Annotated in this window: 54 protein-coding genes and 1 other annotated feature (2 of these 55 only partly in view); of the genes, 15 read left to right on the forward strand and 39 right to left on the reverse strand. The window is 41.3% G+C overall.

The window, feature by feature from the left end; translation table 11 throughout:
* The 16 genes from GPS65_RS04310 to GPS65_RS04385 all read right to left on the reverse strand — a co-directional run.
* Nucleotides 1–110, reverse strand: the beginning of a protein-coding gene (locus GPS65_RS04310; RefSeq protein WP_144459783.1) for an HPr family phosphocarrier protein. Its footprint begins 148 nt before the window's first position; 110 of the gene's 258 nt are visible here — the first part of the coding sequence; the start codon lies at nt 108–110; its stop codon lies beyond the left edge, outside the window.
* A 26-nt stretch (nt 111–136) separates the two neighbouring features.
* Nucleotides 137–1087 (reverse strand): DNA-binding protein WhiA, encoded by a 951-nt coding sequence (whiA, locus tag GPS65_RS04315; protein ID WP_003213321.1) that lies wholly within the window; start codon nt 1085–1087, stop codon nt 137–139.
* Nucleotides 1088–1104: 17 nt separating this feature from the next.
* Nucleotides 1105–2064 (reverse strand): gluconeogenesis factor YvcK family protein, encoded by a 960-nt coding sequence (locus tag GPS65_RS04320; protein ID WP_012011357.1) that lies wholly within the window; start codon nt 2062–2064, stop codon nt 1105–1107.
* Nucleotides 2065–2952 carry an RNase adapter RapZ gene (rapZ, locus tag GPS65_RS04325; RefSeq protein WP_041816354.1) on the reverse strand — a complete coding sequence of 296 codons (888 nt, stop codon included), beginning with the start codon at nt 2950–2952 and terminating at the stop codon, nt 2065–2067.
* 39 nt (nt 2953–2991) lie between these two features.
* Nucleotides 2992–3456, reverse strand: a complete 465-nt coding sequence (locus GPS65_RS04330) for an 8-oxo-dGTP diphosphatase (RefSeq protein ID WP_012011359.1) — start codon at nt 3454–3456, stop codon at nt 2992–2994.
* 357 nt (nt 3457–3813) lie between these two features.
* A complete protein-coding gene (gene trxB, locus GPS65_RS04335; RefSeq protein WP_088001298.1) occupies nt 3814–4764 on the reverse strand; it encodes a thioredoxin-disulfide reductase in 951 nt (316 codons plus the stop codon).
* Between the two features lie 233 nt (nt 4765–4997).
* Nucleotides 4998–6389: a C40 family peptidase gene (locus GPS65_RS04340; protein WP_012011362.1), complete on the reverse strand. Its 1392-nt coding sequence runs from the start codon at nt 6387–6389 to the stop codon at nt 4998–5000.
* A 363-nt stretch (nt 6390–6752) separates the two neighbouring features.
* Nucleotides 6753–8210 carry a tetratricopeptide repeat protein gene (locus tag GPS65_RS04345; protein ID WP_012011363.1) on the reverse strand — a complete coding sequence of 486 codons (1458 nt, stop codon included), beginning with the start codon at nt 8208–8210 and terminating at the stop codon, nt 6753–6755.
* A gap of 131 nt (nt 8211–8341) precedes the next feature.
* Nucleotides 8342–8971 carry a bifunctional phosphoribosyl-AMP cyclohydrolase/phosphoribosyl-ATP diphosphatase HisIE gene (gene hisIE, locus GPS65_RS04350; RefSeq protein ID WP_161985348.1) on the reverse strand — a complete coding sequence of 210 codons (630 nt, stop codon included), beginning with the start codon at nt 8969–8971 and terminating at the stop codon, nt 8342–8344.
* Nucleotides 8968–9726, reverse strand: coding sequence for an imidazole glycerol phosphate synthase subunit HisF (gene hisF, locus GPS65_RS04355; RefSeq protein WP_012011365.1), 759 nt, complete (start codon nt 9724–9726; stop codon nt 8968–8970). The genes hisIE and hisF overlap by 4 nt, the downstream gene beginning before the upstream one ends.
* A complete protein-coding gene (gene hisA / locus GPS65_RS04360; protein ID WP_088001134.1) occupies nt 9723–10460 on the reverse strand; it encodes a 1-(5-phosphoribosyl)-5-[(5-phosphoribosylamino)methylideneamino]imidazole-4-carboxamide isomerase in 738 nt (245 codons plus the stop codon). The genes hisF and hisA overlap by 4 nt, the downstream gene beginning before the upstream one ends.
* Entirely contained in the window at nt 10457–11095 is a 639-nt protein-coding gene (gene hisH / locus GPS65_RS04365; protein WP_161985349.1) for an imidazole glycerol phosphate synthase subunit HisH, read from the reverse strand. Before hisH ends, hisA begins: the two co-directional genes overlap by 4 nt.
* Entirely contained in the window at nt 11095–11679 is a 585-nt protein-coding gene (gene hisB, locus GPS65_RS04370; protein WP_161985350.1) for an imidazoleglycerol-phosphate dehydratase HisB, read from the reverse strand. The genes hisH and hisB overlap by 1 nt, the downstream gene beginning before the upstream one ends.
* Complete coding sequence (gene hisD, locus GPS65_RS04375; RefSeq protein WP_161985351.1) at nt 11676–12965, reverse strand: histidinol dehydrogenase; 1290 nt, start codon at nt 12963–12965, stop codon at nt 11676–11678. The genes hisB and hisD overlap by 4 nt, the downstream gene beginning before the upstream one ends.
* Complete coding sequence (gene hisG, locus GPS65_RS04380; protein ID WP_012011370.1) at nt 12962–13603, reverse strand: ATP phosphoribosyltransferase; 642 nt, start codon at nt 13601–13603, stop codon at nt 12962–12964. Before hisG ends, hisD begins: the two co-directional genes overlap by 4 nt.
* Nucleotides 13596–14771: an ATP phosphoribosyltransferase regulatory subunit gene (locus GPS65_RS04385; protein ID WP_161985352.1), complete on the reverse strand. Its 1176-nt coding sequence runs from the start codon at nt 14769–14771 to the stop codon at nt 13596–13598. The genes hisG and GPS65_RS04385 overlap by 8 nt, the downstream gene beginning before the upstream one ends.
* A 233-nt stretch (nt 14772–15004) precedes the next feature.
* Between GPS65_RS04385 and GPS65_RS04390 the strand changes: the two genes are divergently transcribed.
* Nucleotides 15005–15799, forward strand: coding sequence for a C39 family peptidase (locus tag GPS65_RS04390; RefSeq protein WP_161985353.1), 795 nt, complete (start codon nt 15005–15007; stop codon nt 15797–15799).
* 60 nt (nt 15800–15859) lie between these two features.
* On the opposite strand, the gene GPS65_RS04395 is transcribed toward GPS65_RS04390, so the two are convergent.
* The 8 genes from GPS65_RS04395 to hprK form a co-directional block, all read right to left on the reverse strand.
* Nucleotides 15860–16498, reverse strand: coding sequence for a DsbA family protein (locus tag GPS65_RS04395; protein WP_012011373.1), 639 nt, complete (start codon nt 16496–16498; stop codon nt 15860–15862).
* Between the two features lie 44 nt (nt 16499–16542).
* Entirely contained in the window at nt 16543–17184 is a 642-nt protein-coding gene (locus GPS65_RS04400) for an NAD(P)-dependent oxidoreductase (RefSeq protein WP_012011374.1), read from the reverse strand.
* A gap of 85 nt (nt 17185–17269) precedes the next feature.
* Entirely contained in the window at nt 17270–17698 is a 429-nt protein-coding gene (locus tag GPS65_RS04405; protein WP_012011375.1) for an Rrf2 family transcriptional regulator, read from the reverse strand.
* A gap of 69 nt (nt 17699–17767) precedes the next feature.
* Nucleotides 17768–18286, reverse strand: coding sequence for an acyltransferase (locus tag GPS65_RS04410; protein WP_012011376.1), 519 nt, complete (start codon nt 18284–18286; stop codon nt 17768–17770).
* A gap of 1 nt (nt 18287) precedes the next feature.
* Nucleotides 18288–18938, reverse strand: a complete 651-nt coding sequence (gene ppaX / locus GPS65_RS04415) for a pyrophosphatase PpaX (RefSeq protein ID WP_012011377.1) — start codon at nt 18936–18938, stop codon at nt 18288–18290.
* Nucleotides 18935–19879: a nucleoside recognition domain-containing protein gene (locus tag GPS65_RS04420; RefSeq protein ID WP_012011378.1), complete on the reverse strand. Its 945-nt coding sequence runs from the start codon at nt 19877–19879 to the stop codon at nt 18935–18937. The genes ppaX and GPS65_RS04420 overlap by 4 nt, the downstream gene beginning before the upstream one ends.
* A 19-nt stretch (nt 19880–19898) precedes the next feature.
* Entirely contained in the window at nt 19899–20723 is an 825-nt protein-coding gene (gene lgt / locus GPS65_RS04425) for a prolipoprotein diacylglyceryl transferase (protein ID WP_012011379.1), read from the reverse strand.
* Nucleotides 20724–20734: 11 nt separating this feature from the next.
* Nucleotides 20735–21667: an HPr(Ser) kinase/phosphatase gene (hprK, locus tag GPS65_RS04430; RefSeq protein WP_003212943.1), complete on the reverse strand. Its 933-nt coding sequence runs from the start codon at nt 21665–21667 to the stop codon at nt 20735–20737.
* A 177-nt stretch (nt 21668–21844) separates the two neighbouring features.
* Here hprK and nagA point away from each other — a divergent pair, with 177 nt between their 5' ends.
* From nagA to GPS65_RS04445, 3 genes are read left to right on the forward strand one after another with little or no spacing between them, the layout of a single operon-like run.
* A complete protein-coding gene (nagA, locus tag GPS65_RS04435; RefSeq protein WP_144473956.1) occupies nt 21845–23035 on the forward strand; it encodes an N-acetylglucosamine-6-phosphate deacetylase in 1191 nt (396 codons plus the stop codon).
* The gene (gene nagB, locus GPS65_RS04440) at nt 23035–23760 is read left to right on the forward strand and encodes a glucosamine-6-phosphate deaminase (protein WP_012011381.1); all 726 of its coding nucleotides are present in this window, start codon (nt 23035–23037) and stop codon (nt 23758–23760) included. The genes nagA and nagB overlap by 1 nt, the downstream gene beginning before the upstream one ends.
* A 24-nt stretch (nt 23761–23784) precedes the next feature.
* Nucleotides 23785–24510: a GntR family transcriptional regulator gene (locus tag GPS65_RS04445; RefSeq protein ID WP_012011382.1), complete on the forward strand. Its 726-nt coding sequence runs from the start codon at nt 23785–23787 to the stop codon at nt 24508–24510.
* 29 nt (nt 24511–24539) lie between these two features.
* Here GPS65_RS04445 and GPS65_RS04450 read toward each other — a convergent pair whose 3' ends face one another.
* The 5 genes from GPS65_RS04450 to GPS65_RS04470 form a co-directional block, all read right to left on the reverse strand.
* Nucleotides 24540–28397 (reverse strand): lamin tail domain-containing metallophosphoesterase family protein, encoded by a 3858-nt coding sequence (locus GPS65_RS04450; protein ID WP_012011383.1) that lies wholly within the window; start codon nt 28395–28397, stop codon nt 24540–24542.
* 94 nt (nt 28398–28491) lie between these two features.
* On the reverse strand, nt 28492–28878 hold the full coding sequence (locus tag GPS65_RS04455; RefSeq protein ID WP_012011384.1) for a phage holin family protein: 387 nt from the start codon (nt 28876–28878) through the stop codon (nt 28492–28494).
* Nucleotides 28879–29073, reverse strand: a complete 195-nt coding sequence (locus tag GPS65_RS04460; RefSeq protein WP_012011385.1) for a PspC domain-containing protein — start codon at nt 29071–29073, stop codon at nt 28879–28881.
* A gap of 6 nt (nt 29074–29079) precedes the next feature.
* Nucleotides 29080–30171, reverse strand: a complete 1092-nt coding sequence (locus tag GPS65_RS04465) for a DUF4097 family beta strand repeat-containing protein (RefSeq protein WP_012011386.1) — start codon at nt 30169–30171, stop codon at nt 29080–29082.
* 11 nt (nt 30172–30182) lie between these two features.
* Nucleotides 30183–30518: a hypothetical protein gene (locus tag GPS65_RS04470; RefSeq protein ID WP_012011387.1), complete on the reverse strand. Its 336-nt coding sequence runs from the start codon at nt 30516–30518 to the stop codon at nt 30183–30185.
* Between the two features lie 197 nt (nt 30519–30715).
* On the opposite strand from GPS65_RS04470, the gene GPS65_RS04475 reads away from it, so the two are divergent.
* A complete protein-coding gene (locus tag GPS65_RS04475; protein WP_012011388.1) occupies nt 30716–30946 on the forward strand; it encodes a hypothetical protein in 231 nt (76 codons plus the stop codon).
* 230 nt (nt 30947–31176) lie between these two features.
* On the opposite strand, the gene uvrA is transcribed toward GPS65_RS04475, so the two are convergent.
* The 3 genes from uvrA to GPS65_RS04490 form a co-directional block, all read right to left on the reverse strand.
* Entirely contained in the window at nt 31177–34053 is a 2877-nt protein-coding gene (gene uvrA, locus GPS65_RS04480) for an excinuclease ABC subunit UvrA (RefSeq protein WP_088001104.1), read from the reverse strand.
* Nucleotides 34054–34060: 7 nt separating this feature from the next.
* Nucleotides 34061–36046, reverse strand: a complete 1986-nt coding sequence (gene uvrB / locus GPS65_RS04485) for an excinuclease ABC subunit UvrB (protein ID WP_088001102.1) — start codon at nt 36044–36046, stop codon at nt 34061–34063.
* Nucleotides 36047–36340: 294 nt separating this feature from the next.
* The gene (locus GPS65_RS04490) at nt 36341–36586 is read right to left on the reverse strand and encodes a CsbA family protein (protein ID WP_012011392.1); all 246 of its coding nucleotides are present in this window, start codon (nt 36584–36586) and stop codon (nt 36341–36343) included.
* Between the two features lie 284 nt (nt 36587–36870).
* Between GPS65_RS04490 and GPS65_RS04495 the strand changes: the two genes are divergently transcribed.
* From GPS65_RS04495 to GPS65_RS04530, 8 genes are all read left to right on the forward strand, one after another.
* Nucleotides 36871–39402, forward strand: coding sequence for a PEP/pyruvate-binding domain-containing protein (locus GPS65_RS04495; protein ID WP_119125440.1), 2532 nt, complete (start codon nt 36871–36873; stop codon nt 39400–39402).
* Between the two features lie 80 nt (nt 39403–39482).
* Complete coding sequence (locus tag GPS65_RS04500) at nt 39483–40055, forward strand: TetR/AcrR family transcriptional regulator (protein ID WP_119125441.1); 573 nt, start codon at nt 39483–39485, stop codon at nt 40053–40055.
* A gap of 40 nt (nt 40056–40095) precedes the next feature.
* Entirely contained in the window at nt 40096–41430 is a 1335-nt protein-coding gene (locus GPS65_RS04505; protein WP_119125442.1) for an MFS transporter, read from the forward strand.
* 276 nt (nt 41431–41706) lie between these two features.
* Complete coding sequence (locus tag GPS65_RS04510) at nt 41707–42690, forward strand: YncE family protein (protein WP_012011396.1); 984 nt, start codon at nt 41707–41709, stop codon at nt 42688–42690.
* Entirely contained in the window at nt 42687–43373 is a 687-nt protein-coding gene (locus tag GPS65_RS04515; RefSeq protein WP_119125443.1) for a response regulator transcription factor, read from the forward strand. Before GPS65_RS04510 ends, GPS65_RS04515 begins: the two co-directional genes overlap by 4 nt.
* A complete protein-coding gene (locus GPS65_RS04520; protein WP_088001092.1) occupies nt 43370–44788 on the forward strand; it encodes a HAMP domain-containing sensor histidine kinase in 1419 nt (472 codons plus the stop codon). The genes GPS65_RS04515 and GPS65_RS04520 overlap by 4 nt, the downstream gene beginning before the upstream one ends.
* 148 nt (nt 44789–44936) lie before the next feature.
* Nucleotides 44937–47030, forward strand: a complete 2094-nt coding sequence (locus tag GPS65_RS04525) for an ArnT family glycosyltransferase (RefSeq protein WP_119125444.1) — start codon at nt 44937–44939, stop codon at nt 47028–47030.
* Between the two features lie 30 nt (nt 47031–47060).
* Nucleotides 47061–48053: a glycosyltransferase family 2 protein gene (locus GPS65_RS04530; RefSeq protein WP_012011400.1), complete on the forward strand. Its 993-nt coding sequence runs from the start codon at nt 47061–47063 to the stop codon at nt 48051–48053.
* Between the two features lie 46 nt (nt 48054–48099).
* Here GPS65_RS04530 and GPS65_RS04535 read toward each other — a convergent pair whose 3' ends face one another.
* Together GPS65_RS04535 and GPS65_RS04540 are read right to left on the reverse strand one after the other, a co-directional pair.
* A complete protein-coding gene (locus GPS65_RS04535; protein ID WP_012011401.1) occupies nt 48100–49449 on the reverse strand; it encodes an amino acid permease in 1350 nt (449 codons plus the stop codon).
* Nucleotides 49450–49524: 75 nt separating this feature from the next.
* Nucleotides 49525–49749 (reverse strand) — a binding site (T-box leader).
* 90 nt (nt 49750–49839) lie between these two features.
* Nucleotides 49840–50514 carry an NAD(P)H-dependent oxidoreductase gene (locus GPS65_RS04540; protein WP_012011403.1) on the reverse strand — a complete coding sequence of 225 codons (675 nt, stop codon included), beginning with the start codon at nt 50512–50514 and terminating at the stop codon, nt 49840–49842.
* Between the two features lie 231 nt (nt 50515–50745).
* Here GPS65_RS04540 and GPS65_RS04545 point away from each other — a divergent pair, with 231 nt between their 5' ends.
* Nucleotides 50746–51111 (forward strand): winged helix-turn-helix transcriptional regulator, encoded by a 366-nt coding sequence (locus GPS65_RS04545; RefSeq protein WP_003213136.1) that lies wholly within the window; start codon nt 50746–50748, stop codon nt 51109–51111.
* 9 nt (nt 51112–51120) lie between these two features.
* Here GPS65_RS04545 and GPS65_RS04550 read toward each other — a convergent pair whose 3' ends face one another.
* The 3 genes from GPS65_RS04550 to ctpB form a co-directional block, all read right to left on the reverse strand.
* Nucleotides 51121–52308, reverse strand: coding sequence for a PDZ domain-containing protein (locus tag GPS65_RS04550; protein ID WP_012011404.1), 1188 nt, complete (start codon nt 52306–52308; stop codon nt 51121–51123).
* A gap of 68 nt (nt 52309–52376) precedes the next feature.
* The gene (locus GPS65_RS04555) at nt 52377–52730 is read right to left on the reverse strand and encodes a swarming motility protein SwrAA (protein ID WP_007500014.1); all 354 of its coding nucleotides are present in this window, start codon (nt 52728–52730) and stop codon (nt 52377–52379) included.
* 343 nt (nt 52731–53073) lie between these two features.
* On the reverse strand, nt 53074–54522 hold the full coding sequence (ctpB, locus tag GPS65_RS04560; RefSeq protein ID WP_119125445.1) for a carboxy-terminal processing protease CtpB: 1449 nt from the start codon (nt 54520–54522) through the stop codon (nt 53074–53076).
* A 153-nt stretch (nt 54523–54675) separates the two neighbouring features.
* Here ctpB and GPS65_RS04565 point away from each other — a divergent pair, with 153 nt between their 5' ends.
* Entirely contained in the window at nt 54676–55416 is a 741-nt protein-coding gene (locus GPS65_RS04565) for a sulfite exporter TauE/SafE family protein (protein WP_012011407.1), read from the forward strand.
* Between the two features lie 50 nt (nt 55417–55466).
* Here GPS65_RS04565 and GPS65_RS04570 read toward each other — a convergent pair whose 3' ends face one another.
* Together GPS65_RS04570 and ftsX are read right to left on the reverse strand one after the other, a co-directional pair.
* Complete coding sequence (locus GPS65_RS04570) at nt 55467–56732, reverse strand: murein hydrolase activator EnvC family protein (RefSeq protein WP_088004364.1); 1266 nt, start codon at nt 56730–56732, stop codon at nt 55467–55469.
* Nucleotides 56733–56843: 111 nt separating this feature from the next.
* On the reverse strand, nt 56844–57671 hold the 3' portion of the coding sequence (ftsX, locus tag GPS65_RS04575; protein ID WP_012011409.1) for a permease-like cell division protein FtsX. 63 nt of this gene lie beyond the right edge of the window; 828 of the gene's 891 nt are visible here — the last part of the coding sequence; its start codon lies beyond the right edge, outside the window; it ends in the stop codon at nt 56844–56846.

Here is a 57671-nt window from a genome sequence, read left to right on the forward strand (position 1 = left end):
TTCTCTAGAAAAATTTCAGCCCCAAAGCGATTCGCTTCCTGTACAAACAAAGCAGCGGGACGAGCCTGCAAGCCTGTTTTCAACTGGATGGTGACCGTTTTTTCCACCATATGATCTGCCTCCCTTTTTCATTCTCCTATTTGAGTGTAACAGCTTGTCCGTTTCGTAATTGTTCTGCAATTTGATCTAGCTTTCTTAAGCGGTGATTAATGCCTGATTTGCTGATCTTACCGCTTTCCACCATTTCTCCCAGTTCCTTTAGCGTGACCTCTTGATAGTCGACTCTTAGCTTTGCAATTTCACGCAGCTTATCTGGCAGGGCATCAAGTCCAATTTTTTCATCAATGAATTGAATGTTTTCGACCTGACGGAGCGATGCACCAATCGTTTTATTCAAGTTTGCTGTTTCACAATTGACGAGCCGGTTCACGGAGTTCCGCATATCACGGACGATCCGAACGTCTTCGAAGCGAAGAAGTGAATTATGCGCACCTACAACACTTAAGAATTCAGTGATTTTTTCGGCTTCTTTCATATATGTGATGTAGCCTTTTTTCCGCTCAAGTGTTTTACTGTTGAGATGAAATTGGTTCATCAACTCACAAAGGGCATCATTGTGTTCTTTATAGAGTGAAAAAATCTCAAGGTGATAGGAAGACGTTTCTGGGTTATTCACAGAACCGCCTGCTAAAAAAGCACCTCTCATATACGAGCGCTTACAGCATCTTTTCTTTACAAGCTCTTCTGAAATATTACGCTCAAATACAAATTGTTCACCTAATATTTTCAAATCCTCTAAAATGGTTTTCGCTCGTTCTACCAGTCTGACAATATACACATTATTCTTTTTTAATCTCATTTTCTTACGAACGAGCAACTCGACTGTGACATCATATTTCTTTTTTAGCAGCGTATAAATCCGCCTTGCGATCGCTGCGTTCTCCGTCTGTATATCTAGAATTAATTTTCGATTAGAGAAAGATAATGAACCGTTCATACGGATGAGGGCAGAAAGCTCTGCTTTTGTGCAGCAGTCCTTCACGTCCAGATTAGTCAGCTCTTTTTTTGTTTCGGATGCAAATGACATCCTTGCCACCCCCATTCCTATTTTTTCTTATGCAGCAGGTCGACAAGCAGCGCGGCTACTTTCAGCGTGTCGTGACGAATCACATGCTGGTCATATGTAATAATTTCCCCAGGGATGACTTCCAGTCCCATTGCCTTGAGTACATCTGTGTCGAACTGTACAGGCTGTGCCTGTTCTTCTGCATATTTTGCTTTGATCTCTTCTGGAATTTCTTTATTGTTCACAAAAATGGTATCAATAAATGGACGAACCATATGATCGTTTAATGCTTGCACATGATCAGCTGCACTGTAGGAAAGCGTTTCCCCTGGCTGCGTCATGACATTGCAAATATACACTTTTTTCGCCTTTGAGCGAATGACCTCTTCACCAATATGCGGTACAAGCAAGTTTGGCAAGATACTTGTATACAAGCTGCCTGGTCCAATCACAATCAAATCCGCTTCACGAATGACTTGAATCGATTCTGGGAGCGGCTCAATCGTATCAGGTGTGAGGAACACTCGTTTAATTCGCTCACCGTAGGTTGGGATTTTTGATTCTCCTGTTACCACTTGCCCATTTTCTAATTCAGCGTGTAGAACAACACTTGAATTCGCTGCTGGCAAGACTTTTCCTCTCACATTTAAGACCTTGCTCATTTCTGTGACGGCATGAAAAAAATCACCGGTTATATTTGTCATGGCCGCAAGAATGAGGTTGCCAAGAGAGTGACCTGTTAAGTCATTCCCTTTGTTAAAACGGTGCTGAAATAAGTCTTCTACAAGCGGTTCAACATCAGAGAGAGCTGCAAGGACATTTCGAATATCGCCTGGAGGCGGAATATTCAAATCATGGCGCAGTCTGCCTGAACTGCCTCCGTCATCAGCAACCGTTACAATAGCGGTAATGTCCACTGGCTTTGTTTTTAGCCCTCTGAGCAAAACAGATAAGCCAGTGCCCCCGCCAAGAATGACCACCTTTGGAAGTGTCGTCATCTATTTTCTACTTCTCTTTTCAATGTCCCGGTGAGTGACATGAGTGTAGTAGTCATTTTTAAAATACTCCGATAAGTAGTTCGCTAGCGTCACTGATCGGTGCTGTCCACCTGTACAGCCAATAGCGATCACAAGCTGACTTTTTCCTTCCCGTTTATAGGACGGAAGCATAAAGCTGAGAAGATCAATTAATTTCTCTGTGAATTTTTGTGTCTCGCTCCATTTCATTACATAGGAGCGCACTTCTTCATCGTTTCCAGTCTGTGGACGCATGCTCTCAATATAGTAAGGATTCGGCAGGAATCTTACATCAAATACAAGATCAGCATCAATCGGCAGACCGTATTTAAAACCGAAGGACATCACATTCACTGTAAACACCTGTCCTTGGCTTGTGGCAAAGTGCGCGACAATTTTTTCTCGAAGCTGTTTTGGCTTTAAATCCGATGTATCAAAAATCATCTGAGCTCGGCCTTTTAACTCTTCTAACAGATCGCGTTCCATCGCGATTCCTTCGAGCGGCAAACCTGTTGTCGCAAGAGGATGCGAACGTCTCGTTTCTTTGTATCTTGAGACAAGCACCTTATCGTTTGCATCTAGAAATAATATCCTTGGTGTGATCCAACCAAGATCACTCATTTCATCTAAGGCTGCAATTAAGCTGTCAAAGAATTCACGTCCTCGCAAATCCATCACAAGGGCAACCTTGCTCATCTTCGAATTCGATTCCTTCATGAGTTCTAGGAATTTAGGTAAAAGTGATGGCGGCAAGTTATCTACACAGAAGTACCCTAAATCTTCAAAGCTTTGAATGGCAACGGTTTTCCCCGCACCTGACATTCCAGTAATAATCACAAGCTGAATATCTTCTTGTTTGTGTGTATTCATGCCTGCTTCCTCTCCTTCTTTATAAAAACGGTTCATGTATTAGTCTCCTTGAGGATCTAACCGATAAGCAATCAATTCAAAATCAGGTGTATACGTAAAAGTACCATGCAGAAGTCCTTTTCCCTTTAGCATGAAATCAAGAATATGGGAATCTCCTGGCGCCATCGGTAAATGCGGCACATCCTTTGCTTCATGCCACTTTAAAATGCCTTCCTCTGACTCTGTCACGTTTTTTCCAGTAAATGAATCTGCCATAAAGGTGAACATCATCCACTCTTGAACGATTTGATCGCCTTCTTTTATGATAAAGGTAAAAACACCTTTTAACTGAGGATTTAAAATATAAATTCCTGTTTCTTCTCTATACTCTCGAACGACTGAATCCTTGACCGATTCTCCGCTTTCCATTTTGCCGCCCGGCGCTACCCACCAGCCCCGTCTTGGCTTTTGCAGCAAGAGAACTTGATCTTCGTGATGCAGCACACAATTGGTTACTCGTTGCATCAGCTGTCACCTACTCTTTTATGTCTTTAACTTATTATACAGGTTCATCCTGACTCCCACAATGAACATGCCCCTTCTTCATCGAAAACAGATCGAATTTCCTCTGAAAGGAGTGGCGGACAATTACTCTACTCTTTATTTTACAGCAACGAATGGTTCTCCATGCGTCATTTGTGAACATCTCTTGAATTTCTGATTTTAAGCAAAAAAAAGGACACGGATTCTCATCCGTGCCAAACATGTATTCCTTATAAAAGGGGGTCAATTACTAGTTTTATCATAACGGAAAATTATTTCACCCGTGTTACATTCCAGTTAAAAGCCCATGACGCTATATTAAGGATTTACGACAGCCTTTTATTTCGCTGCTTTCAGCTTTTCAGCAAGCTCTTCTACATAATGCTGAGCGCTTTGTGCGGCAATACTTCCGTCACCTGTTGCTGTCACAATTTGACGAAGTGTTTTTTCACGAATGTCACCAGCGGCGAAAATACCTTCCACTCTTGTTTCCATTCTTTCGTTTGTCTCGATATATCCTTCTTCATTTGTAATGCCGAGATTTTCAAATGGTTTAGATAATGGAAGCATCCCAATATAGATAAAGACCCCGTCTGTTTTAAAGTCTTCTTCTTCACCAGTCACCGTATCAATCAAGGTTACACTGCCGACTTTACCGTTCTCTTCATTAATCTGTTTAACGGTTTTGTTCCACATGAAGTCGATTTTTTCATTATCAAAAGCACGCGCTTGTAAAATGCTTTGGGCACGAAGCTTATCGCGTCTATGAACGATTGTTACTTTTGACGCAAAGCGTGTGAGGTACACACCCTCTTCTACCGCAGAGTCTCCTCCACCAATGACGACGAGCTCTTTGTTTTTGAAGAAAGCACCGTCACATACTGCACAGTAAGAGACGCCTCGTCCGCCAAGTTCTTTTTCACCTGGTGCACCGATTTTTTTGTATTCCGCACCTGCTGAAATAATGACAGAGCGTCCTTTGTATTCTTTTGAACCGGCTTTGACGATTTTGTACTCTTCACCGTCGACGATTTCTTTGATATCGCCATATGCATACTCAGCACCGAATTTCTTCGCATGGTCAAACATTTTATTTGAAAGTTCTGGCCCTAAAATGCTTTCAAAGCCAGGATAGTTCTCGACATCTTCCGTATTAGCCATTTGACCGCCTGGAATCCCTCTTTCAATCATCAATGTTGAAAGATTTCCACGTGATGTATAAACAGCGGCTGTCATTCCGGCAGGTCCCGCTCCAATGATGATCGTATCGTAGATTTTTTCTTCTGACACAACTGTCACTCCCTCTTCAATTGCTGCTAGCATTTCTTATTAGAATGCCCTTGGGTGATGCTTCCATTCATGACAGAAAGCATCAATTCCACTCTTACTTTTATTCCTTACCCATATCCTATTAAATCTGCGGATAATAAGCGAATCATTTGCTCATATCTTCAAAAAAAGAAAAAGCTTCCTTAAACTGCTGTTTAAGGAAGCCTGTTTACGGTTATATAGTAAGTAATGATTTATTCAACGACTCTTCTTACAACGCCATTGAAAGCTTTTTTCCAGTAAACATTGCTCATAGAGTCAACTGAAACACCGCGAGAGCTGTTATCGTTCAAGAATGTACCGTTTCCTAAGTAAATACCAACGTGTCCATTTACTTTATACGTATCAAAGAACACAAGGTCTCCGCGTTTCATGTCAGATGCACTTACAGCTCTTCCTTTACCTACAAGCGTATCTGTTGTTGTACCGCCAACTGGTCCAAGGTTGATGCCTGCTGATGCAAATGCCCAGCGAACGAATGAAGAACAGTCAAAACGACGTGCGTCAATATCAGCTTGTGATCTGCCGCCAGCCCATTTATATGGAGATTGTCCAACAATAGTAGAACCTGTGCTGATCGCCCCTTCGATTCCGCCTACGTTACTGCTGACAGGTGATCCACCGCCAGTAGATGGCTTCTTGCTTGGTGAACTGCTGTTGCTGTTATTATTGTTGTTGTTTGAAGATCCACTGTTACTGTTATTTGAAGACGGGCTGCTGTCGTTAGTTGAGCTATTGTCTTCTGCTTGAACACTAGCTTGACGCTGCTGTTGTCTTTGTACTTTTTCTTCTTTTGCTTTTTGAGCTGCTTCTCTCGCTTCTTTTTCAGCTTGTTTTTGAGCAGCGATTGTTGCGTCTTTTTCAGATGCAATGCTGTTAGCCTCACTGTTTAACTCGCTGATTTGAGAAGAAGCACTTCCTTTTTGCTTTTTCACTTGCTTGAATAGCTTGTCTTTTTCATCAAGCTGTTTATTCAAGTCAGTTTGAAGTGTTTCAAGCTTTGCAAGTGTCTTTTGAACATCTTCAAGCTTTGTGTTTAATTCGTTTTCAGACTTTTGAAGCTCAGCTTTGTCTTTTTCTTGCTCTTTAATGATTTCGCTGTCTGCATTGATCAGTGTAGACACTGCACCTGCACGACTGATGAAATCGCTAAAGCTTTTTGCTCCTAGTAATACATCTATGTATTTCGTAGAACCGCCGCTTTCTTGAAGCGCACGTACACGCTTTTTCAAGAATTTGTTTCTATCTTCAATACGTTTTTCAGTATCAGCAATGTCTTTTTTCAGTGCGTTGATTTCTTTTTTCGTTTGTTCATTTTCTTTTTGTTTTTCTTCAATTTGATCACTTGTTTTTAAAGCTTTCTCGTCAATTTCTTTTAGCTTTAGTGCAAGTGCCTCTTGTTTTGCTTCAAGCTTTGAAAGCTCATCTTTTTTCTTTTGAAGGTTTTTGTTAACCTCAGATTGCTTGCTGTCCAGTTCTTGTTTCTTTTGTTCAAAGTTCTGTGCGTTTGCTTCATGAGTAAATGGGATAAATAAACCGCTCGCTCCGATCACCGAAGCTAAACCGAAAGTAATAAACTTTTTCACGAATAGTTCCTCCTTTGACAATTTCCAAGCGACATGAGAAAGCAGCAAATTCTCTGCGACCAATCTGTGCTATCTATGTCTTTCTTCCTGATTGATCAGTCAGATGTTGACCAGATTGTTTCTATCACTAGGTGTTTCATTATGTATAGTAAAATATTTAAATATATGTCTTTGTTTTAATCCACGATTTTCATTATACATGAGACATCGACAAAATGAGCTAATATTTTTATTACATTTATGTTTCAAAAACATGTCGTGATTGTCATACTTCGCCAAATCCTTGCAAATCCCACCTTTTTAACCAAGAAAAAAGCATGACCTTTTCGGCCACGCTTCAATCTCATAAATCTATTTACCTATTTATTCAATTAATGAGCAAATGACTTGTTCGTATTTAGACAGTGTTTGAACACTGATTTGAAAAGAGGATGCAATCTCTTTTTTGCTAATAGACTCTTCTTGCTCCTGCATCCATACATAATAAGATGCTGCTGCCCATGCAGGCGCATTTTTCTTATCTACGCCAGAAGCACGTGCCTGCTGAATAATATGGAATAACCAAAAATAAGGCATATGACTGTCAGGCTGAACAGCTTCTTCCAAGCTGGATGCCGCCTGTTTTGCAAAAACCGCATCTTCTGAAAAAGACCGTTCTTCCATTTCACCTTCGTATAAGAGCAGTTCAATGAATTGCTGTTCGAAGGCTGTTTTCGCTGCGCGTGCATCAAGGACAGATTGAAGAACGTCACGTTCTCCTTTTTGTTTGCTTACATAGTACGCCGTCAGCCGCTCCTCAATGGAAACCATCGGCTCAGTCTCCTCAGGTTTATCCTGCCACGGCTTGATTTCATCTGCATCGATATCTTCTTCGACCATCTTATCCCAAACCGTCTGTGCAAGTGTTTTGTGACCTGTATAATAAGCTGCGCTTGCGAGCCAATATAGAAATGTACTATCACCTTGAAAGCCTGTTTTATACAAAGAATAAAGCCATTTAAAAGCCCATTCAAATTCTCCAACTAGGGCAAATGTTGCGCCAAGCTTATAACGCTGTTCACTTAATATTGGATACACGTGCGTTAATTGCTTTGCTAACGTATTGACCTTCTCTTCTTCTTTTTCATAATGATAGAAGACTAGCTGGTTGCAAAGTGCATGCAGATTACCCGGATTTTCATGTAGAACCCGGTTCAGCATCTCTTTCGCCTGATGGATTTGACCAGAATAAAAATAGGCCAATGCGAGATTATTATACGCTGACCAAAATTCTGGATACTCGACAATCATCTGTTCCAGCATCTCAATGGCTTCATCAAGCCTGCCGCTTTCTAGCAAGTGATTTGCTTGATCCTGCTTCACAATCAGGTCGTCCTGATCGTAAGGGAAATCTTCGTCCTCTTCGTCACTCATATCGAGCAGATCGAGAAGGTCATCATTTTCATCTGCAAATTCCCCGTTCTCTTCTAATGAAGCATAAGCAGTCGCTGACTTATATGCCTCTTGAAAGAGTCCTAGATTCGCATAATTATTGGCTTTAAAATAATGACACTCAGACATATTTTCATCAATATGCTCAAGGATGAAATCAAGCAGTTCATTTGATTGTTGGTAATGACCCATTTCAGTATAAATAATAGCTAGCTGTGACAGCATTTCTACATTTTCAGGCTCAAGTACGATCGCCCGCTGTATTAGCTTACTTGCTCTAGATAGATTTCTTTCTCTATAAGCTTTTAGACCTTTATGAAAAAAGTAATGCCCATCTTGGAATAGCTGGACCACTTGTGTGTGATTATTTTGAGAAGTGTATTTACTCACTGATACCCTCCATTTCGAACAGTGTACCGTGTGTAGTATAACATACTTCAAGAGTCGTCACATAGAACAAAAGAAAAGGAAGGATTTGTTTTTCAATTGGAAAATAAAAAGCCAGAGGTATCCCCGGCTTTTCACTCACCTTGATGACGTTTTTTTAATACTTTTAAAACATCATCAAGAGGCAATTGCTGTTCACACAATAACACAAGCAGGTGATACAGAAGATCGGCTGTTTCCCATTTCAATTCTTCTTGATCCCGGTTTTTCGCAGCAATGATGACCTCTGACGCTTCTTCCCCTACCTTTTTCAGGATTTTATCGACCCCTTTTTCAAATAGATAGGTTGTATAAGCGCCTTCTGGCATTTCAGCCTGACGTTTCGCAATCACCTGTTCAAGTTCATTTAAAATCGAAAAACGATCCTGCTCTTCCGTTTGACGTTTCTCGCCTTCTTCCGAAAAGCAGCTATAACTACCAGTATGGCACGCTGGTCCACTTGGTGTGACAAGAACAAGCAGCGCATCCTTGTCACAGTCATATCGAATGGATGTGACGCGCTGAGTATGTCCAGATGTGGCGCCTTTGTGCCAAAGCTCGTTTCTTGACCGGCTGTAAAACCATGTTTCCCCTGTCTCTATTGTTTTTTCATAGGATTCTTGATTCATATACGCCAATGTCAAGACTTCCTTACTTTGAGCATCCTGTACAATCGCAGGTATCAAGCCTGCCTCATTAAAGGATAATTCGTTTGCCTGTTTCATCTGACCTTCACCCCGTGTTCTTTCAAGTATGTCTTTACCTCTTGAATTGAAGTCTCTTTATAATGAAAAATGGAGGCTGCTAAAGCTGCATCCGCTTCTCCTTTTGTAAATGCCTCCAGCATATGCTGAGCATTGCCAGCGCCTCCTGAAGCAATGACAGGCACAGTGACAGCTTCTGACACAAGCTTTGTTAATCGATGATCAAAGCCCTTTTTCTCACCGTCGGCATCCATACTTGTGAGCAAGATCTCTCCTGCCCCCCTCAGCACGGCTTCTTTTGCCCAATCGCTTACCTCTATATCCGTTTGACGACGCCCTCCGTGTGTATAAACCATGTACGCTTTTTTCTCTTCAACGTACTTTGCATCTATTGCGACGACGATGCACTGGGAACCAAAAAAATCGGCACCTTCTGAAATCAATTCTGGTCTTAAAACTGCCGCTGTGTTCACAGATACTTTGTCTGCACCCGCTCTTAATATGCGCTTCATATCATCAAGGTGGTTAATTCCACCGCCTACCGTAAAAGGGATGGCAAGAGTGGACGCCACTTGCTTGACCACATCCACCATCGTTTTCCGGCCTTCATGAGAGGCAGAAATATCAAGAAAGACGAGTTCATCCGCCCCTTCCTCATCATATATCTGCGCTAATTCTACCGGATCACCAGCATCCTTTAAACCGAGGAATTGCACCCCTTTGACCACACGCCCTTCCTTCACATCGAGACATGGGATGATTCGTTTTGTCATCATACGCGGTCAAGCCCTTCAATTGCTTCTGCTAAAGTAAACCGCTCCGTATAAAGTGCCTTTCCAATGATCGCACCAGAAACGCCTGTCTGCTTTTGTGCTGACAGCTTTTGAAGATCAGCTACCGAACTGATACCACCTGAAGCAATGACTTGTTTGCCAGTCGCTTCTGCTAAGCGAACTGTACTTTCCACATTGGGACCCGCCAGCATGCCGTCCATTTGAATATCTGTGAAAATAAAGACCTCTGCGCCTTCCTTTGCCAATTCTTTGCCGAGATCCTCTGCCTTCACTTTCGACGTTTCAAGCCACCCCTCAGTCGATACGAATCCATTTCTCGCATCAATGCCAATCGCTATTTTCTCCCCATATTGCGCAAGCATTTTTTTCACAAAAGCAGGGTTAGAAACAGCCGAGCTGCCAAGGATGACCCGAGCTACGCCATTGTTTATATAAAAGGCAACGTCTTCTTCTGTCCGAATACCGCCACCAATTTGTACTTTTACATCTAAGGATGAAGCAATTGCCAGCACATGCTCATGATTGACGCGATTCCCCGCCTTCGCACCATCTAGGTCAACGAGATGAATCCACTTTGCTCCTTCATTTGCAAATCGCGTCGCCATATCGAGCGGTGAATCTCCATAAATGGTTTCTTGATCATAATCTCCTTGCACGAGCCGTACACATTTGCCATTCCTCATATCAATCGCTGGATACAATGTAAATTCACTCATTTGTTCACCCTCTGTTCGTTTGCTAGTTGAATAAATTGTTTGAGCAGCGCCATGCCCGTTGTACTGCTTTTTTCAGGGTGAAACTGTGCGCCTAGCACATTTCCCTTACCGACAATTGCTGGCACTTGAACGCCATAGTCTGCGCTTGCTAATTGCTCTTCTGGATTCATATCCCTCACATAATAAGAGTGAACAAAGTACGCAAATCCTTCTGGTACTCCGTCAAACAATGGGGAGGGCTGATGAAATGTGAGCTCATTCCACCCCATATGAGGCACCTTCAGCCTTTGCCCATCTTGTTCACGATCCTTTAAAAGAACGACCCGTCCTTTTAGCAGTCCCAACCCTTTCGTACGTCCTGCCTCTTCACTTTCTTCAAATAAAAGTTGCATCCCAAGGCAAATGCCAAATAGCAGCTTTCCTTCCTGCACGACTTGGTGGATAAATCCCTCAAGTCCTGTCTGTTTTAACAACTGCATCGCATCACGAAACGAACCGACCCCAGGCAAAATATAAGCATCTGCCTTTTTGAGCTCCTCCACATCAGCGGAGACAATATAACGGGCACCTGCTCGTGCCAGTGCTTTTGATACGCTAAACAAATTTCCCATTCCGTAATCAATGACGCCGATCATTAGAGCATCCCCTTTGTTGAAGGAATCCCTTTCACACGTGGATCAATGGTTGTTGCTTCATCTAAAGCACGTGCCATCGCTTTAAAAATCGCTTCAATCATGTGGTGCGTATTGGTTCCGTAGTGAACAATGACATGAAGATTTATACGGGCTTCTAACGCAAACTTCCAAAGAAATTCATGCACGAGCTCTGTATCAAATGTACCGACCTTTTGACTTGGGAAGGCCGCTCTCATTTCCAAATGAGGACGATTGCTTAAATCAACCACGACCTGAGCAAGCGTTTCATCCATTGGAACAAAACTCGATCCATATCGCTTGATTCCTTTTTTATCACCTAACGCTTCCTTAAACATTTGCCCAAGAACGATGCCAATATCTTCTGTTGTGTGGTGATCATCAACATCCGTATCTCCTTTCGCATCGACGGTCAAATTAAAGTGTCCATGCTTCGTGAATAGATCGAGCATGTGTGTCATAAAAGGGACATCTGTTTGAATATCCGCTTTTCCTTCTCCATCAATCTCTAACGCTAATGAAATATTCGTTTCATTTGTTTTTCTCTCTGTTTCCGCCTGTCTCATGACGATTCCTCCCGCTTTCTCGATTCAATCGATCTTGCATGCGCTTCGAGCCCTTCTAATCTGGCAAAAGCCGCAATGCTATCCCTGTGTGTCTCAAAGGCTTCTTGACTATACGAAATAATGCTCGTTTTCTTTTGAAAATCGGTCACACCGAGTGGGCTAGAAAATCTAGCTGTTCCGTTGGTTGGCAGCACGTGATTCGGTCCTGCAAAATAATCGCCTACCGGCTCAGGGCTATAACGCCCTAAAAAAATCGCCCCTGCATGCTTAATTTGACCAAGAAATGATTCTGGATAGGCTGTTAGCACCTCTAAATGCTCTGGCGCTAACTGATTGACGACGTCTACTGCACGATCCATGGAATCCGTCACGTATATACGGCCATGATGTTTTATGGATTGTGTGGCTATTGATTTTCTTGGTAAGGTGTCTAGCTGCGCTTGCACCTCAGCTTGCACGTTTTCCGCAAGTGTCTTAGACGGGGTGACCAAAATACTAGATGCTAGCGCATCATGCTCTGCCTGAGAAAGTAAATCAGCCGCCACCTCATGTGCTATAGCCGTGTCGTCTGCTAGAACCGCAATTTCACTTGGACCCGCAATCATATCAATATCGACCTGACCAAATACTTCCCGCTTTGCCAGTGCGACATAGATGTTACCTGGACCTGTAATTTTATCAACAGGCTGAATGGTTTCTGTTCCATAGGCAAGTGTCGCAATCGCCTGTGCACCGCCCATTTTATACATCTCAGAAATACCGAGCTCCTTCGCAGCAACGAGTACAGCATCAGATAGGCAACCGTCTTTCCCTGGTGGTGTCACAAGGACAATTCGCTGAACACCAGCGACAAGCGCCGGAATGACATTCATTAGAACAGATGATGGATAAGCAGCTGTTCCGCCGGGGACATACACACCAACTGCATCAAGCGGTGTCACCTTTTGTCCAAGCATCGAGCCATCTTGCTGATGATAAAACCACGAGGATGTTAACTGACGCTCATGGTATGTGCGAATATTGCGGATAGCTGTTTGGATCACCTGAACCATGGCTGGGTCCATGCGTTCGAAGGCTTTTGTCATTTCCTCCTCTGTGACAAGCGGATCTTCAAGCAGCACCCCATCAAATTGCTTTGTAAAAGACTGGACCGCTGGATCGCCATTTATTCTCACTTCTTGTATAATCCGCTGAACAGCCAAGCGCTGCTCTTCCTTGCCCGTATCTAAAGTCCGTTTGAGTGAGAGTGTGTCTGTGTCACCTTCTTTTATGTAGGTGATGTTCATGATGTTTCCTCCCCTTCAATGATTCTTGCAAGGCGTTGCGCCATTTCATCAATCACCGCATCCTTCATCCGATAGCTCACAGGATTGACTATAAACCGTGACGTAATATCACAAATATGCTCCGTTTCAACAAGACCGTTTTCCTTAAGTGTTTGACCTGTAGAGACAATATCAACAATACGATCGGCGAGTCCGATGAGCGGTGCTAATTCAATGGAACCATTCAGCTTAATGATTTCTACTTGCTCCCCTTGTTCTCTAAAATAGGAAGATGCGACATTTGGGTACTTTGTGGCGACACGCGGCGCAACACCACCCCAGCTGGCTCCTGGCAATCCAGCAACTGCTAAATGGCATTTACTGATGTTTAAATCAAGCACCTCGTACACATCACGAGCTTCTTCGAGCATGACATCCTTTCCTGCAATGCCCACATCGGCTACACCGTGCTCTACATAAGTCGTCACATCCATTGGTTTCGCTAAAATAAAGCGGAGGCTTTCTTCCGGTACATCAATGATTAACTTTCTTGAATCCTCGAATTCCTCTGGCAGTTGATAACCCGCCTGCCTTAACAGCCCTGCAGCCTCTTCAAATATTCGGCCCTTTGGCATCGCCATCGTCAACACTTTACCCATTTTGCTCTCCCTTTCTAGCGCCGATAAAATAAGTCACCTGCTCAAATGCCTTTGTCATCGCGTCAATATTTTCAATCCCTGCTAGGTCTTGCAGCACGATCTTTTTCCCTTTTGACCGCTCCTTTTCTGCAAAAGCAAAAGCTTCCAGTCTTTGTTCTTTACTAAAAATCACTGCCTCCTGCGGCTCATTGATTTCTTTTGCATCGAGCGCTTCAAGCAGACGGTCTAATCGAAGTCCGAACCCTGTAGCCGGTGCAGGTGCATCAAAATGAGCAAGCAATTGGTTATATCTGCCGCCACTTCCGATGACTGACCCAACATGATCAGCAAATACTTCAAACAAAATGCCCGTGTAGTAGCTCATATGACTCACCATGCTTAAATCGAGACGGATATATTCCGTACAGCCGTAATCTTCAAGTGTCTCCCAAAGCGACTTTAACTGCGCGAGCACCTCTTTTCCTTCTTGTGAAACGACGATTTCCTCTGCCCGCTCCGTGACTTCCCGGCCTCCTCTTAACTCTAAAAGCTGTAACAGCCTCGTTTTATCGATGGAGGAGAGTGGCAATTGCTTCACATGCTGACGGTATCCTACATAATTCTTTTCATATAAGAATCGGCGAAGGACGTTTGCACGCTCTGTATTTCCCAGCACATCTACAAATAACGTCTCTGCTAAAGCGACATGCCCAATTGCGATTTTGAAGGAATTGAGCCCAGCATTTTTTAATGCGAATACGACAAGCGCGATCACTTCAGCATCTGCACTAATCGAACCATCTCCAATCAACTCGATTCCGACCTGCTCAAATTCTGATGGTCTTCCGCCTTCTCTTTCCTGTGCCCGGAACACATTGGCCGCATACCCAACGCGAAGCGGAAACGCCTGTTCATGGAGCTTTGATGCCGCTACTCTCGCAATAGGTCCCGTCATATCAGGTCTGAGTACTAGGGTTTGCGCGTTCTGATCTAAAAGCTTAAAGAGCTGTGTATCTGTAATCGCCGATTGAACACCGACTGTATCGTAAAATTCAAGCGTTGGTGTCTCCATCAACCGGTAACCCCAACCATTCATGACCTCTGTTAAGGAATGTCTCACTTTTTTCTTCGTCTCATACAATCCTGGTAATGAATCCCGCATACCATACGGTTTCTCAAACATAAACATGTTCTTCTACACCTCCAACACATTAAAACAAAAAATTCCGAATCCTTTAGTTCGCTAATATGATAATATGCTAACAAAATAAAGTGATTAAATCAATCATTTTTATTTTCTCTCTATTTTCATGAAAAATTTGTGGAATTATTACATTCAAGTGACACCTGTCCCTTTTCTGCATGTTCGGTGAAAGAACGTGCTATAATACATAAAAATATTGAATAAAACAGGAGATTACAGTGAAGTTCATCCAGACATTAATCCTAACTTTGTTGTGCGCATGCCTTGTTTATTTCGGCTTTATATACGTGACACAAATCGACCAAGTCAAAAAGACAGCTTCACCACACGAAGCAGCCAAAGAAAAAGAAAACGATACGGCACTTGCAGCTGAAGAAACACGATCAACAAAAAAAACAGACGCTTCTTATTCTTCTTTAAAAGGAAGTAAAAAAGCCATGGACGTCATCCTCTACAATCAGATGGATGCCCCAAAGCTTTATAATGGATGCGAAGTCACAAGCTTAGCGATGCTTCTCCATTTCAGCGGCTATGAGCAAGTGACGAAAGACGCATTGGCAAATGAAATCAAACGTGTTCCGCTCAATTATGAAAATGGTTTAAAAGGAGACCCACGTGACGGGTTTGTAGGAGATATGGAGAATGGACCAGGCCTTGGTGTATACCATGAACCTATTTATCAGCTTGCGAAAAAATATGCAGGCGCTCAAGTCGTCGATTTAAGCGGAAAGCCTGTCAAAAAGGCCATTTATCAATCACTTGAAAAAGGGTATCCTGTTTGGGTGATTACCACATCCACCTTTGACAAAATAGATAACATCGAAACATGGAATACACCAAATGGCAAAATCGATGTAAGCTTTAACATGCATAGCGTGGTCATCACAGGCTATGACAAGGAGCATGTCTACTTAAATAACCCATATGGAGAAAAGAATCAAAAAGTCGATCGCGATCAGTTTGAAGATTCTTGGGAACAGATGGGCAGTCAGGCGATTATCATTAAAGCATAGAACAAGTTCTCTTTGGGAACATGAAAAAACCATCCTCTATTCGAATAGAGGATGGTTTTTTCATAATGATCTTTCTATAATTCCTTTCAGGCGCTCCTCAAGCTTTTCAGCTGTCATCGCTCCTCCGCCTACATTGAAGTATTCATCCCCTTTTTTTAACAAAAGGGTAGGGTAGCTATTTACTTGAAGCTGTTGAACCTTCGCAAAGTCGGCATACGCATCATTGATCGTTTCTTTTGTTTTCGTACGCTCAATGACTGCTTCAGGATCAAGTTGATGCACCATAGCGATCTCCCGATACGTTTTTTCATCACTCAGGCTTTTTCCGTCTTGATAAAAAGCCTTTTGCATTGATGAAGCCAAGTACAATGCACGATCTGGAGCAACGGATCTTAGTGCTGAAAACCCAATGGCTGCAGCCTCAGAGTCTAAGAGAAACGTCCCATTTGCTAGCAGCTTCTGATAACGTTCACCAAACTCAACGCCAGTTAGCTGACTGATCCGTCGATTCGCTTCTGATATATGCGGATATTCTTTTATTGGAAGACTTCTTTCTCCTACAAATAACCCGCCAGATACTAGCGTCAGTGATATGTCAGGATGATTCTCATGCAAAGTACGGATACTGTTGGAAAAACCATAACACCAGCCACAATACGCATCCCATACATAAATGAGAGACAATTCTTGATCATTCATACATTAAACTCCTCACTCATCGTTTTTAGCGGCAACGAATTGACTTATTCTGTATCAGATACAACGGTAAAACGTTCTCTAACATGGGCAGCCTGCTCAATTTCATCGACAAGCGCAATGGCGTAGTCGGCATAACTCACATAGCTGTCACCTTTAGAATTAACAATCAGTTGATCTTTTCCTTTCACATAAGAACCTGTGCGTTTGCCTGCTGGATCAAAGAATGCGGCAGGGCTGAGGAACGTCCATTTTAATCCTTCAGTTTGTTGAAGATCTTTTAGGTTTTCACCTTGCTGTGAAGCAGTTGCGATATACTCCTTTGGAAATTCTGGTGTATCAACAAGTCTTGTAGTCTGAGCTTCGTCAACAAATAGACTCCCCGCTCCGCCCACAACGATTAAACGCGTATCGGGTACGTCTTTCAAAATCTCAATCAGCTTTTTCCCAGCTTCTACGTGCAGTTGCTCTTTCCCAGCAGGTGCGCCAAATGCATTGACGATGACATCAAAGCCTTTAATGTCTTCTGCTTGTAAATGAAACACATCCTTCTCGATAACAGCAACGGATGAATCTGTCACTTTTTTCGCATCTCGAACGATAGCTGTTACTTCATGTCCTCTTGATTGAGTCTCTTTTACAATTTCCTGTCCTGCTTTACCTGTAGCGCCAATAATACCAATTTTCATTTGAATTCCTCCTGTAAAATGTTTTATTTGATAAACAAAGGTGTAACCAATTCAGTTACAACATTGGTAAAAAAAATTGAATAGATCATCCAATTTTTTTGATTAACACCTGCGTTAGTTCACTTAATTTGATCTCAGCAAGCACTTGCTCCATCGCACTTTGAGCGCGGCACAAGATTAACTCAAGCACAGCTTGAATATTTGCACCGATCGGACAGTCAGGATTGGGGCTTTCATGGATTTGAAACAATTCTCCCTCATCCACCACTTCAACCGCTTTATACACATCAAGTAGCGTGATCTCGTCTTCACTGCGGTTCAGCTGAGAACCACCTTTACCAAGACTCGTTGAGATTAGGCCTGCTTTTTTTAATTTACTCATAATCCGGCGGATAACAACTGGGTTTGTATTCACACTTCCCGCGATATCCTCAGATGTCTGTAATGATCCTTTTTCAAGTGATAGCAAGGCCAGAATATGGACAGCGACAGTAAATCTGCTGCTGATTTTCATGTTTTCTCACCTCTGTTGTAATCATTATAGTTACACCATAACATATTGTCAACAAAAAAGTCTGCCGAGCTACTCAGCAGACTTAGATTGACGTACTTTCATTTCTTCTTTCGTATAAATCATGCGCATTGGATTTCCTCCAACAAATGAACCTGCTGGAACATCCTTATGAACAAGTGTACCAGCTGACACGATCGCTCCATCCCCAATGGTCACACCAGGTAAAATGGTGGAATTGGCTCCAATTAAGACTTCATCACCAATATAGACTTCCCCAAGTCTATATTCTTTAATCAAATACTCATGGGTCAAAATGGTGGTGTTATAGCCAATCACCGAATTTCGACCGACTTTGATTTTCTCAGGAAACATGAGATCCACCATGACCATTAAGGCAAACGCTGTATCTTCGCCGACCTTCATACGAAGAAAGGTTCTGTATATCCAATTTTTCATTCCCATAAAGGGCGTGTACCGTGCGATTTGAATGAAAATAAAGTTTTTCACCACTTTGAAAAAAGGAACCGTCCGATACACTTGTCGTAACGAATTGACCCCTTTTACAGGATAACGATCTGTTTTTCTCAACTCAATCAGCTCCAACAATCGCCAGGAGATCACTCATTTTCTTTAACATAAAATCAGGGCGATGCTTGAAAAGGGCTTCTTCTCCCTTAATCGACCAAGCAACACCTGCTGTTTTTGTCCCTGCCGCTTGACCAGACAGAATATCGTGATAATTGTCACCGACCATCACCGCTTCATGTGGATCGCTGCCAAGCTTGGATAATGCCAGTTGAACTGGCTCAGGATGCGGCTTTTCATTTTGGACATCATCGAGCGTCACAATCACCTCAAAGAATGGCTCTAAACCGGTCAGCTTCAATCCCATTAACACTGTGTCACGTATCTTTGTTGTGACAATACCAAGCTTAAATCCTCGATCCTGCAAGACTTTCAATGTATCTAAAACAGTCTCATATTCAGTCACAAGCAGATCATGCTGTTCATGATTAAATGTACGGTACATCTGAATCATGTCATCCGTTAGATCAGGGTCCATCGCAGAGAATGTATCAAATAATGATGGACCAATAAAATGAAGAATCTCTTCACGGCTGTACTGACCAGGGTAATAATGATCAAGCGTATGTTGAAATGAAGCAATAATTAATTCATTCGTATTGATTAATGTGCCATCTAAATCAAATAGCACGGTGTTAATAGTTGATTCGTTCATATGGCTTCCTTTCTAACAGCTGCAAGCTCGCGCTTTCGCCAAATATAGCTAATAACAGCTGTTAATAAAATTGCAGATACTAGGCGGATGACAAGAAGCGGCCACACAGGGATCCCAAGTGGAATAAATATGAGCGTATCTTCGACCACTGCATGACAGGCGACAAGGAAAATGAAAGCAAGAGTTAAATCCTTTTTACTCACGCCATCCTCTTCCACTGCCTTCATCATCACGCCAGCCCCGTATGCCAGACCAATGGTTAACCCAGCGACCATCGTCATCGACGTATTTTCTTTCATTCCAAGCATTCTCGTAAATGGAGACAGCCACCTAGATAGCGTATGGAGCCATCCTAGATCTCTCATGAATTGAATGATGATCATAAGAGGGATGACAATACAGGCGAGCTGGAGCACACCGAGTACGGCTTTTTGTAAAGCAACAAGGACAATCATGTACCAGCTGGAAGGCACATCAGCCGTCTGAGCTGTCGTTAGCAATCCATATTGTGCCGGCTCCTGGCCTCCCTGCCAAACGAGATGAATGACAATAGCGGAAACAACAGCGAGACTGATTCTGACAAGCAAAATGACAGACACTCTGAGTCCAACCTTTGCTGCCACTGTCGATTCAATCATCAGGTTATGGCAAAAGGAGAGCATCACGGCCAAAATGAACACTTCCTTCACGGGAAGATCTAGTGTCAAAATGGCGGCAATGCCTGCATACAAGTTCAGCACATTTCCTAATACAAGAGGAATAGCTGCTTCCCCTGAAAGACCAAACAATCCCATCAATGGCCGTATGAATTGAATCATCCAATCCATAACAGGCGTATGCTGCAAGATACTGACGAGAATGGTAACCGGAAAGATGACTTTTCCAAGTGTCCAAGTAGTCGATAGCCCCGCTTTTAAGCCGTTTTTCCATGTCTCCCCCATCTCTTTGATCCCCCCTGCTTTAATTCGATGAGTTGTTCTCTTTATACGGAATCGATGCGTACCCTTTTATTCTTCTAAAGATGATCAGCAAAACAGCCACTGCAAAAATGGCAATCGAAATCATTTGAGCGATTCGAAGATGTTCTGTCAGCATTAAACTGTCCGTTCTCATACCCTCTATGAAGAAACGACCGATTGAATACCAAATTAAATAAGACAAGAAGATTTCGCCTCTACGCATCGATGTTCTACGTAATAAAATCAAGATCACAACACCGGCAAGATTCCATAATGATTCGTATAAGAACGTTGGGTGATAATACGTCCCATCAATATACATTTGATTAATGATAAACTCAGGCAAATGCAAATTCTCTAAAAAGGCTCTTGAAACAGCCTCACCATGCGCTTCCTGATTAATAAAGTTCCCCCAGCGTCCAATGGCTTGCGCTAGTAAAATACTAGGTGCTGCTACATCCGCTATTTTCCAGAAGGACACCCTTTTCACTTTTGTGAAGACGATTGCTGTCAGCACAGCGCCTATCAGCCCGCCATGAATGGCAATTCCGCCATGCCAAATCTTAATGATTTCATTTGGGTGCTGCTGATAGTAATCCCATTCGAAGGATACATAATAAATTCGTGCACAAATAATCGCTATTGGAATGGCAAATAAGATTAAATCAATAAACGTATCTTTATTGATTCCTCTTTTCTCACATTCTCTCAGTGCGAGCCAGAGTCCTAGTAAGGCTCCTACCCCAATGATCACACCATACCAATGAACCGAAAGAGGTCCGAGCTGAAAAGCAATCGGATCAATTGGCTGAATCGCTTCGTTCATATAGACAACTCCTATTCATCTTGGCCATTGTCTTCAATGACATCGGCTAGTTTACTTGTAAATTGTTCCGCCGCATTATGTCCCATGCGTTTTAACCTGAAGTTCATCGCAGCCACTTCAATAATAACCGCTAAGTTTCGTCCAGGCCGGACAGGAATGGTCAGCTTCGGTACATCTGTATCGATGATTCGCATCTTCTCTTCTTCAAGTCCTAAACGATCGTACTGTTTGCCTTGTTCCCAAAGTTCAAGATTCATCACAATCGTAATTCTCTTATAGCTTCTGACAGCCCCAGCTCCAAATAAGGTCATCACATTAATAATGCCTAATCCACGGATTTCTAAAAGATGTTCAATCAGCTCAGGTGCGCTTCCGACTAACGTATCCTGATCCTCTTGACGGATTTCTACGCAATCATCTGCGACCAGCCTGTGTCCTCTCTTCACTAATTCTAAGGCTGTTTCACTTTTTCCTACTCCGCTTTTTCCAATTAACAATACACCTACACCATATACATCTACGAGCACACCATGAATAGCAGTCGTTGGTGCAAGCTTGCTTTCTAAAAAGTTGGTCAAACGACTCGACAGTCTTGTCGTTTTTAGGCTTGAACGTAACACAGGTACGCCATTTTCATTTGAAGCTTCAATTAACTCCTTCGGCACTTCACGATCTCGTGACAAAATAATTGCAGGAGTAATATCAGTACAAAGAGACATCATTCTCTGCTTTCGTTCGCGTTCTGGGAGCTGTTCAAAAAAAGAAAGCTCTGTTTTCCCTAAAAGTTGAACTCTTTCTTTTGGGTAATATGTAAAATAACCAGCCATTTCAATACCTGGTCTGGAAAGATCACTGATTGTAATGGGACGATTAATCCCTTCTTCCCCACTTACCAGTTCAAGATGAAATTGTTCCATTATGTCCTTCGTACGAACTTTCGGCACGCTTCTTCCTCCTTTTATCACAGGCGATTCAGAAATACAGCTCTATTTTATCACTTTCAATGATGATCCCAAAACAGTATTTTATCCTGTTCCTGTTTCCTTTCATTTACTGGTATAGACAACTATACTTAAAAAGGGTAAACTAAATCAAAGACAATGACTAAAGGGGGCACAATCATGAGCAGCTCTTTATTGCTCTCCAATATTCATATTGTGACAAAGACTGAAATGATTGCAAACGGTTTTGTCGGTTTACGCGACGGCAAGATTGACTATATTTCAACAACACCACCGACAGGAAATTATGAAAAAGTATATATTTCCCGGGAAAACTTTTATTTACTTCCCGGAATGATTGATATTCACATCCATGGTGGATATGGAGCAGATATGATGGATGCGACATCAGAAGCCATGAATACAATCGCTGATCACTTACCGTCAGAAGGAACGACAAGTTTTTTAGCCACAACCATCACTCAAAACCATCAAGAGATAGAGCAAGCACTTAAAAATGTCGCCCAGTGGAAACCATACAATGAAGAACAAGCAGGCGTTCAGGCACAATGTTTAGGTATCCATCTTGAAGGTCCTTTTATTTCGAAAGATAAAGCAGGGGCACAGCCTGTTCAATGGATAAAGCAGCCCAATCTCCCTCTTTTTAAAAAATGGCTGGATGCTTCTGAACACCTTATTCGAATTGTCACGTTTGCACCTGAAGAAGACCCTGACTTTGCTTTTCTTTCATTGTTGCAAGAAAAAAACATTATTCCTTCTATTGGACATACGAATGCCCATCATGACATGATTGAATTAGCAGCAAAGCATGGTGCTCGCCATGTCACGCATCTTTATAATGCACTGAGTTCGTTTCAGCATCGTGAACCAAACGCTGTAGGAGCTGCCCTTACGAACGAGAATCTTCATATTGAGCTGATTACGGATGGGATACACTCTCATCCACTTGCCATCAAGCTTGCGTATTTGGCAAAAGGAAGTGATCGTTTAATGATGATTACCGACTCGATGCGCGCAAAAGGACTCGGGAATGGCACGTATGAGTTTGGGGGCCAAACAGTCACAGTCAGTGGCGAAAAAGCTTTACTGGCAGACGGTACACTAGCAGGATCGATTCTGCGCATGAAAGATGGCGTCAAACGGATGAAACAGATCACACATTGCGAGTGGACAGAGATAGCAAAGATGACCTCAACTAATGCAGCCATTCAGCTAGGACTGGATCAGCAGCTTGGTTCGATTGAAGTTGGAAAACAAGCAGACCTTGTCATTTGGGATGAGTCTGGCGAACTAATGATGACGATCTGCCATGGACAAATCGTCTTTGAGAATAAGGAGGCCAATCACTAATGAACATCATTGAATTTGAAGATAAAGAACAATTAGGCAAAGAAGCAGCAGCCCTGATCGCGCGTACAATCGCTTCTAAACCAGATGCCGTACTCGGCCTGGCAACGGGGGGTACACCTCTTGATACATATCAAGAGTTAATTCACCTTTATCAATCACAACAATTGTCATTCAAACAAACAAAAACAGTCAATTTAGACGAATATGCAGGACTCGATCCAGATCATGAAAATAGTTATATGACCTATATGAAACGTCATTTATTTGATCATATTGATCTTCCACAGGATCAGTATTTCCTTCCAAATGGCGCTTCACCTGATTTAGAAAAGGAATGCTTAAGATATGATCAGCTCATTCAAGATATAGGCGGCATCGACCTGCAGCTTCTTGGAATCGGTCAAAATGGACATATTGGTTTTAACGAGCCCGGTACCCCATTTAACTCAATGACTCATGTCGTGCAACTAGATGAAAATACGCGGCAGGCCAATGCACGATACTTTTCTTCTATTGATGAGGTCCCTACACATGCCATCACCATGGGCATTGCGAGCATTCTTTCAAGTAAAAAGATACTCCTACTTGCATCAGGAAAATCAAAAGCAAAAGTGATACAATACTTAGAACAGACGGAGATACATCCAGACTTCCCAGCATCTGCTCTGAAACTTCATGAAGATGTGACGATTTTGATTGATCGAGAAGCTGGTTCTCTACGCTAAAGTTAAACACGAGAGGATTTTCACATGTTTATTGATAAGCAGTCACCTATTCCGATGTACCATCAGATTATGGAGAACTTGAAAAAACAGATTAAGGATGGAACATTAGCACCTGATACACTCATTCCTTCTGAAAGAGAATATGCCGAACGCTTTGGTATAAGTCGAATGACTGTCAGACAAGCCTTATCGAACCTCGTGAACGAAGGATATTTGTATCGACAAAAAGGAAAAGGCACCTTTGTGAGCCAGAAAAAATTTGAACAGCCGCTTCAAGGCTTAACAAGCTTTACAGAGGATATGCGTCAGCGTGGTCTCACCGCTTCAAGCAAGCTGATTGATTTTAAAAAAACCGTTTGTCCAGAGCACTTGCTACCTGTCTTACAACTCTCAAATGGCGATGCTATATTTGAACTCAAACGGATACGTCTCGCGAATGATGAACCAATGGCAATTGAAACGAGCTATATCCCTGAAGCATTTGCAGGAGATTTAACAAGGGAACATTTAACTGGCTCTATATATGAATATATAGAGGCTCAAACAGGCCTTACAATTGCTCATGCAAAACAAGAGCTTGAAGCGAATGTTGCTTCAAAAGAAGAAGCACACGTGCTATCTATTTCAACAGGTGATCCCGTGCTCTCAATCGCAAGAACGACTTATTTTCAGAATGATGTTCCATTTGAATATGTCCTTTCCGTTTATAGAGGGGATCGTTACAAGCTCATTCATACAATGGAAAGATAAACAGTGCCCTTATAAAAGGAGCACTGTTTTTATTTCCTAAGAAATGTTGCTTCACGATCATCTTTTGTATGAATTTTCCATATTGGTGAAATTGCTTTTCCTTGAAAACGATCCTTTGCTACGGTGTACCAATAATAATCTTCGTTTGGCTTTAAACCTTTCCACTCAAAGCTTGCTTTTTTACCGCTTTTTATGCCGCGTGCCTCTCCTATCAAAACATTTGTGTACACATTGAGTTCAAAATAGTTGGTTTTGACAGATTTCATTTTTGGTGTCAAATCCACATCGATTGAAAATTCATCTTGATCTCCATACGTTTTAGGATCGTAGAAATGCTCTTGATTCATGTAAGGTGAGTATGTCGTAAAATGAAGCTGATTTTTTTCTTGATCAGCTGTTATCAATCGCATAAACCCTTGTCCACCTTCAGGTCCTGACTGATAATCAGCGAGTATTTGATATACTTTCCTATCTACTTTGCCATCCTTGTCATCATCAAGCTCATCTACTTTTCTGCTAGCTCCGTGATAGTGTCCGCTAAATACCGCCACTATATTGGGATGGCGTTTCACTACCTGATGGAAGATGAGGTCGCCAATTGGACTGCGGTTACCACTGACCAACAAATACTCATGAAAGTTTAAAATGACGATACGGTCTGGATGCTCAGAAATCACACGGTTCAACCAATCAATTTCATCTTGCTTAATCCCCCAGCCCATGTATACCATCATATAATCATTGCCACCAGCAGAAATGAGATCATAATGGCCGCGATTGTTTTGATAGGATTCACCATAGTACGGTTTATTTGCAAAGCGTTTCTCACCGAAATATTTGCCGTATTCCGCATAAAAACCGTCCTTGTGTCGAACATCATGATTTCCTGCTAAAACTCCATAAGGAATTTGATGCTCATCTAACACGCGCATAAACGTATCAGCACGATGCCATTGTTTATCTTTTGAATCATCCACAATGTCACCTGTGTGGAACACATATTGAATGTTTAACTTTTCTCTTTGGTCTCTGATCCACTCGACCATTTGTTTAAAGATATGAGGATAGCTCTTTGCATAATATTGTGTGTCAGACATCCAAACCATTTTATATGGCTTTTGCGCTTTACTGATTTCATCCTGTACAAGCAAATCAAACGTATGATTTTTCATATACTGCCTGACTGACAGCAGTCCTTTTAGGTAAAATTCCTTTTGATCCTTAGCAAAATGATGAGTGATTTTATCCCACTTTTCTTGTTGATGATTCCATGCATACATGGTCACCTTCCTACCTGACAATGAACTCCCTTTCCACATCGCCTCGACGACATCCTTTTCACGTACTGCTTGATCAACCTTGATTTGAAAACGATGATAGGGAAAACGATGTAAATCCTTTGTTTCAACTGACTTACCATCAGCAAAGGCAATGCGATTCCTTTCTTGAGTAGAAAAGATCATTTCTCCTTTTTCGTTAAAGTTCTTTGGGGGTTCTGTCTCCGCTGCATATTTCAAAATCTTCATTGATGGATGCAGCGATGTATATTGATAGGCACGGTAAAAGGAATAATCCAGTTTATCATTCGTTGGGTCCTTGGTAAGCACAGTTTGCTTAGACGATTTCATTTTCGTCTTATCTGCTACACGTTCTGGTGGCTCAGGGTGTTCATGTACGGTCTTAAATTCTTTTTTCAACGTTGACATGTTTCCTGCGGCATCTTTTGCTTTAATTGTCAGCGTGTGCTCCCCCGGGTTTAATTCGCTAGAAGACGTCTGGTATGGCAGCGAAATTGGTTTGCCATCTACATATGCCTTCATCTCCTCTATGTCACTCCAACGATCTGTGACCTTTGCTTTTAACGTAAATGCTCCTTTATACGGATCCTTTGTTTGGACGTTGGTCTTAATTTTTGGTCCTGTATTATCGACCATCACATGTACAGATACATGCTCGTCTGAGGTTTTTGCCTCAATCAGGTGTGGCCCTTCTTTCAACCTTCTTGTATCCCACTTCATATACGTTGAAACATAAGCTTTTTTTGGTATTTCAAATTGAAATGTTCTGACCTTTTTAGCGTTACTGTTGTCTCCCATTCTCCATTCTTTTTGCGGCATTGCATTGATTGGAGGAATTTGAGTTCCATTCGATAGAATCATTCGGACATTTTTTAGTTCAAAATCATCGTGATTCTCTCCAGGCAGCCGATCAACTGGAGAGGATTTTGTTCCTGCATGGAAAGAAATCGTTTGGAGACCTGCTTTTTTCATCTCTGCTTCTGGTATTGGCATTGTATAGGTACGATACACTTTAGTCGAATCATCAAAAATAGATAGTAAACGCTTACCTATAAACACACCATTTTTAAAATATAAATTTGTCCCTTTGACATCAAATGCAATATATGGATCTGCTTCAAGGGCAGAAAACACTTGCTGTTTCCGCTTTCCATCTATTAATAGTTCAATACTTTTTTTCTGATCAGACGTTGCCTTTAATGGAAATAATCCTGAAACCGTATCCCCTTCTTCTACATTGAATCGAAGGCCGTGTGATTTGCTAACTTGCTCCACATCAATCATTTTTTTCATCGTCATTGCTGTATTTTCACCGTCTGACGCTTCAAGCTGATATTCCAATTGTTCTTTTCCAATCAACTCAGGTGAGTAAAAAATATGATGAAATAATCGGTCGTTATGATCTTTTTGAAGCAGTATTTCCTTAAAATCATCTTTCCGATTTGTTCGATAGCGAAGCTTGACGGTTTTGACGACCTGATCATCCTGTACATCTGCTTTAATCTCTATGCTTTCAGTTGGTTTCACTGGTTTCCTCACTGTCATATCTTCAATCACAGGTTTGTGGATATCTTGAGACATTTCTTTTTTCTCAGATGGAATTTGTGCTTTTAGCACTTTTCCAGGCGTAGGCTCTTCTTCAATTTTCGAGATCAGTTTCATTTGCGACGTACCGTCCATTGGATATTTGAACAGCAAAGATTTATGCTCACTAAACCATGAAGGCTTCAAGCGAAATGCTGCTGAAGAAATCTCCTCCCCTATATTCGTTGTAATGGAAACAAGACGAGATTTAGAGTTGGACAGCCCTTTGCTTTCGATGACAGAGACATGCTCTCCCTCTTTTAATTGACTTTTGTACATGGCATTGAAGTCCGCTACAGTTAAATGCTCCTGCCCTTTTTTCCTCAGCCAGAAAACATACGGTTTTCCAGGTGAAAGAGTCACTGGTTTAGTGTGAAAGGAATACACATCATCCATTTCAGTTCCTTGTGCAGGGTTGCGGTAGCGAAGCTGATAATGTTTAAGAGAGATAGGCTCATGTGTGGTGTTATATACCTCAATAAATTCAAATGCATCTTTGCCTTTGCGATTTTTTGAATTGACAACAATTTCTGTGATGACTAAGTCGGGAATGCGCGAAAGATCCTCTTCAAATCCATTTAAGTGGACAGATTGTTCTGCCGTTTTGATCACGGACTTTTGCGTGAGAAACTCTGTATAGTAACGAACGGTTGGATTCCATAATTGATCTGGTGGAATTTTCGCTGTAAATTCTGGCTTCATACCTGGCAACCGTTCCATTGGGATCAAACGGTACCCTAGCTCATCACTTTGTTTATAATACAAGTTCGCGGACAAAATTTGTTCCTGATCCGTAATAGACGCACGAAACTGGAGATCACGGCTTTTTTCCCCTAAAACTGGTCGGACATCCACATGAAAGGGATCAAAGATAAAAGGAGAAAAAGGCTTGTCCGGTATATTGACTTGTGTTTGAATAAAAGGCCCTGCTGAAGCAGGCTGATTGAAACAAAAAAGAATGATAAAAAAACATAAAAGCATGATTTGTCTGCTCACGTTCACCATCGTGCACCGCCTCCCTTCGGATATTGTGTCTCCTGAAGGAAGTTTTTATGTCAGATGAAACGGAGAAACAATACAAAAAGGGTCAAAAAAACCGTTAGCTTTTTTTCGCTAACGGCTCCACAATTCCTTTTTGTATCAACAGATGGAAAATGGATAAGATGACAGCCATCCAAATGGCCGTTCCAAACCCATCAATGTTAAAACTATCGCCCATAAAGCTTGATGTCATCATGAGTGTGATGGCATTAATCACAAACAAGAACAATCCTAGTGTGAGGACGGTTACTGGAAGCGTTAAAATGATCAAAAACGGCTTCACTAAAATATTGAGCAAAGATAAAATAATACTTGCCACAATGGCTGCGCCAAACCCTTCAATATAAACGCTGCCAAGCCCTGGCAGAATGCCCGAATCAAAATATCCAGCAATAACGATTAAAAGTAATGCATTGACTAAAATACTGACGATCCATCTAAACATTTAGTTAGTGCCTTCTTCCGGAACAACAAAATACCAGATGAAGTAGACCAAGAAAATTGGCATAAATGCTGTCATAAATCCGACGATAACCGTTAAAATGCGAAGCAAAGATGCATCGACACTTAAGTATTCGGCAAGTCCACCAACAACACCCGCTATTTTTTTATCTGTTGCTGAACGATAAAGCTTCTTCATGTAGAATCACTCCTTGTCTGATTGGTGCTTTACTTGTATTGAACCTGTTTTTGTTTCTGCAAAAATGGATATACTGTTCACTGCCTGTTGATTGGCTTTGATCATTTTTTCTTTTTGTAATGTCTCATTTTTCTCTTTAATCATCTCTGCATCAAGCAAATCGTGAGAAATAGACCCAAGATTGCTTTTCAGCTCAGCGGTCACTGCACACGCACGCGGGATCTGGACGTCCACACTGCCTGTTGTCGTTTTCGCATAAATGGAACGGCACTTCTCATCCGACAGCTGAACAGCAATGTTTCCGTTAAAGCTTTGGGCATCAATTGACTCACTTTTCCCGCGCAGGTCAATCAGCCCATTAATGGTTTCTACTTCAATCATACCACACTCGTGATCCGCCAGTTTAATTTGTCCGTTTGCTGTTTCAATTCCAACCTTTTCCGCCTGTAATGAGGCAAAAGAGACGACACCATTGGTGGTTTTCGCAGCAAGTTCTTTTGTCTTTAGCTTTTCCCCGCGAATCGGACCATTAAACAGTTTCACCTTGATTTTATCGTATTGGATACGCGGTACATATAAAGTGACATTGACTTTCATCGTCTTCTTTTCGGTCCGGATAAAAAATTTATCCCCTTCAAGGCCGCAGTCCAATTGATTGAGAAATTGCTGTCTTGCCTGCTCTCCGTCTTCTGCACGGTAGATTTTTGCATGGCATTCTGCTCGAATATCGCTATCGTCCCAAGGCATCACATTGAGACTGCCGTTCGCCAATTGAATATCTAAATGAGAGAGTGAGGCGTCTTTGAACTGGAAAATGTGCTCAACGTCGACCGACTGTCCAAAATTTAAATCAAGATCTACGTCTTTCACCTTTTTCACCGCAGAGTCTAACCAACCAAACAGTTTTGCACCAAGATTTTCGGTACCATTTCCTTTGCTCTCAGTACCAGCTTTTTCTTCATGAAAGGTGTGATCAGCGGTTGACTTTTCTAATGAAACAGACGGACTTTCCTCTAGTTTTTCAAGTAGCGTAATCGCTTCTTTTGCCGATAATGTCCCGTCTTCTACTAATTTTAAAATGCGTTCTTTTTCATTCATACAAAGCCCTCCTACGATTTGATGGATTGAAGTACTTTAATACCTTGAATGATATTCCAAATGACAGAGATCAAAAAGCCAATAGCGACTAAAAAGGACAAGATGAGCATCGTGATCACTGGCATGAGTGAGTCACTTGCCTGTGTTGACAATAAAAATGGGATAGACCCAAAAACGAGCAACACGCACGCTGCGACTGGCAAAACATGTGACCACAATGCCCGCAAGGCGTGCCGTTTCGGTTCCTTTTGGTCGACTACAAAATATGCCACGATTGGTACAATAAATGGCATGAAAAATACACTAAAATAACAAATTGATGCAATGATCGACTGATCTCTATTCATATATATTCGCTCCTTCATGATGAAAATTCCTTTCTAACTCATACGTTTATTGCGTAGCAAAAGTTTCAAAATCATTCGATTTACATATGACCTTAGACACAAATTACATCTTTTTGCACCTAAGTGTAGATTCTTCACGGATTACCCTTTAAAATATGTGTAAAAGATGGTGATTATCATTATAGGGGGTAATTATTTTGACAGATCATCATAATACTAACCAGACGGCTCAAACGCTTTTAGACCTTATACAGAAACAAAAAAGCATGAACAGCGATATGATCAGGGAGCTTGAGACCATTCATCCGTCTCATCCTAAGTATGGTGATATCCGTTATTTAAAGGTACTGCTCGACAGCAGCAGCACGCATATTTTGAAGGATTTAACGCAACTCAGTCATTTAATGCCAAAGGAAGATGCGCAATAAAAGAAAAACCCCTCTTAAAAGAGGGGTTTCAGCGTGTAGACAAACCCTCGCATTCTTTGTCAGGACTGCGTTCCGGTGCTCACGAATGTTTAATTCGCTCCACTCCGTTACTCGTCCTTCCTAGACTTCAAAGGTTTTCTATCACGCTGAAAAGAAGACAAAGGGCTAAAATAAAGATCATTTTAGCCCTTTGTCAACAATCTGAACCCCCTCTTAAAAGAGGGGGTTTTTTATGATGAAGTCACACTTTCTGTTTCTTTGACCAACTGTTTCATTCGTTTACGGTCACGCTCTAAAATCGGCTTTAAGTATCGACCAGTGTAAGAAGCTTTTTCTTTTGCAATCTGCTCTGGAGTCCCAGAGGCAATGATCGTTCCGCCGCCTGCACCGCCCTCTGGTCCGAGATCAACGAGGTAATCAGCAGCCTTGATAATATCAAGGTTATGCTCAATCACTAGTACCGTATCTCCGTTTTCGACCAAACGCTGAAGCACTTTTAATAAACGGGCAATATCATCCACATGCAGACCTGTTGTCGGCTCGTCTAAAATATAAAGAGACCTTCCGTTTGAACGACGATGAAGCTCAGATGCCAATTTCACACGCTGCGCCTCTCCTCCAGACAATGTCGTCGCAGGCTGTCCAAGTGTAATGTACCCTAGTCCGACATCAAAAATCGTTTGAAGCTTCCGCTTAATTTTCGGGATGTTCTCGAAAAATTGGAGTGCGTCCTCCACAGTCATTTCAAGTACATCAGCAATGTTTTTCCCTTTATATGTGACCTCAAGTGTCTCCCGGTTATACCGTTTCCCGTGGCACACCTCACAAGGCACATACACATCTGGTAAAAAGTGCATTTCGATTTTAATGATGCCATCTCCGCGACATGCCTCGCAGCGTCCACCTTTGACGTTAAAGCTGAATCTGCCTTTTTTATACCCTCGTACCTTGGCTTCATTGGTTTGTGCAAACACATCTCGCACATCATCAAATACACCTGTATACGTGGCAGGGTTGGATCTTGGCGTACGACCGATTGGAGATTGATCAATATCAATCACCTTATCTAAATGATCCATTCCTTTGATTTCTTTGTGTTGTCCTGGCTTCGCCTTCGCTCTGTGAAGTTTTTGCGCAAGTGATTTTAATAGAATTTCATTCACAAGCGTACTTTTTCCTGAACCAGACACCCCAGTCACAGCTGTAAAGACGCCTAGAGGGAACTTCGCATTGACGTTTTTCAGGTTGTTTTCTTTTGCACCTTTGATTTCAATATAGCGGCCATCAGGCTTTCTTCTTTCAATCGGTAGTGGGATAAATTTCTCTCCAGATAAATATTGTCCTGTTAAAGATTTCTTGTCCTTCATGACTTCTTCCGGTGTCCCAGCTGAAATCACTTCTCCCCCATGAACTCCTGCTCCAGGTCCAATATCAATCAAATAATCAGCGGCTAGCATCGTATCTTCATCATGCTCGACGACAATGAGGGTATTCCCGATGTCGCGCATGTTTTTCAATGTCCCGATCAATCGGTCATTATCACGCTGATGCAGACCAATAGATGGTTCATCTAATATATAAAGAACACCTGTCAGCCTTGAACCGATTTGAGTAGCCAGACGAATCCGCTGCGCCTCTCCTCCAGATAGTGTGCCAGCGGAGCGGCTTAATGTGAGGTAATCTAATCCCACATTATTTAAGAAAGACAAGCGCTCTTTGATTTCGCGTAAAATGAGCTGAGCAATCTGCAAATCTTTCTCAGACAACTCGATTTGACCATATAAATCAAGGGCATCAGAGACAGACAAATCAGTGATTTCTCCAATATGTTTGCCATTGATCAGAACCGCAAGCGTCTCTTTTTTCAGACGATATCCTTTACATGTCGGACATGGCTGGTTCGCCATATATTTCTCCATTTGCTCACGAATATAATCCGAGCTGGTTTCTTTATAACGTCGTTCAATGTTACGTAGAACACCTTCAAATTCAATTTCATTTTCACGTACCTGACCAAAATCATTTTCATATTTGAAATAAATCCGTTCAGAGCCGCTTCCATATAAAATTTTATCGAATAAATGCGACGGGATATCTTTCACAGGAATGTCCATGTCGATACCATAATGTGTACATACTGCCTCAAGGAGCTGAGGATAGTATTGTGAGCTCTGCGGCTCCCATGGGGCAATGGCATGCTGGCGTAACGTCAAATCCTTATTAGGAACGACAAGCTCAGGGTCAACTTCTAGTTTAGAGCCAAGCCCATCACAGCTCGGACAGGCACCAAAAGGACTATTAAACGAAAACATTCTAGGCTCAAGCTCACCAATAGAGAATCCGCAGTGCGGACAGGCATGATGTTCACTGAATAACAACTCTTCTTGTCCAATCACGTCAATCATCACACGGCCTTCACCTAGTCGCAGCGCCGTTTCAAGAGAGTCAGACAGCCGAGCCGCGACGCCTTCCTTCACCACAATTCGGTCGATCACGACTTCAATGGAATGCTTCTTGTTCTTTTCAAGCTCGATCTCTTCTGATAGATCTTCCATCTCTCCATCGACTCTTACTCGAACATAGCCCTGCTTTCGAATTTGATCAAGTACTTTGACATGTGTCCCTTTGCGGCCAGATACGACTGGCGCAAGCACTTGCAATTTCGTTCTTTCTGGATATTCTAAAATGCGATCTGTCATCTGCTCAATCGTTTGGGACGTAATTTCAATCCCGTGTATCGGACAAATCGGTTTCCCAACTCGAGCATACAAGAGACGTAAATAATCATAGATTTCAGTAACTGTTCCGACCGTTGATCTAGGGTTCCGGCTCGTTGTCTTCTGATCAATACTAATCGCCGGAGAAAGACCTTCAATGGCATCTACATCCGGTTTATCCATTTGACCGAGAAATTGGCGCGCATACGCTGAAAGAGATTCAACGTACCTGCGCTGCCCCTCTGCATAAATGGTATCAAAAGCAAGAGACGATTTTCCTGAACCAGATAAACCCGTGATGACCACTAACTGGTCACGCGGGATATTCACATCAATATTTTTAAGGTTGTGGGCTCTAGCACCTTTCACCTCTATTCGTTCCATAGCCATCAGGCAATCATCCTTCCGCTTTTAGCTCTAGCAATAGATCTCTTAATTCTGCTGCTTTTTCAAAATCAAGCGCTTTTGCTGCATCTTTCATTTCCATCTCGACCTTTTCGATCACTTTTTCTCGTTCTTTTTTGCTCATTTTTGACAGCTTTGGTGCTGCATTTGTTTCATATTCTTCCGATTCTTCATGTATCTTTGTTGCTTTAATGGCATCTCTAATTTTCTTATGGATGGTTTGCGGTGTAATTCCATATTTTTCATTATATGCCTCTTGCTGCTCTCGTCTTCGCTTCGTTTCTTGAATCGCAATATCCATTGATTTGGTCATTTTATCTGCATACATAATGACCCGGCCTTCTGAATTTCTCGCTGCCCGGCCAATCGTCTGGATAAGGGATCTTTCAGAGCGTAAGAAGCCCTCTTTATCTGCATCTAAAATCGTCACAAGCGACACCTCTGGAATATCCAGTCCTTCACGAAGAAGGTTGATTCCCACAAGCACATCATATTTTCCGAGACGTAAATCGCGAATAATCTCAATCCGCTCAAGGGTCTTAATTTCTGAATGCAGATAATTGACCTTGATTCCAATCTCTTTTAAATAATCTGTCAGATCCTCAGACATTTTCTTCGTCAGCGTCGTCACGAGCACACGCTCATTTTTCTCAATCCGCGCATGAATTTCTCCAATTAAGTCATCAATTTGACCTTCAATTGGACGCACTTCAATAATTGGATCAAGTAAACCTGTTGGACGAATAATTTGTTCCACAACCTCTGGGGTTTTCTCAAGCTCATAAGGACCCGGAGTGGCAGATACATGCACAATATGATTGATATGCTTTTCAAACTCATCAAAGGTGAGCGGTCTGTTATCAAGTGCTGAAGGCAGACGGAATCCGTGATCAACCAACACTTGCTTTCTTGCTTGGTCCCCGTTGTACATCGCGCGGATTTGCGGGACCGTCACATGTGACTCATCGACAACAATCATAAAATCATCTGGGAAATAATCAAGCAATGTATAAGGGGTTGAACCAGGAGGACGCAAGGTCAGATGTCTTGAGTAATTCTCGATTCCTGAACAAAAGCCCATTTCTCTCATCATCTCAAGGTCATATCTTGTCCGCTGCTCAAGGCGCTGCGCTTCTAGCAACTTTCCATTATCTCGAAGCTTTTCGAGCTGTTCCTCAAGCTCTTGTTCAATATTAACAATCGCTTTTTCCATTTTTTCTTCTCTAGTGACGAAGTGAGATGCTGGGAAAATAGCCACATGTTCACGATCACCGAGTATTTCTCCAGTCAGTGCATCCACTTCTCGAATACGTTCAATTTCATCACCGAAAAACTCCACTCTGATACAATGCTCATCACGTGAAGCAGGGAAAATTTCAACGACGTCTCCTCGTACTCGGAAGGTTCCGCGCTGAAAATCTATATCATTACGAGAATACTGAATGTCCACCAGCTTACGTAGAAGCTGATTGCGTTCAATCTCCATTTCAGTACGTAAAGACAGCACAAGCTCTCGGTATTCCTCTGGCGAACCTAAGCCATAAATACAGGAGACACTGGCAATGATGATGACATCTCTCCGCTCAAATAATGAAGACGTAGCGGAGTGTCTCAGCTTATCAATCTCATCATTGATGCTGGCATCCTTTTCAATAAATGTATCCGTCTGAGGCACATACGCCTCTGGTTGGTAATAATCATAGTAACTTACAAAATATTCGACAGCATTATTCGGAAAGAATTCCTTGAACTCGCTGTATAGCTGACCGGCAAGTGTCTTATTATGCGCAATGACAAGTGTCGGTTTGTTCACTTCTTTAATCAGATTGGATACAGTAAAGGTCTTTCCCGTACCTGTAGCACCTAACAGCGTTTGATGCTGTTTCCCCTGATGGATCCCCTCAACAAGCTTTTCAATTGCCTTCGGCTGATCTCCTTGGGGCTGATAGTTAGAAACTAATTCAAAGCGGTCACTCACATCAAAGCCTCCGTTTCGTTACGAAATCTATCTAATGAATATATTATCATAAAAGAACACAAAAATACGAACTAAAGTTCGGCTCTTGCTTGATTTTTATTTCCAATACAGTCATACCCTCTCTTCAATACCAAATAACCCTCTTGCGAAAACCTTCCTTTCAGTATGGAACATTTTGGTGAGAGATATGCGATGAGCAGAAAAAGAGAACAAAAAGAAAGCTGCACTCACTAAAATTCGTAAGCACAGCTTAAAAACGTCACCTTTCGGCCTCACACGCTCTTGATAATCACATCAATGATGTTTTTCAGCCTTTTCTCTCTTTTCAATTTCTTTTTTAGCCATATATAATGCACCAGCTACTAAAGAAATGATATCTAATCCTACAATAAAGTAGGTTTCTGTATAGCCCTTCATATACGAGGCAAATAAAAGCGCTGCTGTTAATGCAATGCCCACATAATGATTATAAGTCACCTTTGAAAATAAAATAACGAGCAGGAAAGGAAAAACAAGTGCAAATATGGCTTTTGTAATCACAAAAACCCTCCCTCTTCATGATCTACTCCCTTGATTATAGTAAAGTTTGGCATATTGAACAATTCACAGTTTTCAATTTCCCCTATTTTTCTTTCTGTTCGGAGACTTTTGTTTTAGATATAGTAGGAAATTAGTGAGAATGTCCCCTTTGTAAAGATAGGTCTTTCCGTCTTTGACAGTCACATCCAATAAATTCTATGATTAAAATGATAGTGCGCACTATCATTTTAGAAACAATAGAGAGATAGACAAACCATTGGCTATTTGGATAAGGGGGCATTCCCATGTATTCAGTTTTATTTCATGCGGCTGAAGAATCCGCATCACTCGCAGGGGCAAAAGGCCTGAATTTAATCAAATTAAACAATCACGGCCTGCCAGTCCCAGATGGATTTATTATCAAAACCAACAGCTTTTCAAGCTTTCTTTCATATCACAACCTGCATCCAACTGAACAAAACCTTGCTGACAAAATCAAAGAAGCATCGTTTCCTTCTCAAATGGAAGCAGAACTTCTTTCGTCCTTTCAATCATTACGGAAAACTTATCCCTCAGTTGCAGTCAGATCCTCTTCTGTTGCAGAAGATCTCGAAGGCGCCTCATTTGCAGGACAGTACGAGACCTATTTAAATATCAAAACAGATGAAGAATTCTTACAGGCTGTCAAAGAATGTTGGTCTTCTTACTTTGGAGTGAGAGTAACAGAGTATAAGGAAGAGATGGATGAAAACGAGGAAGAGATGCCGCTCATGGCTGTTGTCGTTCAAGGATTGATCCATTCTGATGTCTCCGGTGTCATCTTTAGTGAGAATCCCATAACAGGAAAAACAAATGAAATGATGCTGACAGCAAGCTACGGACTAGGAGAAGCAATCGTTTCCGGGCTTGTGACACCAGACACATTTGTTATAGACAAAGAGACACTTTCTATTGAAAAATCACTTGGAACGAAAGAGCTGCAAATTATTCCTTATCAAGAAGGTGTCATTGAACAAGCAGTGACGGAGGAAATGGCTGGTCAGTTTTGCCTGAATGATGACCAACTAGTAGAAATCACGCACATCACCAAACAAGTAGAAGCACTTTATGGTCATAGCGTCGATATCGAATTTGGGATAGCAAATGGCACATTTTATTTACTTCAAGCCAGACCGATTACCGCAGCTCTCTCAAAAGCAGCAGATGAAACAGTAGGGGCTTCTTTTCAAATGCAGCCAGACGAGCTGCAGGATTTCTGGATCTCAATGGACGATCATATGCCGGGTCCAACAAGTCCTCTCTTTTCAAGTCTGATCATCCCAGCATTAAAAAGCGGTATGAAGAAAAATGGTGAAAAATATCAAGTGCCTGATCTGAATATTAAAGATATTAAGCTCTATAGAGGACATCTGTATTCATCACCGTCACTGCCTGAAGCGAGTGCAGAAGCCGCACCAGTTTTTGATGAAAGCTTATTTGAGTTATTTCCGCATCTAAGTGAACGTATGTATGAAATTTTAGAGAAAAATTTCTTGCCTTTTTACGAAAAGCTGGATCTCAAAATAAAGGAACCGATGACCATTGAAGAAGCCATCATCGGCTTCGAAGAATTAAAAGCTTTTTATATACAAGCATATGATGATCATTTTGATATTGTCATCCCTCAAGTCATTTTATCAGCTATGATTGAAGATATGCTTGTGACGTATACTGGTGATCAATCACAAGTGATCCTACTGCATGAGATGATGATAGGCGTGATGAATAAATCACTTGAAACAGATAAGAAGCTATCTGATTTTGCAAAGAGTGTCCTTCAAGATAAAGAACTTTATCAAGCATTTATAAACAATGAAAAGAATTCAGAGCTGCTTGATGCACTCACTCAATCGGAAAAAGGCAGACACTTCATTTCGACATTAGAGGAATTTCTTCAAGTTTATGGTTGGCGATCTGTGAAAAGTCATGACCTTACGGAAAAGACATGGGTGGAAAACCCTGAGTTTATCCTAGATATCATCAGAAACAACATTCAACACCAAAGTGATTTTGATGAAGAATTTGCACAAGCCGTCATCAAAAGACAAGAGACATATGAACATTTTATGAGCCAAGTGAAGGATGAAGCATTTAAAACGAAATTTGAGACACTTTACCAATTTGCTCTACAGGCTGCTAATATCCGTGATGATCATCACTTTTACATTGATGCCATGTTAGATGCTAAAGCCAGAGTATATCTATTAAAGATTGGCGAACTTCTTGTACAAAAAGGAACGCTTCCTCATCAAGAAGATCTATGGTATCTCTACGATGAGGAGGTACACACAGCGCTCACAACGTCTACATCATTTGATACAGTCATCGCACAAAGAAAAATTGACATGAAAGAGAATGAAGCCATCCAACCACCAGCTTATATGGGCACCCCCACTGAAGCTGAATTGCAGCAAGCAGAAAGAACGCTCGGTTCATTAAGAGAAAATGAAAACAACACAAGCGATATGATCTATGGAATTGGCGCATCTAGCGGTATTGTTTCTGGAAGAGTAAAAGTCATTACATGTGCTGAGGAATTCTCACAATTTCAAAAGGATGATATTTTAGTTTGCAAAACAACCACCCCTTTATGGACAAGCTTATTTAGAGATGCAAAAGCAGTCGTAACCGATGCTGGAGGCATTTTATCTCATTCAGCTATTATCGCAAGAGAGTATATGATGCCAGCTGTCCTAGGAACCCGAATAGCAACAGAAACACTTCAATCCGGTGACCTTGTGACAGTAGATGGAAGCAATGGACGTATTCAGATATTAAAACAGCATGCACGTGTCTAACTAGATCATATTGGCGGTCATAGGTTTTATCGGTATACTTACTTTGTTGCAAACACATTCATAACCTGAGGTGAGTATGCTTGTTAAAATCTACAAATCAACGAATCATTCGCGCAACAATGGATTTATTGACTGAAAAGGGCTATCAAAAAACCACAACAAAAGAAATAGCTAAAAAAGCGAATGTCAGTGAAGCAACTATTTTCCGCAACTTTAAAAACAAACGCGGCGTGATTGCTGCCATTATGAAAATGAAATCAACGCCAACAAAAACCTTAGAAGCAGAATTCAAAGGGGATTTGTACACCGATTTAAAGTTTCTCGGTTCCTATATCCTTGAACATTTAACTTCAAAAAAAGAATTTATTTATATCAGCATGCGAGAACCGGCAATGTTTAAAGATCTGACTAGTCATGAAAAAATTTATCCTCAAGAACTAAGGGAAATGCTGATACAATACTTCAAAAAGATGAGCGTTCAACAGCATGTCTTAAAAGGAAAAGAAGACATTTATGCAGACATTTTCATTAGTACGTATTTTGGTTTTTTTACTCAGCAGCTTGAGCAAGACTTCCAGCTCGTATTAACACAAAAAGAGGATTTTATTGAGACATACACACACATTTTCATGAGAGGAATTTCTCCCGCTTAAAGGGTGGAATTCTTCTTTTTCACAAAAGGTGGTATACACATTGAGGTTACAAAAAGAGAGCTTGATCATCTATTCTTTGTTACTTGGAGCTATACTAGTTCCGGTCAACTCAACGATGATCGCAGTCGCTCTATCATCCATATCAACATATTATGATCAATCCATTTCAAACATTACTTGGGTTGTCACCATTTATCTTATTGTCATGGCGGTCACCCAGCCTATCGCTGGTAAGTTAGGAGATATATACGGACACCGCCGCATGTATTTAACCGGAGTGACACTCTTTTTAATCGGCTCGATTGGCTGTGCTTTAGCACCTAATCTAGCATTTCTCATCATCTTTCGCTCCATTCAAGCAGCTGGCGGGGCTATTTTAACACCGAATAGTATCGCTTTGATTCGTGCAACAGTCTCACCCGAAAAACTGTCTAAAACAATGGGTTACTTTGGATTTGGTGCTGGTATTGGTGCCGCTCTTGGGCCTTTTATTGGATCGATTCTCATTCAGAGTTTTGATTGGCATTCTATATTCTTAGTGAATATCCCATTCCTATTTCTTACACTAGTCACCGGTGTTTTACTTATTCCAAAGGTAAAGCATACACGTATACACGCAAGAGTAGATATGATTGGTTCATTGTATTTAACCATCGGAATTGCCACAGTCATTCTATGCTCAAAAAGCCAGCTATTAAATGAATATTTCATTTATGGCATTCTAGCATTGATTGTCATTCCTTTATTTTTTAGACATGTACGGAAAGTAAAGAATCCGATCATCGATTTGTCCCTATTTAAAAACAGTTCATTTACAAATGCGAATCTATCGATCATGCTAAGTAATTTTGTGATGTATGCCATCCTCCTCATTATGCCGCTGTTTATGGAACAACAACTGGCCCTTTCTCATACACAAAGTGGTATGATTCTATCGGTATTTTCTCTTTGTATGTCTCTTAGCGGTTTATTAGGCGCAAGACTCCATCCAAAAAAAGGCGCGAAAAAAATGATTCGCTTTTCATTTCTCTGCCTCACTTTATCAGGCATCATGTTAATTACACTGAGTCAGTATCCAACATTACCACTGCTTATGGTGACACTAGTCGCGGGGGGAATTTCATCAGGGATTGGTATGACAAGTATGCAGATGGCTTCATTAACAGCTGTTGATCAAAGTTTATCTGGTTCGGCCTCTGGTATTTTCTCAACCTTTCGATATTTTGGCAGTATCATTTCGTCGACATTGATTGGTATCATGAGTGGTTTCCAATCTTTATTTATTGTATTAATGTGTGCAGGAATCCTTGGCTTCCTTTTATCCCAACGCGTCAAAACGAAATCTACCTCCCCATCATCTGGGCATTCCGCCTAATGACTCCCTGCGCTCTATGCCGATTTAGAGCGGGGGAGTTTTCATTATTTTTCTCACTGTAAGCTATAATTGGCAAAGGAATCAAATATTGAAAATCCTTTTTTAAAGATGAAAAAAAGCCATCTGACTAGATAAACAAGAAACTTTAAATCGAATTATCCTCATTCATCCACCTACATTCTGTTTTTCATCTCTTTCAGCATTGATAACTTCGATTTTTTTTCACAATTTTTGTGGTATGCTTTTTGAAAATAGAGGACTCAAAGGAGCGGAAGAATGGCACGTCTAAAATATGTTTTGATCTATTTATCAGCTCTATTGTTATTCCTGTCAGGCTGTGGAAAAGACCAGCAGTTTACTCCACCTGGAAACTCTCAATCGATCGCGGTCATCTCTCAATTAAAAAAAGCCTCCTTTTCAATCGTTGATTTACAAAAGAATAAAGTGATCTCTTCCGTTGATTTAAAACATCCGCTCACTGATCTTATCCAAATCAACAAAGACGTCATCATCGCAACTAGTAAAGAAGGAGAATCGCTTATCGAAATTAATTTAAAAAAAGGTACAGCAACAGATTATATGGATGTGAGTAAAGGACTGACTTCCCTTACATATGATGCAGTTTCTCACACCTTAATTGCAGCGGATTCACAGAAAAATGTCGTTTATTTTATTGATACGCAGCGTAAAAACATAAAAGCAACTGTGAAGACTGGAAAGTTACCTTCTTCTATGACACTTTCTCCGGCAGGTACTTTATTCGTATTAAATGCAGAAAGCCATACTGTCTCTGTTATAGATATTGAGAAGGAAAAACTTATACGTACGTTCTCTGTGCTTGAACGACCATCTGGTATTCATTTTGATGGACAGTCCATTTGGATTGGTGGTCACGGAAAGCCAGGCACCTTAAATAAAAGCATTTTTGCTTACGACCCTAAAACGGGTAAAAAGCAAAGAGAAATGAAACTAGGTGTTATGCCTGTTGCCTTCTTCTCAGAGAAAAATTCTTCTACTTTATATGTACTTTGTCATGGAGATCATACGCTATACAAAGTAGATACAGAAAAGAATAAGCAGCTTGCTTCTGTTGAGACTGGTCAAAATCCTAATTATATTAACGCTGATACCACATCAATATATGTGAGTAACTTAGATGACAATTCAGTATCAATTATCGATAAACATACATTCATGATGAAAAATCGACTGAATGTCCCATCAGGACCCTATGCTATCGTGTTGGAGGAAAAGAAATGAAAGAACAAATGCATATATTAATCGTAGACGATGAGTTCGATATGCTTGAGCTAATCGGATCCTTCTTAAGAAGACAAGGCTTTCACATTATCACAGCTAATAATGGAATGGAGGCCTTACGTCAGCTTGAAAAGGAACCCGTTGATCTTGTTGTACTTGATATCATGATGCCTGATATGGATGGATTTGAAGTCTGCCAGCGTATTCGGCAAACTTCTCAAATTCCTATCTTATTCTTAACAGCTAGAAGTTATGAAGAGGATCGAATTAGGGGCCTAGAAATTGGTGCGGATGACTACATCATGAAGCCTTTCAGTCTACGTGAGCTTGCAGCAAGAATTGAAACAACTTTGAGACGAATTAGGGGTCTTTCGCTAAAGCGCAGCCGCATACAGTTTGGTGACATGGAGATCGATCAGGATGGTAGACAAGTTTATATCCTACAGGAGCCCGTTAATTTAACTAGAAGAGAATTTGATTTACTCATGTTTCTTTTACTCAATCAAGGCCAAGTGTTTTCACGAGAACAGCTCTATCAAAAATTATGGGAATCACATTCTACGAGCGGCTCTTTACGAACAGTCGATACACATATCAAAACGCTAAGACTGAAATTAAAGGGAGCAGAACGGCATATTAAAACCGTTTGGGGTGTCGGTTATAAGTTTGAGGAGGAAGAATGAAGCCTTTATCGATTAAAAAGAAAGTGCTCTTCTTAATCCTTGTAGTGACCGGAATTGTTGCTGCCTCAGCTCTTGCCCTCACCTATTACTTATACCAGCACTTATATGTTGATAAGCAAATTGATTCCTTAAGTTTACAAGGTAAAAAGCTGGCACAAATCTATCATCAACACGGGAAGGATACGTATTTTACCGATAGAATAAAATGGTCTAACGATTCGAGTCAGGCGAACATTATTTTTACAGATGATCCAATGGAGCTTTCAAGTGGGCTTCCTTTTGATACGAACACAAATGATAATCTCATCACATTCAAAGAACGCCAAAAGCTCCTTCAAGGGGAAACCGTCGTGTTGATTAGAGAACACTCACAGTTTCATCAAGATATTCTTGGCATCGCCATCCCTGTTTTCTCAAGCAAAGATGAGCTATCGGGGACAATTTTTCTATCCATGCCCTTATCGGATGTATATGAACCTTTTGTCCAAATCAGATTGACACTTGGCATATCTATTTTATTAATCCTGCTCCTGATTTTCTTTATCGGATATAAAAGCTCCAATCAAGTCGTGCGGACAATTAATCAAATGAAAGAAATTGCGTTGGAAATGGAGTCTGGTGATTTTTCAAAACGGATGGCTGTGACCAAAAACGGTGATGAGTTAAACCAGCTGAGCCGCTCTTTTAACAAACTGTCTTCTACCCTTGAAAAAGTTGAGCAGCACCGCAGGGAATTTCTTGCGAATGTCTCCCACGAACTTCGAACTCCCCTAAGTTATATGAAAGGATATGCTGAAGGTATTGAAGAGGGCATTATTGATCAAAAAAAAGGCATGCAGATTATTCAAAACGAATCCACACGATTAAGCAGGCTCGTACATGACCTTCTGGATCTCGCGCAGTTAGAGGGAGAATCTTACCCACTAACGATGGAGCCTCTCGTCTTTGCACAGCTTATTCATGATGTTCTTGATCAAATGAAATTCATTGCTAGTCAAAAGGGAATCTCGTTCAACCGAGCACTCGAAGAGGATTGTATTATTTATGGTGACAGCGATCGACTTGAACAAGTCGTTCGTAATTTATTGGACAATGCCATCCATTACACGCCATCAGGAAAGTCGATTTCGATTGAATTATTCATTCACCAAAACATTGCTGAATTAACTATTACAGATGAAGGTAGCGGAATTCCAAAAGCAGAACTCCCTCATGTTTCTGAGCGTTTTTATCGAGTGAATAAAGCGCGCACAAGAAAAGATGGCGGCTCTGGTCTTGGACTAGCCATTGTGTATCAAATTATTAAAAAACATCGTGGCACGTTCGTTCTTCAATCTGAACAAGGCATAGGTACGACCGCTATTATACAATTACCAAGTGCAGAGAGCACTGAAATTCCGCCTGCCCCCTCGTAAAATAACATGACACCTTAAACAAAACAGCTCTTTTCTAGAGCTGTTTTTATTCAACAGAAAAATAAAAAATTGGCCTTTTTTTATTCATAATTTATTCATATTTGCTTGTTACACTTTTTTCAAGTTAAGAAAAAGGAGTGACAAACTTTTGATTAGACGCTTTCAAAAATTTGATCTTTATTTATTTTTCATATTAATTTTATCTGCCATTTTAAACATTTATAACATTTGGAACAACGATACAGTGAACGCTTATTATACCGCAGCGGTCACAAGTATGATGCAAAGCTGGCATAATTTCTTCTTTACTTCGTTCGATCCCTCAGGTTATGTCACGGTGGATAAACCACCGCTCGCCTTCTGGCTGCAAACGATCAGTGCCAAAATTTTCGGACTGCATGGCTGGAGTGTGATCTTACCCCAAGCTTTAGCTGGCATTGGATCAGTTTATTTAATCTATCGCCTAGTCAAACCTACATTTGGGCAGGCTGCTGCAAGACTGTCAGCACTCATTATGGCGTGCACACCAATCGCAGTTGCTGTATCTCGTACAAATAACATTGACAGCTTACTCGTTTTTATTCTTTTACTCGCAACAGCCATGATGTTCAAGGCTGTAAAACAGCAGAAGGTACTTTGGGCAATTGCTTCTTTTGCAATGATCGGTATCGGTTTTAATACAAAAATGCTTCAAGCGTATATGATTGTACCGGCTCTCGTCTTGTTTTACATCATCGCCTTCCGAACGACATGGAAGAAAAAGTTGTTATCACTATTGATCTCAATGATTGTTCTTTTAAGTGTATCTGCTTCTTGGTCTATAGCGGTTGATCTCACATCCAAAGATAATCGTCCTTATATGGGATCAAGTCAATCGAACTCAGCACTAGAATTAGCCTTTGGTTACAACGGTCTTCAGCGGTTAACTGGACAACAGTCTGGCGGGAGAGGCGGTACAAATCAGGGGGAGGGGCAGCCACCTTCACAGCAGGGTGATCAGCAAAATGACAATGAATCATCCAACATGACTCAGCCGCCATCCAGTGGTAATCAAAACAACTCAGACAATTCAAACCAATCATTCAACCAGCAACAGACTTCAATGCAAGGACCACCACGCAGTGCAGGCGGTAATAGTGATGGACCTCCAAATGGCGGGGGCGGAAAGATGGGAAGTGGTTCTGGCATGTTTGGAACAGGAACAAAAGGGCCATTACGTCTGTTCCAATCTGAATTGTCCGATCAAATCAGTTGGCTGCTTCCATTTGCGCTCTTCGGTGCGATTGGTATCTTCTTCTCGACAGTCTTTGAAAGAAGACGTCTCAATACAAAACAAAAAGAAACACTATTTTGGTTAGCTTGGCTTATACCCGTTGCTGCATTTTTCAGTATAGCAGGATTTTTTCATCACTATTATTTAATCATGCTGGCACCGCCAATTGCTGTATTAGCAGGAGCCGGCTGGGTTTCTATGACTCAATTGTTCCAAACAGGAACTGGCTTTAAAAAATGGCTGCTTCCTATTGCGATATTCGTCACAACCGCATTTGAAATCCTTATCCTATCCACATTTACAAGCACGATCGGTCTTGGACTAAGCGTTGCAGTCGGTATCATTGGTATTGGAACGATCCTTTCTCTACTTTTGATAAAAGGAAAAGAAAAACTAAAACAATTCGTGTCTCTCATCGCCATCCTTGGCATGATGATTGCACCACTATACTGGGCAAGCACACCTCTTCTTTATGGAGGAAACAGTATGCTTCCAGAGACTGGTCCTCAGCTTGCAACTTCAAGTGGCAGCATGAGTTCACAAGTCAATGAAAAGCTGATCAGCTATCTTGAAAAAAACAATACGGGAGAAGAATTCCTATTCGGAACAACAGATGCAACCACTGCTTCGCCTTACATTATTAAAACAGGAAAAGCTGTTATGGCATTAGGTGGATTTAGTGGATCTGATAACATTCTCACACTTAGTGAATTCAAGCAGTTCGTCAAAGACGGTAAAATCAAATACTTCTATCTTTCTGGTATGAGAGGCGGTAGCTCTGACATTCTCACTTGGATTCAAAAAAATGGAAAAGAAGTAGCTACTTCTAACTGGCAGAACAGCTCTACATCCAAAACGAATCAGCAAACAGACAGCTCAGACAGCCAACAATCAGAACAAAATAATCAGTCTAATGGACGAATGGGCGGAATGGAGAGCGGCACTCTTTATAAACTATCCGTTGATTAATTCATCTATTAAAGGGAGGAACGATGATTGATGGAAAAGAACATACAATATTCTATTGTAGTCCCAGTGTATAATGAAGAGCTTGTGATTCATGAATCGTATCAGCGCCTTAAGACCGTCATGGATTCAACGGGAGAAGCATATGAGCTTCTCTTCGTCAATGACGGCAGTATGGATCGTACAGCTGAACTGATTAAAGGGTACTGCCAGACCGATTCGAATGTGAGACTTATTGATTTTTCTCGTAACTTTGGACATCAAATTGCCATTACAGCGGGAATGGATTATGCAAAGGGAGAAGCTGTCGTAGTGATTGATGCGGATTTACAAGATCCACCTGAATTAATTTTAGACATGATTGAAAAATGGAAGGAGGGCTATGAGGTCGTATACGCAGTCCGTTCCAAGCGAAAAGGCGAAACAGTTTTCAAAAAGTACACCGCTTCCCTTTTCTACCGAGTGTTACGTCAAATCACCGAAGTAGATATTCCTATTGACACCGGCGACTTTAGACTGATGGATCGTAAAGTATGTCATGAAATGAGAAAAATACGAGAGAAAAACCCATTTGTCCGCGGATTAGTGAGCTGGGTCGGTTTCAAACAGGTTGCGGTAGAATATGTTCGGGATGAGCGGCTGGCAGGAGAAACAAAGTACCCTCTCAAAAAGATGCTCAAGCTCTCAATGGATGGGATCACATCTTTTTCTTACAAACCTTTAAAGCTAGCCAGCGTGACAGGTATTGCACTTTCAGCTATTGGCTTCATATCGATGTTTCTAGTTTTATATTTAAAACTTTTTACAAACAGCACCATCACCGGCTGGAGTTCATTAATTGTCATTCAGCTATTCTTTAGCGGGATTATCCTCTTTATGTTAGGCATGATCGGAGAGTATATTGGCCGAATTTACGATGAAGCCAAGGACCGGCCGCTTTATATCGTCAGAGATAGCTATGGCCTTCAGGCTAAGCCACATCCAGTTCAATCCCCTGTACATTTCAAGCAATATAAACAGCATTAAAAAAAGCGCGCGAGACCTCTTCAGAAGGTCCTGCACGCTTTTTAGCTTATACGGCTGTTTCAAACCGTTTTCTATTAATAAAGAAAGAAAGTGTAATGATTAAATAAATGCACATTGTGACCAGCGTTTGGACAATTGGTGTATTTAATACAACGCCGACAAAAATGGCCATGATCGCAATGACGGAAAACCACGTTGTGAAAGGATACAGCTTCACGCGATATCCGCCTGGCTGTGCGACGCTTCGAGATTTCAAATGACCAACGGCAATGATAAACCAGATGAATAGAACTGTGTAACTTAAAGAGCCCATCAAGTAATTAAACGTTTGACTACCTACAAAAAGAGAAATCAATACAGCTGCATACAAGGTAGATGTACATACAAGAATCGCTCGAACAGGCACTTGTTGTTTTGACAGTTTAGAGAATCCTTTCCATACACGGCCATCCATTGCCTGTGTAAATAGTACTCTTGAAGAAGCGTACAGACCAGAGTTCATAGAAGACAAGATTGCTAATAAAATAATCCCGTTCATAATATCACTTGCATATGGCACACCAATCGTTGCAAACACCGTAACGAATGGGCTCACTTGTTCATTGTTTACTTGATTCCAAGGAATTAAGCTGACGATGATGAAGAACGGAAGTACATAAAAACCGATGATTCGTACAAATGTACTTTGAATGGCTTTTGGGATGACTTTTTCAGGGTTTTTCGTTTCTGCTAATGTCACCCCAATCATTTCAGTTCCGCCATATGAATACACAACAACTAGCATTGCCGCAATTAAGCCGCCCGTTCCATTCGGGAAAAATCCTCCGTGGTCGGTTAAGTTGGATAATCCAGGTGCTGCATGCTGTCCGAATGAGACAAACAGCATCGTTAACCCAATGATAATAAATAAAAGAATGACAGCAATTTTAATAGAGGCTAACCAGTACTCTGTCTCAGCAAACATTTTGACTGAACAAACATTGATCAATGTCACAACAAGTGAAATGATTAACACAAGTGTCCAAATTGGTACTTGTGGGAACCAGTACTGAATAAAGATGGCAGACACGATCGCTTCTGCTGCAATGTTTAACACCCACATTTTCCAATAGATCCAATCTAAGAAATAGGCGGGGTATTTGCCTAACACAGGTTCAATTAAATCACGGAATGTTCTAGCGCCAGGTCGTGCAACTGTCATCTCGGCAAGTCCTTGCATAATAAATAATAAAATAAGACCACCAATCATATATGCCAAAATGACAGCAGGACCCGCGATATCAATGGCAGAACTGCTTCCTTTAAACAGACCAGCACCGATGGCACCGCCAAGTGCGAGCATCATGATATGCCTTGACGTCATTGTTCGTTTTAACTGCACATGTTCCTTTTCCATTTTCTATAGCTCCTTTAAATTTGAATCTTCAGACAAAAATAAGATAAAAGCATATAAAAAGGCCAGTCATCTCCTTGAAGAGACGACTGACCTTGCAACCGCGTTACCACTCTTATTGACTCAGACATAGCTGAATCCAACTTGAAACCCGATAACGGAGGTCACACGTAAAGACTTACTATTTATTCAGTCTTGCCGCTCCTTGAGCGAGTTCAATGATTCGTTTTACTGCGTTGCACCACCCCGCAGCTCTCTTAGAAAACGGATATTCATTTACTATTCTCAAGTCAAAGCGTTTTATAGTCAATTTGTCTATTTATCAAAGATTTTATTTTTTAAATATACTGACTAACCACGCAATTGTCAACAGCCTTTTTCAGACATTTCCTATTAACGAATCCAAACGGCTACTTCATCCATCGGACGACGTGTTTTGCCGCGCTTTGGCTCGATGACGCGATACCCAAAGGCAGCCATGACAGAGATGTCGTACTGACCATCTTCGAGTAATCCTTCCTCCTCAAGCATACGATGAATTTCGTCGTAGCTGAATCCCTCAATAGGGCAAGAATCAATGCCAATTTGTGCCGCGGCCGTCATCATATTACCGAGAGCAATATACGTTTGTTTAGAAGCCCAATCGAAGAGCGTACGGTCAGTTTCCATCAAATGAAGATCATTCTCTTGGAATTGTTTGTAGCGTCCTTTTACCATCTCAAACGTTTCGTCTGTCATTCCCTTGATTTCCTTGTTGATATACTCTGCATATGGTGAATCATAACGGGCGTCTGTTCTTGCCAAAATGATCACAAAATGGCTGGCAGTTGGCAGCTGCTTTTGCGCACCCCATGTATATTCTTTTAATTTCTCTCTAAATGATTCATTTTGAACGACGAGGAACTTCCAAGGCTCAAATCCGACAGAGCTTGGGGAAAGTCTTCCTGTCTCTAAAATGAACGCAAAATCATCTTCTGGAATCTTTTTCGTTGGGTCAAACTCTTTTGTCGCATGACGGAATTCATACGCCTCAATGATTTCTTTTTTTAATTGCTCTTTGTCTCGCATGGTATTCATCCTTTCTACTGAACGATTAGGGTGTGAAGTTTCACCAATCCAATTTCTTTCCATTCCCATATAGAAATAGTTATGATAAGAAAACAAACAACCCGAATGTGTGATGTGATATCTCTATGGTAAAAGAAAAGCTTCCCATGATTCAAGTACGCACATTTTTGTTCGTTAGGTACAATCATGTTCGTTTATCACCCATTTCGCCTTAGAAAGGAGTGTAAAAAGATGAGTGCACCATCCAATCCAGTCAGTATTGTCAATCATGGCTGTCCCGTTTCAACCACCTCGAGTGTAATAGGAGGAAAATGGAAAGGAGTGATCCTTTATCATTTGACTTGCGGTCCAAAACGATACAATGAATTACGCCGACTTCTACCAAGAATTTCTCAGCGTGTTCTTACGCTGCAATTGCGTGAGCTAGAACAAGATGGCGTTGTTCACAGAGAAGTCTATGAGGAGGTCCCTCCTCGTGTTGAATATTCACTCACTTCTCTAGGAGATACGTTAAAACCTATCATCTTCGCTATGCGTGAATGGGGCGAATCCTATGGAAAAGAAGCGCGCCCAAAAGAAAAAAGCTGCCATCTCTAGCAGCTTTTTTTATGATGAAATCGCCGTTGATTCTTGCTGTGGATCATCCTTCACAAACAGGATGCCAAGCTGATGATGCTCCCCTTCGTAAGAAGCGCGTTTCTCAAACCTTGTCTGACCATTCAAGCCAATGATCTCAAGCTTTGTCAGAGCACGATTGGTTTGAAGGGCTTCGTAAAATTCCGAAACGGTTTTGACTTCTATTCCATTCACCTTTGTAATGACTTCTCCGATCTCAAGCTTTAAATCAGCTGCAGGTGTATTCGGAATGATTCCGAGCACCATTAGCCCTTGATTACGTTTAGAGAAGTAGAATGGAGCCGCATTGTCGTTGACTCTCTGTTTCCATGAAAGGAAAGCTCTTCCGGCAATCGCTATGAATACAGCTCCCCATGCAATCGGCTCAAACCAAATACTTGCAGCACCTAGTAAAGCAACCACGAGCCCAAGCATGAGAATACGCCGTGCTGTAATTTGAATGCTAACAATTGGCAGTGATCCTTGAATCCGCTGCCCAAAACCGAGAATGTATGGAATCAAAATAAATGAAAAGCTTTGATCGTGCACTTGAAGCACTGGCCACCATGGCAGAGAAGAAGTAAATTCACCTGCCGGCATCAGCAAAACAAGCGGTAAAAGCCATAGGCGGTTTGCCCGCTGCTGGCCAATCAAAAGTCCTCTCGCACTCATCACCATTGCAGGCGATGTTCGTAAATGTGCCGTTCGATAGGCTAGAATCCCCTCGGTCATTAATAAAAGACCTAGCAAAATAACAACGGCTGATGCATTCATCATTGAGAGCTGCGGCAGCCATGAATGGCTCACTTGGAAATACAACAGGCCAAGCGCCGCAATAAAACTGAAACCGAGTGTGTATGCAGACGAAAGCGCACTCGCCTTAAAGAATAAAGAGAAAACGATGGTCATCGCTGCAATCATCACGATGAATCCAGGCGGGAGGGCAATCCCTAAGCCTACTGAAATAATCGATAGGCAAATTCCTAGAATCCATCCTTTTGAATATGTAAATTTAAGTTCATCGTATACATCTTCTATTCTCGTTTGAAACGCTTTTCTCTCCCGCTTTACGCGGATGTAGCCATGTAACAGGCTGATTAATATCATGAAATAAAAAAGAGGGTGGATTAAAAACAGACCGACCGCTTTTAATCCAGCTCCCATCCACTCCGAGCTCATTATCGTTCACCGCCCAAGTCAAGCATTTTCTCTTATTCTATCAAATAAATCGATGCTTGACACCAGGTTTATTTCTCCTGATTCATCCAAAGTGTGACATTCGACAGTGAAAAATCTTTTAAGTAGTGATTGACATCTACATCTAGTATGCCGCCAAGCAGCTGCATCGATCTCTTGATGTCGGTTAAGTTTATACCAAGTCTCTTATGATTATCCATTAAATAATTGAAGTATATCTCAGCACAGTCTTCATCGATTTCGTCGACTGATTCTACCGTTGTGTAATTGACCAAGTACCTGCTTAACAGCATGAGCAGACTTAATGCCTTTGTAGCGGAAAACGTCACATCTTTCGTACGACTCTTAAGCTCCTCTACCAACTCGTAATATTTTTTCTCTCTCACAATACTTGCCCTTTTCAATTGTGTACCCCCATTTACTAGTTCTTTTAAGAAAAGCGCAAACCTCGGTACAGCTCAATGCTCAAGCTGAATATCCGCAAAAAATAAAATATTTAAAATGAGTGCTACTTTATATTGTAAGAATTATTTATGTAACATACAACTTTCAAAAGTTTCATTTTCATGACATGTTTAAATCAACAGAAAGTCTCTTATATAAATATGTTATCGGGTAAAATCGAAGGAATGTTATGTTTTTTGTAAAATAAATGAATATATTTCTCGATATAATTTATTTTTAAGAAGAAACTATTACATGTTTGTGACACTTATGAACCAAAAAAAGAGGCATTTATTCGCCTCTTTATTTTTTAAGATATAGTGCTTTTAGTGCAGTTTGCAGTTGAAGATCATTTTTTTCATAGGATTTCACTTCATCCACCATTTTGTTCATCATTTTCGCTGTCTTCAGGTCAATTACACCTGATTTATCGAGATTGTATGTGCTTTGGAAGGCTAATACCGCCTTTTTCGTTTCTTCATCAAAGTAGCCGTCTACTCTGCCGGGGTCGAATGACAATCCCTTTAATAGCGTCTGTGCTTGTCTCACTTCTTCATTGTTCATATCAAGCTGAAGAGGTTCTTTCAGTTGAAGCGGTCCTACAGTAAAGTAATCTGGCTGATGAATTGCAATCGTTGGTACGACACCTTTTTTGTGAATCCAATTTCCTTTTGGCGTGAGCCATTTATACAGCGTTAATTTAATGTTACTGCCGTCACCCATTGGAACCGCCTGCTGCACAGTGCCTTTCCCGAATGAGACATCACCGACGACTTCATATTTTCCGGCTTCTTTCATCGCACCAGCTAGTATTTCAGAAGCGGATGCACTCCCTTTATCAATTAAGACATTAACTGGGTAAGGTTTCTGTTCCTTCCGCTTTGAAAAATATCGTTTCCTGTCGCCGTTCCGCTCTGCAATTTGAATATAAGGTTGATCTTTTGTAATAAAGTGCTTCAAAATATCTTCTACACTTTGCAGATAGCCGCCAGGGTTTCCTCTTACATCAAGCACAAGACCTTCTATGCCCTTTTTCTCGAGTTGTTTCAGGCTTGACGTGAAATCCTTCGCAGTATCTTCTGAAAAGCTTGAGATCGCGATATAGCCTGTTTTATGTCCATTTACCTCTTTCACAGAGGAAGTCACGGTTTCAAGTGGGATTTCTTCTCGTTTGATTTGGAATGTTAACTCTTTTTCAATCCCATTTCGTCTGATTTTCAGAGCGACGGATGTTCCTTTTTTCCCTCTAATTTTCAGTACAGCATCATTTAAGCTTTTTTCTTTCATCGACTCACCATCAATGCTGATGATTTCATCTTTCGGCTTTAGACCTGCTTTTGCTGCAGGAGATTTTTTAAAGGCAGAGACGATAATGATTTTTCCTTCATCCATCCCTACTTCTGCCCCAATTCCCTCAAAAGAAGAATCAAGCGAATCAGAAAATTGCTTGGCGGTTTGCTTGTCCATGTATACTGAATACGGATCATTTAAAGTTGAAAGCATTCCTTGAATGGCGCCTTCCAGCAGCTTTTGGCGATCCACTTCCTCTACATATTCATTCGAAATAAGGTCATAGGCTTTCTCGATTTTCTCCATCCCATTCTCTTTCGCCTTATCACTTGATTGAGCTTGTCCAGCCACTGCAACAGCTGCTTGCGGAGACTCCGCATGAGTTCCCTCTTTATGCGTCATCACCCCTGCACTAATTAGTAGAACGACACTTGCCATAATAGATGCAATTTGTTTTTTCATATTTGGCCTCCTTCTTCAACTCTTCCTGATGACCTGAGTTATTATATGCCAGAAGAAGGGATTTCATGTAAAGACATTCTGCCGCGAAGGCTTGACTAATTATTTTATTAGGTGTAATTTTTATTTTGTTATGATCGAGAAGGAGTCTTCGCTATGTATATTATATTGACGATGCTATTATTAGGAATTTTATTAGGTTTTGTAGGAGCAGGCGGAGCTGGTTTTGTCATTGCTTTGCTTACGTTAATTTTTGATATCCCTATCCATACCGCACTTGGGACGTCTTTAGCCGCAATGGCATTTACGACGTTATCTGGTGCATACAGTCACTACCGGGAAGGGAATATTCAGCTGAAATCTGGTTTGATCGTTGGAGCTTTGGCTTGCGTGGCTTCCTTTGCAGGAGCTAAGATTGCTCCTTTTATTCCAGAAGGAAATCTGCACTATTTAACAGCTGGCATGCTCTTTTTATCCGCTGTGTTTATGATGATCAAATTATTTGTTCTGAAGGAAGAAACTGAGCAGCAACCACTTTCTTCACGTCAGCTGCTCGTAAGGGGAATTATTTTAGGACTTGTATCCGGTTTGCTGTCAGGTATGTTTGGTATCGGGTCCGCACCATTTATCCAAGTAGGACTTTTGATTTTACTGAGACTATCCATTCGACAGGCAGTTGGCACAACGATGCTTGTCATTATTCCGATTTCCATCGGTGGTGGAATTGGATATATTACAGAGGGCTATGTTGATTTTATCTTGCTGATTCAAATTTTAATCGGAACAGTATTAGGCGCATATATTGGCGCAAAATTTACACGCCTTGCACCGAAGCTCTTATTGAAATCGGCTGTACTGTTAACACCTATTATTGCCGGTTTACTGCTGTTATTTTAATGTTATTTAGAATAAGAAAAGCCGATAACATGATGTTATCGGCTTTTTGTTTAGCGGATATATTGCGCTGGATTGACTGCATTTGATTTTGCGCCATTCCATAATCCTTTGTGAATTTCAAAATGGAGATGCTGACCATGAGACTGGCCTGTATTCCCCATATATCCTAGAAATTGTCCTTGCTCGACTCTCTGCCCTGTGGACACACTTCTTGTAGACAGGTGGGCATAAACCGTTTGATACGTCTGTCCATTGATATTATGTGTAATGAATATCACATTTCCGTAGCTTGATGAGTAGCTTGAGTTCGTGACTGTTCCAGATGCAGCTGCGACGACAGATACTGTACCTTTTGCTGCAATATCTAATCCGAAGTGGTTTCCGCCAGAACGTCCACCAAAGCCAGATGAGAATCTGCCAGCAGCTGGTTTAATAAAGCCAGAGCTGCTGGCTGGTGTATCAGATACTTGATCTGATCCGCCACTTTGAGGTGCAGGTGCACTTTTTTCAGCAGCTGCTTGTTCTGCTTTCTTCGCTTCTTCTTTTTGGCGGCGTGCTTCCTCAGACTTCACAGCCGCTTTTTGGTTTGTTAGAATTTCTTGCTCATTTTCAAGTTTGCCTAATTCTTCATGGGCATGGTTCTTTTTATCTGTTACATCCCCTAAGATTTTCTCTTTTTCTTTTTGCTGTTTAGACAAATCCTTTTTCAACTCTTCTAGCTCTTTCAGAGATGTTTCAAGTCCACTTAGCTGATTATTTAGCTCTGCTTCTTTTTGCTCCACCAGCTTTAAATCATTTTCATGTTCTGTAATCATGTCTTTGTCTGCTTCGACAATGGTTGTGACAGCTCCAACACGACCGACAAAATCACTAAAGCTGCGAGCACCCAGCAGCACATCTAAATAGTTGATCGTACCGCCGCTTTTTTGCATCGAACGAATTCGATCTTTGAAAATAGCTTTTCTTTTTTCAATTCGATCATTGATGACTTGAATGTCTTTTTTTAGTTTCTTGATCTCTTGTTTCGTTTGTTTGACTTCTTTTTCTTTTTCTGCAACTTTTTCAGTTGCTGCACTTACTTTGTGGTCAATCTTTTCAATTTCTTTTTTGAGCTTTGATTCTTTCTTTTCAAGCTTAGCCAGCTCTGATTTCTTTTTCTTCAAAGTTGATTCAGTCTTTGATGTTTTCTCTTCGATTTGTTGACGTTTTTGATCTAGGTCTTCGTATGCGAATGCACGATTCTCGTTCCCTGGAATATATAGCCACGTTGTTCCAATAAACGCTGCCATTCCAGCCATCATCAGCTTTCTTTTCAAAACGATATTCCCCTCCTATGACAACTATCGACATGAAGAGTCGACCGGATGAATCGGTTCAACCGGTCACACCTTCTATCTAATTCTCGAGTGCTGCCATCAAAAATAGATTTATACTTTTAAGAATTTACGGATGGACGTCAAACTTCCCCATACACCAATGATTGCACCGATCAAAAGAAGGACCAGTGACACTTGATAAACAAACGGGTTATATGGAAGCATGGAAATAAATGAGCCTTGTACTCTCGGTGCCACCCAGCCCACTGCATATTGATATGTGCCAAGCAGAAGTGCAATCGGTATAATGGAACCAAATACACCAAGCAGTAATCCTTCAATAAAGAACGGCCAGCGGATAAACCAGTTCGTTGCACCTACAAGCTTCATAATCTCGATTTCTTTACGTCTAGCAAAAATGGTAATTTTGATCGTATTTGAGATCAAGAACATGGCTGTAAATAAAAGCCCAATGATGAGCGCAATCCCTACATTTCGCGCCACTCCGACCACATTAAAGAGTCGGCTGACTTCTTCTTTACCGTAGGTTACTTTATACGTACCTTTTAGGTTTTCTAATTTTTTCGCTACTTTTGGTGTATCGTGTGGATCTGAAGTTTTCACAATAAACGCATCGTTTAATGGGTTTTCTTGATCAACAAGTCCCATGGATTGTCCATTTTCACCAAAGCTTTTAATCAGTGCTTTGAGCTCATCATCCTTGGATGAGTATTTCACATCACTGATTTCAGGAATCTTCTCAATTTCTGCTTTTAATTCATCCTGCTGCTTTTGATTCGCGGTTAAATCGATCAGAACTTTTACTTCTACTTCTTTCTCAGCGTTCGATGCCATGTTATTCAAGTTGAGCATAATGACAAGAAAAACCCCAACTAAAATCAATGTGACAGTGACCGCACTAATTGATGCAAATGTCAT

Origin of the sequence: Bacillus pumilus, from assembly GCF_009937765.1 — a bacterium.
Taxonomy (GTDB): Bacteria; Bacillota; Bacilli; order Bacillales; family Bacillaceae; genus Bacillus; species Bacillus pumilus_O.

What these genes read in the sequence shown, in the direction of transcription:
- whiA (WP_003213321.1), bottom strand. Translation starts at nt 1,087, where the DNA reads ATGTCATTTGCATCCGAAACAAAAAAAGAGCTGACTAATCTGGACGTG.
- GPS65_RS04320 (WP_012011357.1), bottom strand. Translation starts at nt 2,064, where the DNA reads ATGACGACACTTCCAAAGGTGGTCATTCTTGGCGGGGGCACTGGCTTA.
- rapZ (WP_041816354.1), bottom strand. Translation starts at nt 2,952, where the DNA reads ATGAATACACACAAACAAGAAGATATTCAGCTTGTGATTATTACTGGA.
- GPS65_RS04330 (WP_012011359.1), bottom strand. Translation starts at nt 3,456, where the DNA reads ATGCAACGAGTAACCAATTGTGTGCTGCATCACGAAGATCAAGTTCTC.
- hisIE (WP_161985348.1), bottom strand. Translation starts at nt 8,971, where the DNA reads ATGAAACAGGCAAACGAATTATCCTTTAATGAGGCAGGCTTGATACCT.
- hisF (WP_012011365.1), bottom strand. Translation starts at nt 9,726, where the DNA reads ATGATGACAAAACGAATCATCCCATGTCTCGATGTGAAGGAAGGGCGT.
- hisA (WP_088001134.1), bottom strand. Translation starts at nt 10,460, where the DNA reads ATGAGTGAATTTACATTGTATCCAGCGATTGATATGAGGAATGGCAAA.
- hisH (WP_161985349.1), bottom strand. Translation starts at nt 11,095, where the DNA reads ATGATCGGCGTCATTGATTACGGAATGGGAAATTTGTTTAGCGTATCA.
- hisB (WP_161985350.1), bottom strand. Translation starts at nt 11,679, where the DNA reads ATGAGACAGGCGGAAACAGAGAGAAAAACAAATGAAACGAATATTTCA.
- hisD (WP_161985351.1), bottom strand. Translation starts at nt 12,965, where the DNA reads ATGAACATCACCTACATAAAAGAAGGTGACACAGACACACTCTCACTC.
- hisG (WP_012011370.1), bottom strand. Translation starts at nt 13,603, where the DNA reads ATGGGTAAAGTGTTGACGATGGCGATGCCAAAGGGCCGAATATTTGAA.
- GPS65_RS04385 (WP_161985352.1), bottom strand. Translation starts at nt 14,771, where the DNA reads ATGTTTATGTTTGAGAAACCGTATGGTATGCGGGATTCATTACCAGGA.
- GPS65_RS04395 (WP_012011373.1), bottom strand. Translation starts at nt 16,498, where the DNA reads ATGAATGATCAAGAATTGTCTCTCATTTATGTATGGGATGCGTATTGT.
- GPS65_RS04400 (WP_012011374.1), bottom strand. Translation starts at nt 17,184, where the DNA reads ATGAAAATTGGTATTATTGGCGCTACAGGTAAAGCAGGACAGGAAATT.
- GPS65_RS04405 (WP_012011375.1), bottom strand. Translation starts at nt 17,698, where the DNA reads ATGAAAATCAGCAGCAGATTTACTGTCGCTGTCCATATTCTGGCCTTG.
- ppaX (WP_012011377.1), bottom strand. Translation starts at nt 18,938, where the DNA reads ATGAACGAATCAACTATTAACACCGTGCTATTTGATTTAGATGGCACA.
- GPS65_RS04420 (WP_012011378.1), bottom strand. Translation starts at nt 19,879, where the DNA reads ATGGGGGAGACATGGAAAAACGGCTTAAAAGCGGGGCTATCGACTACT.
- lgt (WP_012011379.1), bottom strand. Translation starts at nt 20,723, where the DNA reads ATGAACGAAGCGATTCAGCCAATTGATCCGATTGCTTTTCAGCTCGGA.
- nagA (WP_144473956.1), top strand. Translation starts at nt 21,845, where the DNA reads ATGAGCAGCTCTTTATTGCTCTCCAATATTCATATTGTGACAAAGACT.
- nagB (WP_012011381.1), top strand. Translation starts at nt 23,035, where the DNA reads ATGAACATCATTGAATTTGAAGATAAAGAACAATTAGGCAAAGAAGCA.
- GPS65_RS04445 (WP_012011382.1), top strand. Translation starts at nt 23,785, where the DNA reads ATGTTTATTGATAAGCAGTCACCTATTCCGATGTACCATCAGATTATG.
- GPS65_RS04450 (WP_012011383.1), bottom strand. Translation starts at nt 28,397, where the DNA reads ATGGTGAACGTGAGCAGACAAATCATGCTTTTATGTTTTTTTATCATT.
- GPS65_RS04455 (WP_012011384.1), bottom strand. Translation starts at nt 28,878, where the DNA reads ATGTTTAGATGGATCGTCAGTATTTTAGTCAATGCATTACTTTTAATC.
- GPS65_RS04460 (WP_012011385.1), bottom strand. Translation starts at nt 29,073, where the DNA reads ATGAAGAAGCTTTATCGTTCAGCAACAGATAAAAAAATAGCGGGTGTT.
- GPS65_RS04465 (WP_012011386.1), bottom strand. Translation starts at nt 30,171, where the DNA reads ATGAATGAAAAAGAACGCATTTTAAAATTAGTAGAAGACGGGACATTA.
- GPS65_RS04470 (WP_012011387.1), bottom strand. Translation starts at nt 30,518, where the DNA reads ATGAATAGAGATCAGTCGATCATTGCATCAATTTGTTATTTTAGTGTA.
- uvrA (WP_088001104.1), bottom strand. Translation starts at nt 34,053, where the DNA reads ATGGCTATGGAACGAATAGAGGTGAAAGGTGCTAGAGCCCACAACCTT.
- GPS65_RS04495 (WP_119125440.1), top strand. Translation starts at nt 36,871, where the DNA reads ATGTATTCAGTTTTATTTCATGCGGCTGAAGAATCCGCATCACTCGCA.
- GPS65_RS04510 (WP_012011396.1), top strand. Translation starts at nt 41,707, where the DNA reads ATGGCACGTCTAAAATATGTTTTGATCTATTTATCAGCTCTATTGTTA.
- GPS65_RS04515 (WP_119125443.1), top strand. Translation starts at nt 42,687, where the DNA reads ATGAAAGAACAAATGCATATATTAATCGTAGACGATGAGTTCGATATG.
- GPS65_RS04520 (WP_088001092.1), top strand. Translation starts at nt 43,370, where the DNA reads ATGAAGCCTTTATCGATTAAAAAGAAAGTGCTCTTCTTAATCCTTGTA.
- GPS65_RS04530 (WP_012011400.1), top strand. Translation starts at nt 47,061, where the DNA reads ATGGAAAAGAACATACAATATTCTATTGTAGTCCCAGTGTATAATGAA.
- GPS65_RS04535 (WP_012011401.1), bottom strand. Translation starts at nt 49,449, where the DNA reads ATGGAAAAGGAACATGTGCAGTTAAAACGAACAATGACGTCAAGGCAT.
- GPS65_RS04540 (WP_012011403.1), bottom strand. Translation starts at nt 50,514, where the DNA reads ATGCGAGACAAAGAGCAATTAAAAAAAGAAATCATTGAGGCGTATGAA.
- GPS65_RS04545 (WP_003213136.1), top strand. Translation starts at nt 50,746, where the DNA reads ATGAGTGCACCATCCAATCCAGTCAGTATTGTCAATCATGGCTGTCCC.
- GPS65_RS04550 (WP_012011404.1), bottom strand. Translation starts at nt 52,308, where the DNA reads ATGAGCTCGGAGTGGATGGGAGCTGGATTAAAAGCGGTCGGTCTGTTT.
- ctpB (WP_119125445.1), bottom strand. Translation starts at nt 54,522, where the DNA reads ATGAAAAAACAAATTGCATCTATTATGGCAAGTGTCGTTCTACTAATT.
- GPS65_RS04565 (WP_012011407.1), top strand. Translation starts at nt 54,676, where the DNA reads ATGTATATTATATTGACGATGCTATTATTAGGAATTTTATTAGGTTTT.